Origin of the sequence: Rhodococcus sp. NPDC080181 (genome assembly GCF_040702225.1) — a bacterium.
Taxonomy (GTDB): domain Bacteria; phylum Actinomycetota; class Actinomycetes; order Mycobacteriales; family Mycobacteriaceae; genus Rhodococcoides; species Rhodococcoides fascians.
Window position 1 is genome coordinate 1 of record NZ_JBFBKN010000029.1, and the last position, 48,719, is coordinate 48,719.

Consider the following 48,719-nt stretch of genomic DNA (forward strand, 5'->3'; position numbering starts at 1 on the left):
CGAAGGCCGACACATCACATGAAAGACAGCCATCGGCGTCAGAGCGGAAACGAGTCATACCTTCCACCTCGACGAACGACTCCAGTATCACTGAGCGGAAACTCGTAGCCCACTACGAGTTTCCGTGCACGTGCGACGCAGTCGCTCTAGTTCAGCCCGTCCAGCACCGCACGGGTACCCGATAGCCCCAACCGCGTGGCACCGGCGTCGATCATGGCCAGGGCAGCGTCCGTGGTGCGGATGCCGCCGCTGGCTTTGACGCCCAATCGTCCGCCGACGGTCTCGGCCATCAGCCGCACCGCCTCGACGCTCGCGCCGCCAGCGGGATGGAATCCGGTCGATGTCTTGACGAAGTGAGCTCCGGCCTTCTCCGCGGCGCGGCACACTTCGACGATCGCCTCATCGGACAGCGCTGCCGATTCGATGATCACCTTGAGTACGGCGTCGCCGATGCCTTCGCGGACGGTCACGATGTCGGCCAGTACGGCGTTGTAGTCCCCGGCGATGGCCGCGCCGACGTCGATCACCATGTCGACCTCGTCGGCCCCCTGCTGCACGGCCAGCCGCGCCTCGGATCCCTTGATCAGCGAATGATGCTTGCCCGACGGGAATCCGGCCACCACAGCGGTGATCATTCCCTCGGCGCGAATCGGCAGCATCGACGGGGAGACGCACACGGCGAGCACTCCCAGCTCGCGGCCTTCCTCGATGAGGGCCTCCACGTCGGCGGCCGTGGCCTCCGGCTTGAGCAGGGTGTGATCGACCATTCCGGCGAGGGCGGCGCGGGTGAGTGTCATGAACCCAGCTTTTCACAGCACCGCATGTCGCGGCCCTGTCGGTCTACCATTCTCGGCTATGGACGCAGCCTCGCTCGCCGACACGTTCAACGCCACCAGCAGAGAGTTCGACGCGGTGACGCCGCTGGTCTGGGGCCCGGCCGGGCAGTCGCTGACGTTCGCTCTGGGGCTGCGATCCGGCGACGCCGTACTGGACGTGTGTTCCGGCACGGGGGCGTCGGCGCTTCCCGCCGCGGCAGCTGTCGGCCCGGACGGCCTGGTCCATGCCGTCGACCTCGCCGACGACCTGCTGGAGGTGGGCCGGGTGCACGCCACCGAACGCGCCCTGCGCAACATCGACTTCGTCGTCGCCGACGCCACGGCCTGGGAACCGCCGTCTACCGTTCCCGACGCCGGATACGACGCCCTGGCGTGTTCGTACGGCATCTTCTTCCTGCCGAATCCCGAGCGGGACTTCTCGCGTCTGGTGTCGCTGGTCCGGCCGGGTGGCGGCGTCGGGGTGACGGTGTGGCGTCAGGGCGCGATCGAGGCGTTCTCCCGTGCGTACTTCGAGGTGATCGCAGCACATTCACCGTCCACGGAGCAGATGGGCCGCCTCGCGCAGGAGGGGTACGACAAGCACCCGATCCGGCGCATGGAGACGGCCGATCTGCTCGGCACGTGGCTCGCGGCGGCCGGTACGACGGACGTCCGGGTGGTCGAGCTGAGCAATCATGTACCTGCCACGGAGTCGTTCGTGTGGAGCTTCGTGTTGGGCAGTGCTCTGCGCGGTGCCCTCACCCCGTTCGACGAGGCAGCGGTCGGGCGGATTCGAGCGGACTTGTTCGCGTCGCTGACCGAGCGCGGCATCGATTCGATCGATCTCGGGACACTGGTGGCAACCGGGTTGCGAGCGCCCTGAGAGAATTGCCCTCATGAGTTCTTCCGTGTCCGAGGATCGCCGCTACGTTCTGTCCCTCGGTTGCCCAGACAAGACGGGCATCGTCGCCCGTATCTCCACGTTCCTCGCCGAGGTCGGCGGCTGGATCGTCGAGGCCGCCTATCACGCCGATCCCGATACCGGTTGGTTCTTCACGCGTCAGGCCGTGCGGGCCTCGTCGGTGAGCATGAGTGTCGAGGATCTGCGGGCCCGCTTCGCCGAAGTGGCTGCCGAGCTCGGTCCGGAAACCGAATGGGCACTGCATGATTCGGGCGCACCCAAGCGAGTCGTACTGCTGGTGAGCAAGGAAGCACACTGCTTGCACGATCTCCTGGGCCGCGCGGCCGGCTGGGAACTACCCGCCCAGATATCGGCCGTGATCGGCAACCACAGGTCGCTCGAGCCCATCGCTGCGGCGCACGGAACACCCTTCCATCACGTCGAGTTCGCGAAGGACCCGTCCGAGCGCGGACCGGCCTTCGAGGAAGTCCGCTCGCTCGTCGACTCCTACGACCCGCACGCAGTGGTGTTGGCGCGCTTCATGCAGGTGCTGCCCGAGTCGCTGTGCGAGCACTGGGCCGGTCGCGCCATCAACATCCACCACAGCTTCCTGCCGTCGTTCGTCGGTGCTCGGCCGTACCACCAGGCATTCGCCCGTGGCGTCAAGCTCATCGGCGCGACGTGCCATTACGTGACGGCCGAGCTCGACGCAGGTCCCATCATCGAGCAGGACGTCATCCGCGTCGACCACTCCGACGAGGTGACCGACATGGTGCGTCAGGGGCGCGACATCGAGAAGCTGGTGCTCTCCCGCGGCCTGCGCTGGCACCTCGAGGATCGCGTCCTGGTGCACGGACGCAAGACCGTGGTGTTCAGCTAGACCGTTCGGGTCACAGGTTCCGCAGACGAACGACTTCGGCGTTGAAGTCGTCGATCGCTTCCACCGAGCTCATGTGGCCGATTCCGGGGATCACGATCAGTCGGCTCAGGTGGTCGTGGTCGTCGAGTGCTCGGGCGAGCTTGCGCGCGTGCACGGGCGGGGTCAGTCGATCCGCAGATCCGACGAGCACGCTGGTGGGCACGGACATGTTCTCGAGCGCCTCGCGGATGTCGAGGTCGCTCAACGCAGCGCCCCAGATACCCCGGGTACGCGGCGCGCACTCGAGCACGATCTTCTCGCAGAACGCCACCTCGGCGGGCGTGGCACCGGGGGCCATCGAGATGTACTTGATGGCTTGGCGGGTCACCGGGGACGGCCGTAGCGGTAGCGCCGAGCTCAGCACAGCGCGTCCCACCGGAGCGGGTACCCGTGGGAAGCGCTGCGGCAACGGGATGACGGTGGTCTCTCGGACGAGGGAATCCGTAGCCGTGCTGGCGAGCAGCACGGCGCTGACCAGGCGGTCGACCTGATCGGGGTAATTTCCGGCCCACGCCATGATCGACATGCCGCCCATACTGTGCCCCACCAGGACGGTCTTGTTGTCCTCGGTGACGGTGGCCGAGAGAACGGCCGACAGGTCGTCGGCCAGTACGTCGGGGCTCAGCGGACGCGTTCCGACGTCGCTGCGCCCGTGTCCGCGCTGGTCGTAAACGATGACGCGGTAGCGACCTGCGAGCGCATTGATCTGCGGAAACCAGTAATCGGCCGAGCAGGTCCAACCGTGACTGAACAGGACGGGTTCGGCATCGGGGTCACCGTAGCTGCGCACGTGCAGGTGTGCGCCGTCGTCGGTGACGACTTCGGTGACGGTCGGCTCGGCCGTGGGATGCTGCAGCAACTCGTCCGGCTGCACGTCCGTGGTCTTGGTGAACGAATGGAGTCGACGTCGCCGAACGACGAAGGCCCCGATGCTCGCGGCAGCGGCGATGCCTCCGACTCCGAGCAGCGAACGTTCGATTACCTTGCGTGAAACCACTGATATTCCCCTCTACCTGTGACCCCCGAGCGGGTGCGGTAGAGGTTACGCCCAGCGCCGAACGGGTGCTTGAAGCCCCTCTACCAGCGCGGTCCGCGCTGAATTCCGTCGATCTTGGGACGCACGTCCACCAGGTACACCGCGATCGCGACGACTCCGATGATCCAGAACATGATGACGATCGGGCCGATCAGCGTCAGCAGCAGCCCGACGGCCAGAATGCCCAGCCAGGCGTTCTTGGTCAGCTTGCCGGTGGCCGGAAAAGCGTCGGCACGTTGGCGTAGCGCGTGGAAGATTGCGTACGCAGCCCCTGCAATCGAGATGATTTGCAGGATCAGGAAGATCGTCTGGGAGAAGCTGCTCGCAATCACGTCGCCCAGTGTACGAGAAACGACCCCTGCACCGTGCGGTGCAGGGGTCGTTTTCTTTACGAGTGCTTTAGCTGGTGGTCTTCTTGGCCGGAGCCTTCTTGGCAGCCGGTGCCGGTGTGGTCTTCTTGGCGGCCGGTGCCGGGGCAGCCTTCTTGGCCGGTGCCGGAGCAGCCTTCTTGATCGGTGCGTCGGCGGTGCCGCGGGTCTTGGATTCGACCTTGCCTGCCACGCCGCTCACCTTGTCGGACGCCTCGACGGCCTTGTCTTTGGCTTCGTCGCCGGCTTCGTCGATGTTCTCGGCGAGCTCGTCGGCGGCCTCGGAGATCTCGTCGGCACCTTCGCGAACCTTGTCCGACGCGATGCCGGCCAAAGCTGCGGCGCGCTCGCCGACCGCGCGGGTCTGCGATGCGACAGTTCCGAGAGCGTGCTCGGTGAGGTCGACTACGTCGTTGGCGGCGGAGTTGGCGCGTTCGAGGCCTTCTTCGACTGCCGGGGTGCGGCGGATGCGCTCGACGGTCTCTTCGCCGCGCTCGGCGAGCGAGGTGTACAGGTCGGACGCGACCTTGAGGTACGCCTCGGCTACCTTGCGAAGCTCGTCCGGGGTGAAGCGCTCGCGGAGCTCGGCGATCTCGTCGGGCAGCTCTGCGGGCAGGTTCGTCAGGCGCTCGCGGAGCGACTCGACGCCCTCGGTGACCTCGTCGGAGAGGTCTGCGATGCGAGCGTTGACCTCGCTGGTACGGCTCTCGGCGCGCGAGCGCACCTGTGCCACGACATCTGCGACGGCCTGGACGACTGCGTCGCCGGCACCGACAGCTGCGTAGATCGGAGTCTTCACGTTCTCGAAGTTCTTGGAATCAGACATCTGGTGTCTCCTGTTCGTCGGTTTCGGGCTCTTGCGTCGACTCGTTCTCACGACAGAACGAGTCGTAGATCTCGATCAGCACTTGCTTCTGCCGTTCGGTGATGTGCTCATCGCCGAGCAGAGCTTCGCGCACCGGACCGTGGGGACGCGCTTCCAAGATCCCGGCCCGGACGTACAGCACCTCGGAGGAGACGCGCAGACCCTTGGCTATCTGCGCAAGCACTTCTGCGGACGGATTGCGTAGTCCGCGTTCGATCTGGCTCAGATACGGGTTGCTCACTCCGGCCCTGCTCGCGAGCTGCCGCATGGATACCTGTGCGGCTTCTCGCTGGGACCGGATGTAGCTTCCGATGTCCTGGGCTGCAGTCGTGACGACTGCGGCGACAAGGTCTCCGGCCTCGGCGACCACCTGCGTCGCCTCGGTCGCTTTGGCGACCAGATCCCCCTCGTTCTCGGCCATCTCGGCCTCCTGGTTTCGGTGTCCTACTGGACGGTACCGAAGGGTGCTAACTATTGCAAGCACTCTGCTAGCACTAGTGCCCGAAGATCAGGTCGGAGACGGTGTAGATCGCCAGGCCTGCGATGGAACCGACGACGGTGCCGTTGATCCGGATGAACTGCAGGTCTCGTCCGACCTGCAGTTCGATCTTCCTGCTCGCTTCCTCGGCGTCCCAGCGCGCGACGGTGTCGCCGATGATCGTCGTGATCTCGTCGGCGTAGTTGGCAGCGATGTAACGGGCCCCACCCAGCAGCCATCCGTCGGCCTTTCCGCGCAATTCGTCGTCGTCGCGCAGTCGAATGCCGAAGTTGGCCGTGTTCTCCTTGATCTTGTTGCGCAAAGTACTCGTCGGATCGTCGACCGACTCGGTGATCAGACGCTTGGCCACCTTCCACGTCGACGCGGCGAGCCCGGTGATCTCCTCGCGGCCCATGATCTGCGCCTTGAGCTTCTCGGCCTTCTCGATGGTGGCCGGATCGTTCTGCAGATCGTTGGCGTAGTCGACGAGGAACTTGTTCGCCGCCAGGCGCACCTCGTGTTCGGGATTGGAGCGGATCTTCCACGTGAACTCGACGAGTTCCTTGTAGACCTTCTCCCCCAGCAGCGTGTCGACGAACTTCGGCGACCAGTTGGGCGAGTCCCGGGCGACCACACGATCGATCATTTCCTGGCTGCCCAATGCCCACTGATGAGCCCGCTCGGCCAGCATGTCGATCAGCGGCAGCTGACGATTCTCGCGAAGCAGCTCGTCGAGGATGCGGCCGATCGGCGGCCCCCATTGCGGATCGGCCAGTCGGCGCACGATGGTGCTGTCGATGACGGCGGTGATGTCCTCGTCGTTGAGCACGTCGACCACGCCGTGCAGCACCGTTGCCGCCTCGGCCGCCACCCGTTCCGCATTGTCGGGTTGGGCGAGCCAGGTGCCGAGTCGCAACGGCACCTGGGCCGACGCGACCTTCTCCGAGACGACCTCGGGCGCGAGGAAGTTGCTACCGACGAACGAGCTCAGGCTGGCACCGAGCTGGTCCTTCTTCTTCTTGATCAGGGCCGTGTGCGGAATCGGAATGCCCAGCGGATGCTTGAACAGGGCCGTCACTGCGAACCAGTCCGCCAGCGCGCCCACCATGCCCGCCTCCGACGCCGCTCGGACGTACCCCACCCATGCCCCGGCCCCGGTGGATTCCTGCCAGCGGCAGAAGAGATAGACGATCGAGGCTAAGACGAGGAATCCCGTCGCGACGGTTTTCATCTTGCGGAGGTCGCGACGCTTGGTCTCGTCGTCGAAGTTCATGAGCTGCACACCCGACATTGTGCCCAGAATCGCAACCGATCAACCGGGCACGGCCCCCTCCTGTGTCGTACCCGACGCATAAGGTGGGTGACGTGGTGAAAAATAGTGCGGCGGCAGCCTCGGAGGACGCCCCCGAGGCGGACGCGGACAAGCCCAAGATCGAGAAGCCGGACGGCCGCAAGCGTCGATGGCGAGAGCACAAGATCGCCCGACGCGAGGAGCTCGTCGACGGTACGTTGGCCGCGATCCGGCTGCGTGGTCGCGAGATCGGGATGGACGAGATCGCGTCGGAGATCGGTATCTCGAAGACGGTGCTCTATCGGTATTTCACCGACAAGAACGATCTGACCAGCGCGACGATGTCTCGGTACGTCGAGACCACCCTCGCGCCGCGCATCTACTCCGCGATCTCCCACGAGCTCGACGAGTACGAGCTGACCCGGGTGGTGGTGACCGCCTACGTCGAGACGGTGGCCACCGATCCCGAGGTGTACCTCTACGTGATGGCCAACAACGCCGGCAACAACCGGGACGTGGTGGCCGAGTCCGAGCGCATGATCGCCGAACTCCTCTCCACCGTGTTGGGTGAGCGGCTGCGCCAACGCGAGATGGATTCGGGCGGCTCGGTGCCGTGGGCGTTCGCCATCGTCGGCGCAGTCCAGTTGGCCACGCACTGGTGGATCTCGAACAAGTCCATGTCCGCCGATGACCTGATCGACTACCTCTGCATGATGATGTGGGGCGGCATCCACGGCGTGGCCATGGCCGACGGCTCACCGGCCAAGTTCAAGTCTCAGCCGCATCCTCTGGTGGACGACGAGCCGGGTAAGTCCTAGCGCTCGTCGTATTCGTCGTCGAGCGGAACTTCGGTGCGTTGTTCGATGACGTCCGTGGCGTCGGCCTCGACGGGGAGATCGCCCGCATCCGGCTCGTCCGGTTCGTCCGCGATCGGCAGATTCTGCTCGACGCGATCCTCGGTCGGAGATTCGATCGGTGATTCGCTCATGTGTCCATTCGTACCACTGCCGCGCACACGGTTCTCGTTTGAAACTCGATCGCGCCGGTAATCCGAACGAGCATGAGCAACGAAACATTGTCCGGACGCCGCATTGCCGTTCTCGCCACCGACGGTGTCGAGCAGGTCGAATTGGTGCAGCCCCGTGAAGCCGTCGAAAATGCTGGTGCCACAGTCACATTGGTGTCGCTCGATCACGGCGACATCCAAGCCATGAACAGCGACGTGAACGCAGGCGACACGTTCAGTGTCGACAAGATCGCGGGCGAGGTATCGGTCGACGACTTCGACGCGTTGATCCTGCCCGGCGGCACCACGAATCCCGATCAACTGCGCGTGGATGCGGACGCAGTGGAGTTCGTGCGCGCATTCGTTCAGGCGCACAAACCGGTCGGAGTCATCTGCCACGGCGCGTGGACGTTGGCCGAAGCAGACGTACTGAAAGGCCGCACGCTGACGTCCTACCCGAGCATTCGGACCGACCTGCGCAACGCCGGTGCGACTGTCGTCGACGAGGAAGTGGTCGTGGACGGCAACCTGGTGTCAAGTCGTAACCCCGACGACCTGCCTGCCTTCTGCGCGAAGATCGTGGAGCACTTCCGCGCTTGATAGGTTAGCGTGCCCTATGCGCATTTCTCGATCTCTGGCCCTGCCTGCGGCAGCCGTGGCCCTCGCTCTGACCCTGACCGCGTGCGGATCCGGTAATTCCGACGGCGGCGACTCGGCCGACTCGGCTGCTGAAGGCACCGTCGTCACCGACATGTTCGGGGAGGTCGAGGTGCCGGCCGACCCCCAGCGAGTAGTTGCACTCGGCTGGTCCGACGCCGAAACCGCACTGGCTCTCGGCGTGCAACCCGTCGGAGCCAGTGACTGGCTCGGCGTCGGAGGCAACGGCCTCGGCCCCTGGGTCACCGAAAAGTACGACACCGACCCGACGATCCTGGCCACCTACGACATCGACGTCGAATCGGTCGCCGCCCTGGCACCGGACCTGATCCTGTGGACCCGGAGCACCAACGACAAGGCCGTGTACGACCAGCTGTCCGACATCGCCCCCACTGTCGCGGCCCCTCCGGGAACCGACGTCGCCTACGGCACCACATGGGACGGGCAGACCGAGATCGTCGCCGAGGCGCTCGGAAAAGTCGACGAAGGCAAGAAGCTGATCGACGACACCAAGGCTCAATTCGCCGAGACCGTCGCTGCCAACCCGGAATTCGCCGGCAAGTCCGTCGCCGTCGGCACGCTGTACAGCGGCCAGAGCGGGGCCTACGTACGCGGCGACACCCGAGTCGACTTCCTCGAAGCACTCGGACTGACGAACGCCCCGGCCATCCAGGACCTCGCCCAACCCGGGAAATTTAGCGTCGACCTGTCCGAGGAGAACATCGCGAACCTCGACGCCGACCTGACGGTCATGTTCCCCATCGGCAGCGGACCCGAGGTCATCACCGAGAACCCGCTCATCCAGGGACTCCCGTCGGCCCGCGACGGACGCCTCGTCGTGCTCGGTGACACCGACCTGTCCAACGCATTCTCGGCCGCCTCGGTCGCGGGAACCCGATACGCACTCGACAACGCAGTGCCACTGTTCGCAGCACCACTGAAGGCCTAGCTCACACCCGCCCGGGAGGGCTTGCGACACTCTTCCCGGGCGGGCTTGTCACACTCTTCCCGGGGGCTTGTCACACTCTCCCGGGCGGGAAGCCACCCGCGGCGATCGGGCCCCAGGTGTCGATCGTGATGCGGATCAACGACTTTCCCTGCTTCACCATCGCCGCGCGGTACTCGTCCCAGTCCGAGTGCTCGCCGGCGATGCTGCGGAAGTACTCCACCAGAGGCTCGACGGCGTCGGGGAGATCGATGATCTCGGCCGTCCCGTCGACCTGGACGTAGTCGCCGTTCCAGTCGTCGCTGTGTACCAACACGGTGACGGCCGGCGTGCGGCGGATGTTGTGCACCTTGGCGCGCTCGGGGTAGGTGGCGATGACGATGCGGCCTTCCGAGTCCACGCCTGGACACCGGGGAGACCTGCAGACTGTCGTCGCGCTTACGCGTGATCAGGGTGTGGTGGTGCCGCGGAGATACGAATTCGAGCAGTTGCTCACGCGACACAGTCTCGGCTTTTGCGATGGTAGGGGCCATGAATCCCATGGTAGAGAAGTAGTCTTTCGCCTATGGCCGACAAGTCGAAACTGTGGACGCTCTCTCCCGTCGATGTGCTGCGCGCCAGTGCCTCTCCTCGGGTGGAGGACATCGATTTCACCGCCACTCCGGGGTTCGACGGCGCGAAAGCACACGGCAACGACGTCCTCGAGCAGCGCGGTGCGGTCCTTGCGGCGCTCCAGGAAAAGCTCTATGCCCACGGGCGCGCAGGCGGCACCAAGTCGGTTCTGCTCGTGCTGCAGGGCATGGACACTGCGGGCAAGGGCGGCATGGTCAAGCACGTCATCGGGATGGTCGATCCGCAGGGCGTCGACCTCGCGTCGTTCGGGGTGCCGACCCAGGAGGAGAAGCAACACCACTACCTGTGGCGCATCCGCAAAGCTCTTCCGCGCGCAGGCCGAATCGGGGTGTTCGATCGGTCCCATTACGAGGACGTTCTCGTCGTCGCGGTCCACGACCTCGTGCCACGGCAGGTGTGGGAGAAGCGATTCGACGAGATCAACGCTTTCGAGAAGGAGTTGGTCGACGAGGACACGGTCGTCGTCAAGGTGGCCTTGTTCGTCTCGGCCGACGAACAGAAGAAGCGACTGCAGGAGCGGCTGGATCGACCCGAGAAGCACTGGAAGTACAACCCGGGCGACGTCACCGAGCGTGGTTTCCTGCCGCAGTACCGGACGGCGTATCAGCGGGTTCTCGATCGCACGGATACCGACCACGCACCGTGGTACGTCGTCCCGTCCGACCGCAAGTGGTACAGCAGACTGGCCGTCACGGAAATTCTCATCGACGCGCTCGAAAAGCTCGATCTCGATTGGCCCGCAGCCGATTTCGATGTCGAACACGAGAAGCAGCGACTCGCCGAGAGCTGAACCCCCTTCGAAGGCGTGAATGGTCCATCGACCCCCGTCTGGGCAGGTCGATGGACCATTCACGCGTCCAAGGAGACAGTTACAGCGTGGCTGCGTCGATCACGAAGCGGTAGCGCACGTCGGACTTGACGACGCGGTCGTATGCCTCGTTGATCTTCTCGGCCGGGATGACCTCGATCTCGGCACCGATGTGGTGCTCGGCGCAGAAGTCCAGCATTTCCTGGGTCTCGGCGATGCCGCCGACCATGGAACCGGCGAACGAGCGACGGTTGGCCAGCAGGTTGAATGCAGGCACCTCGAGGGGCTTCTCGGGAACACCGAGCTCGACGAGTGTTCCGTTGCGGGCCAGCAGTCCCAGGTACTTGCCCATGGGCAGGTTGGCCGAGACGGTGTTGAGGATCAGGTCGAACTTGCCCTGCAGATCCTTGAGCGCGGTGGTGTCCTTGGTGGCGTAGTACTCGTCGGCACCGTAGGCCTTGCCGTCTGCTTCTTTCGCATCCGTCTGGCTCAGCACGGTGACGTGCGCGCCCATGGCGTGAGCGATCTTGACGCCGATGTGTCCGAGGCCGCCCATACCGATGATGGCGACCTTCTTGTCGGGGCCGGCTCCCCAGTGCTTGAGGGGCGAGTACAGCGTGATGCCTGCGCACAGCAGCGGCGCTGCGACGTCGAGTTCGACGCCTTCCGGGATTCCGAGTACGAACTTCTCGGTGACGACGATCTGGGTGGAGTAGCCGCCGTTGGTGAACTCACCCTCGTAGGTGGTGGAGTTGTACGTCTGGACGACGCCCTTGGTGCAGTACTGCTCGTCGCCGTCGAGACATGCCTCGCACTTGCCGCAGGAGTCGACGAAGCAGCCGACGCCCACGCGGTCGCCGACCTTGCGGGTGGTCACCTCGGAGCCGACCTCGGCCACGATGCCGGCGATCTCGTGTCCGGGAACGACGGGGTACGTGGTGCCGCCCCACTCGTTTCGGGCGGTGTGGATGTCGGAGTGGCAGATGCCCGCGAACTTGACGTCGATGAGGATGTCGTGCGGTCCGACTGCGCGTCGCTCGATCGTCGCCTTCTCGAGCGGAGCGTCCGGAGCGGTGGCCTGGTAAGCGGTAGCTGAAGTCATATCTACATTGCTACCTACGCATCTGTGTAAGCGCAACACAGCTACCGCTACGACCAGGCTATTCCTGCTCCGAACGAGTCGTTCGCAACAGTAACGTCAGCTGTTCTTGGCGATATTGACGCCGAGCCATCCAACATACGCTGCCAGACCGACCAGTCCGATCTTGCGGGTCTTGGGGTACGCGATCGCCACGCCGACGGCCAGTTCTGTGGCCCCGTTACGACTGATCCAGGTTCGAGTGTCCTTGGGGAACGGAAGCTTGGTGATTCCCTCGAAGGCCTCCGGCACCACGAAATGGGCCGCGCCTGTAGCGGCCAACCCGATTCCGAATGCCTTGGGCACCAGACCGTTCGACTTCTTGGACTTGCTCACTGACATGCTCCCTGGGATCGATGGATTTGCACCGGCAGACCGACAATAGCGCTCTGCAAGCCGCTGCGCGGCGACCCGCCCGAGACGCCCACTACTTTGCTACGCGGCCGTTCTCGTAGCGGTAGAACCCGGCCCCGGTCTTCTTGCCCGTCTGTCCCGCCTCGACCATGCGCAGCAACAACGGCGGTGCCGCGAACAGCGGCTCGTCGAATTCCGAATACATGGAGTCGGCAATGGACTTGACGGTGTCGAGACCTACGAGATCCGCGAGCGCGAGCGGTCCCATCGGGTGCGCCAAACCCAGAACCGTCGCTTTGTCGACGTCTTCCTTGGTGGCGAATCCCGACTCGACCATGCGGATCGCCGAGAGCAGATACGGAACGAGAAGTGCGTTGACGACGAAGCCCGAGCGATCCGCGGATCGCACCACCTGCTTGCCGAGAACATCTCCGGCGAAGGCTTCGGCGCGGTCGGCCACCGCATCGGACGTTGTGCTCGTGGTGACCAGCTCGACGAGTGGCAACACCGGTACCGGATTGAAGAAATGAAGTCCGACGACGCGCTGCGGTGCCGTGGTGGCCGACGCGAGCGTCGTGATCGGAATGGACGAGGTGTTGGACGCGAGCACGGCATTCGCGTCGGACACCACCGCGTCGAGTTCTGCGAATATTGCCGACTTGATCTCTTCGTCCTCGAGGACTGCTTCGACGACCAGTTGGCGGTCTGCGAAGTCCCCGAGGTCGCAGGTGAACCGCAACCGGGAGGCGGCGTGTTCTCGTTCGCGCTCGGTGATCTTGCCGCTGCTCACTCCGCGGTCCAGTGATTGCAGGATGCGGCTGCGGCCGGCCGTCGCCAGTTCGCGAGTCTGTTCGTAGACCGCCACGTCGACGTGCGCGCGGGCGCAGACCTCTGCGATTCCCGCACCCATCTGTCCGGCTCCGACGATCCCCACCCTCTCGACCGTCACTGAGACACTCCTTCAAAAAACATTGCGCTACAACATCTTTGGTGAGATGGGGGTAACTCTTGCCGGGTACGCCCAAGACCCTCGCGATACAGAACAGGCGGCCCGCAACGAAAGTTGCGGACCGCCCGACTGGTGCGCTGAAGGCCAGGAGAGGCGGTACCTCTAGTGGAACTGGCCTTCTTCGGTGGAGCCCTTCAGTGCTGCCGTCGAGGTGTTGGGGTCGACGGTGGTGGCGATGCGGTCGAAGTAGCCGGCGCCAACCTCACGCTGGTGCTTGATGGCGGTGAAGCCACGCTCTTCGGCAGCCTTGAACTCACGCTCCTGCAGGTCGACGAACGCGGTCATGCCTTCGCGGGCGTAGCCGTGTGCCAGGTCGAACATGCCGTAGTTGAGCGAGTGGAAGCCCGCGAGGGTGATGAACTGGAACTTGAAGCCCATGGCGCCGAGTTCCTTCTGGAATTTCGCGATGGTGGCGTCGTCCAGGTGTGCCTTCCAGTTGAACGAAGGCGAGCAGTTGTAGGCGAGCAGCTGGTCCGGGAATTCGCTGCGAACCGACTCGGAGAACTTCTTGGCGACCTCGAGGTCCGGGACGCCGGTCTCCATCCAGATGAGGTCTGCGTACGGTGCGTAGGCCTTGGCGCGAGCGATGCAGGGCTCGATGCCGTTCTTGACGCCGAAGAAGCCTTCTGCGGTGCGGGTTCCGTCGAGGAACTCGCGGTCACGCTCGTCGACGTCGGAGGTGATCAGCGTGGCTGCCTCGGCGTCGGTGCGGGCGATGATGACCGAGGGGACGTCGGCGACGTCCGAGGCCAGACGGGCGGAGGTCAGGGTGCGGATGTGCTGCTGAGTGGGGATGAGCACCTTGCCACCGAGGTGGCCGCACTTCTTCTCCGATGCGAGCTGGTCTTCCCAGTGCACGCCGGCAGCACCGGCCACGATCATGGCCTTCTGCAGCTCGTATGCGTTCAGTGCGCCACCGAAGCCTGCTTCGGCGTCGGCCACGATGGGCGCAACCCAGTTCTTGACGGACGTGTCGCCCTCGATCTTGGCGATCTCGTCGGCGCGCAGGAGTGCGTTGTTGATGCGACGGACGACCGACGGAACCGAGTTGGCCGGGTAGAGGCTCTGGTCCGGGTAGGTGTGGCCCGAGAGGTTGGCGTCGCCGGCGACCTGCCAGCCGGAGAGGTAGATCGCCTGGAGGCCGGCGCGAATCTGCTGCACGGCCTGGTTGCCGGTGAGGGCACCGAGCGAGTTGATGTAGTCCTCGTTGTTGACGAGATCCCACAGGATCTCGCTGCCGCGGCGAGCGAGTGTGGCTTCTTCGACCACAGTGCCCTGGAGGTCGGAGACCTGCTGCGCGGTGAAGTTACGGGTGACGCCCTTCCAGCGCGGGTTGGTGTCCCAATCCTGCTGAATCTCGGCGGTGGTCTTCGGGGTGCCGGTGGTCGACATCGGAGCTCCAGTCTCTTCTCTGCTTCTCGGCCTGCCGCGAGACGAATCTTCACATCGTTGCCAGGCCCTTCTGGTGTACTCCAAAACAATGGCACACCCGAAAACAGGCGTCTACCAGTTGTTAGTGCCAATCTTGGCTAGCTTTCCAGAGCCCTTTGCTAAGTCTGCGAATTTTTGGGGCTCGCATACCTCGCCGATCGGGCGGCGTGGTTACTCGTCGGTAGCGACGAATCCCCAGTTGGTGAACGGAATGAACAAAATTTCTTACGGGACGCTTGTACGGTTTGAATCGAGCGTCTGAATCGAGTCAGAAAAGGGCCTGGTAGTGATGGACGTCACACACGTTTCGTCTCACGATGTGGACGCCGAACGGCGTGCTCCACTCGCGATCTCTCATCGGAGAATCCCCCGTGCGAGTGCGTCGAGTGGAGCAGGAATTGCACCATCCACAAGCCATCGGCCATGCACAGGCCATTCCATTTCCCCAGGTCGACCGATCAACGCCCCACAACGACGCACCGATGCTGCAGCCATGACACACCACAACCCCGCAGGCTCCACTCCCACCCCCGCAGGTCATTCCGCAGGCTCAACTCCCACCCCCGCAGGCTCCACTCCCACCACTTGGGGGGATCTCTTCGCCGCAGGGATTCACCCCAGCACCATCTCGCGTCGCTTCACGCGCGTCCTGCCGACGGTCCATATGCGCGGGGAGCCGTCGACGATGGACCGTTGTCTGGCGATCACGCTGTGGCGACCCGACGCCGTCCTCAGTCATCGCTCGGCCGCGTACCCGCGCGGCTGGACCACCGAACCGACAATGCTCGACGCCACCGTCCCCCGAACTGCACGGCTGAGACCTCCGTCGTGGCTTCGGCTGCACCGTCGCGACATGGACTCCAGGCTCATCGACGAGGTCGCGGCGCTGCCCTGCACCATCTCTGCGCAGACGATGCTCGATTGCCTGGCGCTCCTCCCCCGACCCGATGCCGAGTTGCTGATCGACGAGCGCCTGAAGTTCGGAATGGACCCGGCTTCGTTGCTCTGCCTACTCGACCGATTCCCGGGTCGGCACGGGAACGTCGAGCTGGCTCGTCAGGTGCGGCTCGCGGTATCGAGATTTGCGTCGGAGCCCGAGCGCGCCCTGGGCCGCGCAGTGCATCGACTCGGCCTGCGCCTGGAGATGAACGCTGCAGTCGGTGCGTTCGTGTGTGATTTCGTCGACCGCCGCAGCCGAACGATCATCGAAGTCGACGGTCGCGAATTCCACAGTGCAGCAGCCGTATTCAGCAAGGATCGCCGACGACAGAACGCGCTGATCCTCGATGGCTGGTTGGTGCTGCGCTACTCGGCATACGACGTGCTCACTGCACCCGATCGCGTTGCGGGCGAGATCGCAGCGGTGATTCGACGACGACGGGCATCGCGGCGATGACTGCACACAACGCTCCACTCGCTGGGCCACACACGGGATTCATCGCGCCTGCCCCGGGGAGTGGAGCACCAGTTGCATCAGGCCGGTCGCAGTGGCCGACCCGGCGCTGACTGCACAAGATGCTCCACTTTCCGGGGCGAGCACGGGATTCATCGCGCCCGCCCCAGTCAGTGGAGCATCAGTTGCAGAGAAGGGATCAGATGCGAACGCCGGTGCGCTCGTTGCTGGAGGCCATTACTCGCGAGGTGACCGGCGCCCGGCGCGATGCGATGACTCCCAGCGCACCCATGGCGGCGATCACGAGTCCGCCGACGATGGCGAACAGGTCCGCGGCCAGCAATCCGGAGGGGAAGACCATCAGCGCGGGTGAGACGGCGAGCAACACACCGAGGCCGACGTGAGTCCAGTGGCTCTGCCTGGACGCGGATCCGATGGCCCAGAGCGCCGACGATGCCGCGAGGATGCCGAGCACCAGGATGGCTCCGGTGACTTCTTGGTCGCCCTGGACGGGAAGCCAGACGGTGGAGGCGACCAGAACGGCTCCGGTGACGAAGACGACGACGTCCCTGACGATTTCCGATGTGCGCTGACGATTGGACATGACCGCTCCTCGAGGTGCGTGGTGAATAGCTCGTATATCGGTATACGCCTTTACTTCGGCTAATGTTCCCGACGGTCACCGAATCGTGACCCAGCAGCTAGTTGCGAACGGTGTTAAGGCAATTCTTCGCAGGCGTAGCCTGGCAACCGTGTCCAAGACTTTCGTCGGCGTTCGCCTTCGGCAGCTCCGCAGCGAACGCAGCATGAGCCAGGTATCTCTGGCGCAGAAGCTCGGTATCTCGGCCAGCTATCTCAACCAGATCGAGCACGACGTACGCCCGTTGACGGTTCCGGTACTGCTGCGGATCTCGGAGGTCTTCGGCGTCGACACCTCGTTCTTCTCCTCGGAGGACGACACCAGGTTGGTTGCCGAGTTGCGCGAAGTCGCACTCGATCAGGACATGGGCATCGATGCCGATCCGCACGAGATCGCGCAGATGGTCAGCTCGCACCCACAGCTGGCTCGGGCAATGGTCAATATGCATCGCCGATACCGCAATACGACGGCTCAGCTGTTGGCAGCGACCGAGGAACGATTCTCCGACGGCAGCGGCAGCGGCTCGATCAGCAAGCCGCACGAAGAGGTGCGCGACTACTTCTATCAACGACAGAACTATCTGCACGAATTGGATACCGCCGCAGAGGCATTGACATCGCGGATCCGGTTCCATCGCGCCGACGTGGGCGGTGAGATCGCGAAGCGGTTGCGCACGGTGCACGACGTGCAGATCGTCAATCGCATCGACCTCGGTGAGAACGTGCTGCATCGGTTCGACCCGCAGACGCGGGTGTTGGAGATTTCTCCTCACCTCTCCGGCGGGCAGAAGGTGTTCAAGTTCGCCGCCGAGCTCGCGTATCTCGAATGCGGTGATCTGTTGAACAAGATGGCCGACGAGGGAAACTTCACGAGCGAGGCGTCGAAGAAATTGGCGGTGCTCGGGTTCGCCAACTATTTCGCGGCCGCGACGGTGTTGCCGTATCACCAGTTCCACGATGTCGCCGAGGATTTCCGATACGACATCGAGCGGCTGTCGGCCTTCTTCTCGGTGAGTTACGAGACCATCTGCCACCGACTCTCCACGCTGCAGCGCCCCGAGATGCGCGGTGTTCCGTTCTCGTTCGTCCGGGTCGATCGCGCCGGCAACATGTCGAAACGACAGTCCGCCACCGGCTTTCACTTCTCCTCCAGCGGCGGCACGTGCCCGCTGTGGAACGTGTACGAGACGTTCGCGTATCCCGGCAAGATCATGACGCAGATCGCCGAGATGCCCGACGGCCGCAATTATTTGTGGATCGCACGAACGGTGGAACGCCGCGCCGCTCGATACGGGCAGCCCGGCAAGACTTTTGCCATCGGCCTCGGTTGCGAACTGCGCCATGCCGGACGGCTCGTCTATGCCGATGGATTGGACGTGCAGGGCTCGGCGGTCGCAACTCCGATCGGAGCGGGTTGCCGGGTCTGCGAACGCTCGAACTGCCCGCAGCGTGCGTTTCCGCCGCTCGGCAAGGATCTCGACATAGACGAGCACCGAAGCTCGGTGTCCCCGTACCTCGTTCGCTGAGTAGAAAGAGAATTTCCATGACCCGAATCGGCGTTGTACTCCGGCCCGAGATCGCACCGGAGGCGCTGGTCGACGCGGCTCGCGCAGCCGATGCCGCGGGCGTCGACGAGGTCTGGCTGTGGGAAGACTGCTTCTTCTCCGGCGGGCTGTCCACTGCTGCACTGATTCTCGCGAGCACCGATCGCGTGAACGTCGGCATCGGGGTGTTGCCCACTCCGATGCGGAACGTCGCGTCGACGGCCATGGAGATCGCGACCGTCGCTCGGGTCCATCCGGGCCGGCTCCGCGTGGGACTCGGCCACGGCGTCCAGTCGTGGATGGGCCAGATCGGCGCACGAGTGCAGTCTCCGCTGACGTTGCTCGACGAGCAGATGACAGCCCTCACCGCTCTCCTCACGGGCGAGAGCGTCACCACGCAGGGTCGGTACGTCTCGCTCGACAATGTGCAGCTCGATTGGCCTCCGCTGCAGGCACCTCCGCTGCTCGTCGGGGCGACAGGCCCGAAAACTCTTGCTCTCAGCGGCCGTAGGAGTGTGGGCACCATTCTCACGAGCGAGACGGACCCGGATCAGCTGCGGGCTGCCGTCGGGCATATCGCCGCGGGGCCGGGTCACGACATCGTCGTCTATGTCGCCGTCGGATCCGATTCCGATGCCGCCATGAGCAATCTGCAGCGCTGGATCGATGCGGGCGCGACCACTGTAGTACTCGAACCGTCTGCAGAACAACCGGATCCGACCCCACTGTTCGCGCACGCCGCGTCCTTGACGAAGGAGTTCGGAGCCCGGTAACCAGCAGTCTCACCAAAAGGCTGACACTAGCGCTCCCGCAGATAGCGTCCCGCGTCGGCGAACGCGCGTGCTCGACGCGTCAGCGTGGGTGGCGCAGCGGGTTCGCCTCGCCACAGGCGGTAGAGCGTGCTCATGCTGAGGATGAGTCGCTCCGGCGAATCCCAGTGCGCGTAATGGCCGAATTCGGGTGATTTGAGCAGGTTCAGGGCGGCCTCGGTGGAGCCGAGGCCCGCGTCGAAGCACGCTCGTCCGGCCTCGCCGACCCAGGTCCAGTAGCTGCGCACGGCGCGTATTTCGTCGGTGCCGCACAGGGGGCCGTGGCCGGGGACGTACACGTCGGCGTCGAGTTCGAGGAGGTGGTCGAGGGCGTCGATCCAGTTTTGCAGCGGGCCGTGCCAGAGCACCGGGGTGGCGTCGATGAAGAGCAGGTCGCCCGCGAACACGACCCCCACGTCCGGGAGGTGAGCGATGAGATCGCCTTCGGTGTGCGCCGGACCGAGGTAGCGCAGGTGAACCAGTCGTCCTGCGACATCGATGGTTTCGGTGGTTTCGAAGGTGCGATCAGGCAGCCGGGGCAGCGCCGACGGAAACAGCGCATCGCCGCGAACACGGTCCATGTAGGAGCCCATCGCACCGATCGGTCCCGGCACCCAGCCGACTGCCTTGCCGAAGGCCGCGAATGCGGATACACCCTTCGGCGGAGTCTCCTCCTTCATCGCGTGCAGCGACGCCGCACTGGTGGTGATGCGTGCGGAGGCGGGCACGCTGTCGTTACCCCACCAGTGATCACCGTCCGAATGCGTGTTGAGGACCTCGGTGATCGGTGCGGCGGCAACCAACTCGGCGGTGTCGGCGGCAACCCTGTCGGCCCAGTTCACGTCCCAGACGGTGTCGATCAGCATCGACGCCGAGCCGGGTGCCACGACGAGCCCGGTGTTGGTCTGACCCCAACTGCCCGGTGGACGCATGAAGGCCCAGGTGTCGTCGGCGATCTGCTGGTATCCCACCTCGGTGTTTCGCACTGCCACAGGCTATCCGCTGAGCATCTCTTGCAGTCGACCATTCCACTGGCGCTCCGGAAAACATCGACCCAATACTTCCAGCATGATGGGAACAGCGGTGGAGGCGCCGGGCGATGCGCCGAGCACGGCGGCGATGGAGCCGTCCTGCGACGCGATCACCTCCGTGCCGAAACGCAATTGCCCGTTCACGACGATCTGGGCGCGCTGTCCGGCGGGGACCACGGACCAGTCCGACGGATCGGCATTCGGTACGAATTGGCGCAACGCAGCGATCTTCTTGGCTCGGGTGGCCGTCAATTCCGACAGCAGCAGACCTATCAACGGCGTGTTGTTGCCTGCCATCGACAGGAGTGACCCGATGTTGTGCCGGTCGATCGACGTCGGGAAGTCGAGCCACGATCCATGTTTCAGAAACCGAGGATTCGCGCCGGCGTACGGCCCGAAGAGTATGGACCGCCGCCCGTCGACGATGCGGGTGTCGAGATGGGGCACCGACATCGGAGGCGCTCCGATGGGCGGAGTTCCGTAGACCTTCGCGTCGTGTCTGTCGACCACCTCGGGCCGATCACAACGCAAGAACTGCCCGCTGATTGGTAGTAGTCCGTAACCGCGGGCCTCTGGAATCCCTGCTGTGCGCAACAGCTTCAGAGCCCACCCACCGGCACCGACAAACACGAAGCGCGCGCGCTCGATCGATCGGCCACCGCGCACTCGCAGGGACCAGGATCCGTCCCGTTCCTGACTCATCCCGGTCACCTCCCGCCCGGTCTCCACGCGCGCACCACGTCCACTCATGTCCCCCAGCAACTGCCGCGTCAGTGCACCGAAGTCGACGTCGGTTCCGGTCGCATCTCGGGTGGCGGCCCAGTCGCCTGTTCGTCCAGCCGACACGAGCGGTGCCCACTCGTCCAGTACCGCAGCATCTTCGGTGTACTCCATGGCTCGAAACAGCGGATGCGCGGTCAACGCTCGATGCCTGGCCTGCAGCGATCGAACGTTCTCCGCCCCCTGCACCAGGGTCATGTGCGGCACCGAACGTACGAAGCTGGTGTCGGCCAGCGTCGACCAGAAGCGTCGCGTCACGGCGAACTGCTCGGCGATCGCGACGGCCCGGTCGATATCGACGGAGCCGTCGACTCTCTCCGTCGTGTAGTTGGTTTCGCACAGGCCGGCGTGGCCGGTCCCGGCATTGTTCCACCCGTCGGAGGCTTCCATCGCTACCTCGGGCAATCGTTCGAGGACCCGAATCGACCAGGTCGGCTCCACACGTTGCAGCAGCGTGCCGAGCGTCGCGCTCATCACCCCACCGCCGACGAGGATGACGTCATCCATCGTGCACCCCTCTCTCGTACTAAGTACAAGTCACGCTAACACCGACTCGTACGCCTGTATAGTTCTGCCGGTGCCTCGCTTGACCAGGACTGCCGTCGTCGACGCCGCGCTCGAAGTCGCGTACCGACGCGGACTCGACTCGCTCACCATCCGCAAGATCGCCACCGAACTCGGTGTCTCTCCCATGGCGATCTACTGGCATGTGAAGAACAAGGACGAACTGCTCGACGCCATGGGCGACCGCGTCTGCCAGGATCTCGAAATCACCGTCGATCCCACGGCAACGTGGTGGGAACAACTGCGCACCGTGCTCGAGGACTTCATGCGAGCCTTGCGCGCACATCCCGGAGCAGCGACCATCGTCGTTCCACGAATGCTGTTCTCCCCCAACAGCAGAGCGGCAATGGAGCTCAGCCTGAAAGTTCTCGGTGAGGCCGGCTTCTCCCTGTCCGACGCCACCCAGCTGGCCCGTCACGGCGTTCGAGTCGCCATTTCGTTGATCACGGAGCCGCTGTTCACGGGTGTCGAAGTCGAGCCGGAGCGGCGGGCACACGTCGAACACGAGGTGGCGGAAACGATGGACTCCCTCCATCCCGACGAGTTTCCCAATATCCTCGCCGCAGCCTCGTACCTGAGCGACGTCAGCGCGCGGACGGCGTTCGAGAAGCTCGGGCTGGACACCTACATCGCCGGTGTCAGGGCGCTGGCCGAGGAGACTGACGTTTCGTCCTGATTACTCGCATCGTCGTGTACATCTTGTCGGGTGGCAAAGTCTCGTCCGCGGGTGCAGGCTTTGCAGAACCGAAATAGTCGACGCTAGGGGTTGTGATGACGGTGCCTGTCCTGCAGAACTACATCGACGGGGCATTCGTGACGCCCTCGGGTACCGAGATGCTCGATGTCGTCAGTCCGGTGGACGAGTCGGTGGTCGCTCGAGCCCCGATTTCCGATGCTGCCGATGTCGATGCCGCAATGTCGGCTGCCGCCAAAGCTTTCGAGACCTGGGGCAAGACGACTCCGAGTGAGCGGCAGAAGGTACTGCTGAAGCTCGCCGATGCCATCGAGGCCCACAGCGACGAGATCGTCGAGGCGCAGAGTCGTAACACCGGTCAGCCGAAGGCCACCATCGCCGCCGAGGAAGTCACCGTCGGAGCAGATCAGATTCGGTTCTTCGCCGGGGCTGCACGGATGCTCGAAGGCAAGTCGGCCGGCGAGTACATGGACGGGTTCACCTCGTACGTACGCCGCGAGCCGATCGGCGTCGTGGGGCAGGTGACGCCGTGGAACTACCCGTTCATGATGGCGATCTGGAAGATCGGGCCTGCCCTCGCGGCCGGCAACACCGTCGTTCTCAAGCCGAGCGACACCACCCCCGAGAGCACCCTGGTGCTGGCGAAATTGTCGAAGGGCATCGTCCCCGACGGTGTGCTGAACATCGTGCTCGGCAACGGCGGCACCGGCGCAGCCATCGTCGAACACAAGAGGCCCGGCCTGGTCTCGATCACCGGTTCCGTGCGGGCAGGCATCGCCGTCGCCGTCGCCGCCGCCAAGCAGCTCAAGCGCGCGCACCTCGAACTGGGCGGCAAGGCACCGGCCATCGTGTTCGACGACGTCGACATCACCAAGGCCGCCGACGGCATCGCCGAGGCCGCGTTCTTCAACGCCGGCCAGGACTGCACGGCGGTCACTCGCGTGTTGGTTCACGAGTCGGTACACGACTCGCTCGTCGACGCACTCGTCGCCAAGGCGAAGACACTGAAGGTCGGATTGCCCGACGACCCCGACACCTTCCTCGGCCCGTTGAACAACGTCAACCACTTCGGCCAGGTCAGCTCCAAGGTCGACGGTATCGGCGCGCACGCCACCATCGTCACCGGCGGAAAGCGTATCGGCGACAAGGGATTCTTCTACGAGCCCACGATCATCACGGGCGTGCAGCAAGCCGATCCCATCGTGCAGGAGGAGACGTTCGGCCCGGTGCTGACGGTGCAGAAGTTCTCCGACGAGGCAGAGGCGATCGAGCTGGCCAACGACGTCGACTTCGGTCTCGCTTCGAGCGTCTGGACGTCCGATCACGCCCGCACGCTTCGCATTTCGGCGGCTCTGGACTTCGGTGCCGTCTGGGTCAACTGCCACATCCCGTTGGTGGCCGAGATGCCGCACGGCGGCTTCAAGTACTCCGGTTACGGCAAGGACCTCTCGGCCTACGGCGTGGACGATTACACCCGCATCAAGCACGTGATGAGCTCGACGGAGACTCTTCGATGACATTCCATCCCCTGGACCCACTCTCGAGCGACGAGTTCTCTACCGTCGCCGAGGTTCTGGGCCGGGAACACGGTGTCGGCGACGGGTGGCGATTCGCCTCGATCGAGATGATCGAACCGTCCAAGTCCGAGGTCGCCGCATTCGATGCGGACGGTACAGTCCCCGCCCGTCGCGCAGTCTCGGTGGTGTTGAACCGCGCCGAGAACAGCACGTTCAAAGCCGTGGTGTCACTGGACAACAGGAGCACCGAATCCTGGACCCACATCCCGGACGTGCAGCCCAACTTCACCGTCGACGAGTGGGAAGAGGCCGACGCGGCGCTGCGTGCACACCCCGATGTGATTGCCGCGCTTGCCGATCGAGGCATCACCGATCTTGATCTGGTGTTCATGGACACCTGGACGTACGGCGAGGCGGTGACGCCCGAGAAATACAAGGGTCGACGCCTGGGCTGGTCCGACACGTGGGTCAAAGCCGCAGAGGGTGCCAATCCGTACGCGGGGCCGGTGGGCGGCTTCCACTGCGTCATCGACGCCAACACGATGGAACTGCTCGAAATCGAGGACACCTACCGTGTCGAGCGGCCGGAGATCATGGGCGAGTACGTGCCCCGCCATATTCCGGAGCGCATCCGGAACGCCAGCAGCCGTCCGCCGCTGAAGCCGCTCGAGATCACCCAGCCGGACGGCCCGTCGTTCGAGCTGGACGGAAACAAGCTGACGTGGCAGAACTGGTCGCTGCGCGTGGGGTTCAACTACCGCGAGGGCATGACGCTGCACGCCGTCACCTACGGCGACAACGGGAACGTGCGATCCGTCGCGAACCGAATGTCGTTCGCGGAGATGATCGTTCCGTATCGTGACCACACCGAGGATCACTATCGGCGCACCGCATTCGACATCGGCGAGTGGGGCCTGGGCTTCATGACCACCTCGCTCGAGCTCGGCTGCGACTGCCTCGGTGAGATCCGGTACCTCGATGCCGTGCTGCACAACAGCAAAGGCGAGCCGTACACGATCACCAACGCGATCTGCATCCACGAGGAAGACAACGCGGTGCTGTGGAAGCACGTCGATCACGACGCCGGGGCAGAGGTGCGTCGGATGCGCCGTCTCACCGTCAGCTTCCACGCCACCGTCGCCAACTACGAGTATCTCGTCTACTGGCGCTTCTACCAGGACGGCAACATCGAGTGCGAGGTGCGCGCCACCGGCATCATGGTCGTCACCCACTTCGACGAGGGCGGCACCCATCCGTCGGGCACGCTGATCGACAATCGCACGTATGCGCCGTACCACCAGCACTTCCTGGTCGCCCGGCTCGATCTGGACATCGACGGCACCGAGAACACCGTCTATTCCAGCCAGACCCAGATGGTTCCGATGGGTCCCGACAATCCGTACGGCCTGGCCCTGACGCAAGTGAACACCCCGCTCACCACCGAGTCCGAGGGCAAGCAGGATTACGACTGGAACACGCAGAAGGCGTGGAAGGTGGTCAACGACAACGTCACCAACGGTCTCGGCACCCGGCCCGCGTACAAGTTGGTGCCCGGCTCGGCGATTCCGGCGATGTTCGATCCGGCGTCGCCGATCTTCCAGCGTTCCCAGGTGATCGGTCACACCGTATGGGTCACGCCCAATTCACCCGACGAGCGTTGGCCCAGTGGCGAGTTCGTCAATCAGAGTGGCGTCGACCATGGCCTCCCCGAGTGGACCGAGAAGAACCGTTCGATCGAGAACACCGATGTGGTGGTCTGGTACACCTTCGGCATCCATCACATCACCAGGCCCGAGGACTGGCCGGTGATGCCGTCCGACACCGTCTCGTTCTGGCTCAAGCCTTTCGGCTTCTTCGACCGCAACCCCTCGCTCGACGTCGCACCATCGGAGCCGAAGCACTGCCACACCGATCCCGGCAGCACCTGTCACTGACTGGCGCGACCCGACGGCAGCGAGGACCGACAACGAAGCGAAGCGGCGCGTAGCTCACCTGAGCTACGCGCCGCTTCGCTGTCCTATGAGCCGAGGTTTAGGAGCTGCGCCGAACCTCGAACTGCTCGCCGACGACAGCAGTCTGCGATTCGGTGACGCAATCCAGGCGTCCGTCCAGACGCAGCGAGACGTTGTACTCACCCGGCTTGAGCGCGAACGTGGTGATCGTGATGCTTGTCGCGTTGTCTTCCACGACGACGCGTGGGCTCAGCGACAGCATGCCGTTGTGCAGGACCTCGCATACCTGACCCGGAAAAACGTTGTCCACATCGACGGTGATGGTTCTGGGGCCGCCCAGAACCTCGATCGTGGGAGTGCTCGACCCTACGAGTCTGAGGTAGCTCTTTTCTCTGCGCACGGTCTCGACTTCCCTGTTTGCATGCTCCACCGGAAGGTGGACGCCCGACACGGTCTCGTTGGTACTTCGTGGCGCGACGGAGGACGGATTGGTATTACACGTCGTCATCGCCGTCCACCCGAGCCTCCCTTTACATCGAACGTGCATCCGTCCGCGTTACCGAAACCGCCGCCGAACAGCACCCCTACAGCCGCAACACCGGGAAATCGCGATGTCATCGGTCAGAACATACCCTCCGGCCTGCAAATCTGCGAAACGGAGACGGTCCAACCGAAGCCTTTACGCATCCTTGCACCCTGTAACAGATCGTGCGACACATTCGAGACCCAATTCATTCGTCCGTATCGAAAGCCCGCTGCTCGGCCAGCTCGGCGGCACGCTCGGCCTGTCGGGCCTGCCGCCGCCTACCCCTGATGCCCACCACGACACCGGCAAGACCTCCGACAAGGCCGATGCCGGCACCGACCAGGATCGGTGCGAGCCTCCCGTGTCCGTAATGAAGCAGCAGGCGCAGGCCGGCACCACCAGCACCCACGAGATAGAGAACCACCAACACCCCGATCCGCGACCGGCGAAGCTTCTGCGAGGTGTACATGTCGATCCCCCGCGCTCGGGCGTACCCCACAACTACGTTGGCGACCGTGAGGAGAGCCACGAAGATTCCCAATGCCACCCAGGCCCCGGTGACACCCGCCGCGAAGGGCAGTACAGCGCCGGCGATCATTCCGATCCACAGCAGGGATTGGAATCCGACGGCCGAAGCCTCGTTCCAGATGTCGCGTTGTAGTTCGTCGGCATAGAAGTCGTCGTCCAGGTCTCCCACGAAGCGGGCAGCTTTGGTGAATGCGCTCATGTTCGTTTCCCTTCGTCGTCGCCGAACAGTGTTTCGACTGTCGTGTCGAGTGCTCGGGCCAGTCGCAGTGCCAGGTACACGCTCGGTGCGTAGTCGCCGCCCTCGACGGAGACGATGCTCTGTCGGCTGACTCCGCAGATGGTGCCGAGTTCGGCCTGCGTGATGCGTGCCTGTTTGCGATGCGCGCGAACGTTGTTGGATCCGGGCATGACAAAAAGTCAACTCTGCTTGTCACAGAATGTCAAGCAGTCTTGTCATTCGCTCGCCTTTACCTACTCGTAACGCGAGAAACAGACTCGTCACCGCAGAAAATACCAACGCAATAAGTTGCCTTTACTGTTCGCAATCGCGAATACATCTCCGTATACACACTTTCCGAAAGGGCCGTAGATGCCTGCTGTCTCGAAGCGCATGTCCGTCAAGCGCGTCATGGTCGTTCCCGCAGCACTGGCTGCATTGAGCCTGGTTGCCACTGCCTGCGGTAGCAAGGCGAGCGACACCACCACCGCCGAGGGCAGTGGAGGCTCGTCCACCTCGTGTGTGGACACCTCCGGTGACACCATCAAGGTCGGCTCGCTCAACTCCCTGTCCGGCACGATGGCGATCAGCGAAGTGACAGTGCGTGATTCGATCGCACTCGCCGTCGAGCAGATCAACGCGGCCGGTGGCGTCAACGGAAAGCAGATCGAGGTCGTCGCAGAGGACGGCGCATCCGAGCCGACCGTGTTCGCCGAGAAGGCCGAGAAGCTGATCAGCAGCGATTGTGTCGCAGCCGTTTTCGGTGGCTGGACGTCATCGTCGCGCAAGGCGATGCTGCCGGTCTTCGAGGACAACGACGCTCTCCTCTACTACCCCGTGCAGTACGAGGGCCTCGAGGCGTCGAAGAACATCTTCTACACCGGAGCCACCACCAACCAGCAGATCATCCCGGCCCTGGACTATCTGAAGGAGAAGGGCGTCAAGTCCCTCTACCTGGTGGGCAGCGACTACGTGTTCCCGCAGACCGCCAACCGCGAGATCAAGGCGTATGCGGCCGCCAACGGTATCGAGATCAAGGGCGAGGATTACACCCCGCTCGGTTCGACGGACTTCTCCACCATCGTCAACAAGGTGCGCTCCGCCGACGCCGATGCCGTGTTCAACACGCTCAACGGTGATTCCAACGTCGCATTCTTCCGTGAGTACACCAACGCCGGCCTCAAAGCTGCTGACATGCCGGTCATCTCGGTGTCCATCGCCGAGGAAGAGGTGGCGGGCATCGGAGCCGCGAACATCGCGGGCCAGCTGACTGCCTGGAACTACTACCAGACCGTCGACAGCCCGGAGAACACCAAGTTCGTCGCCGACTACAAGGCGAAGTACGGTGCCGACAAGCCCACCTCGGACCCCATGGAAGCCGCGTACACCTCGGTATACCTGTGGAAGAACACCGTCGAGAAGGCAAATTCGTTCGCGGTGGCCGACATTCAGGCCGCAGCCGACGGTGTCAGCTTCGCCGCTCCCGAGGGCGAGGTCGTCATCGACGGCGACAACCACCACATCTCCAAGACTGCCCGCATCGGCGAGATCCGGCCCGACGGCTTGATCTACACGGTGTGGGAGTCCCCCGAGGCCATCGCTCCCGACCCGTTCCTCGAGACCTACGACTGGGCCTCCGACCTCAACTGACCACCACCCATGTGAGTGGAACTTCGTAGCCTGCTACGAAGTTCCACTCACATGCTCCGAAGGAGCTCCCCCATGGACGTCGTGATCGGACAGTTGTTCACCGGCCTGTCGATCGGATCCATTCTCTTGCTCGCCGCCCTCGGGCTCTCACTGACGTTCGGTCAGATGGGCGTCATCAACATGGCACACGGCGAGTTCATCATGGCCGGCTCGTACACGGCCTACGTTGTGCAGCAGATCGTCTCGACCGGCGGTGCATCACTGTTCATCTCGCTGATCGTCGGCTTCCTCGTCGGCGGCGCAATGGGTGTGCTGCTCGAGGTGACGCTGATCCAGCGCATGTACCACCGTCCACTGGACACCCTGCTCGTCACGTTCGGCGTCGGGCTCATCCTGCAACAGCTCGCTCGCGACATCTTCGGTGCCCCGGCGGTCAACGTCGTCTCGCCGGAATGGCTGAGCGGCGGCGTCGACATCCTCGGTGCCGTGGTGCCCAAGACCCGAATCTTCATTCTCGTGCTGGCGGTCGTCGCCGTTGTCGCACTGTCGATCGCGCTGAAGAAGACCGCCATGGGTCGACGCATCCGCGCGGTGGTGCAGAACCGCGATCTCGCGGAAACCTCGGGCATTTCGAGCCGCCGGACCGACATCTCGACGTTCTTCCTCGGCTCCGGTTTGGCGGGCGTCGCGGGCGTGGCACTGACTCTGATCGGATCCACGAGTTCCACTGTGGGACAGAGCTATCTGATCGACGCCTTCCTGGTGGTCGTCGTCGGTGGACTCGGCCAGATCAAGGGCGCGGTGATCGCCGCCTTCGCCCTGGGAATCCTCAACTCGTTCATCGAATACAGCACCACGGCCTCGATCGCCAAGGTCATCGTGTTCGTCCTCATCGTGATCTTCCTGCAGGCCCGCCCGCAGGGCTTGTTCGCCGTCAAGACAAGGAGCCTGGTATGAGCGAGTTCATCGCCAAGCGCGGCGCTCTGCTGGGTTTCGCGCTCGCCGCAATCCTGTTGTTCGCTGTGGCGCCCGCCGTCCTCAGCGACTTCCGGTTGAATCTGCTGGGCAAGTTCATCTGCTACGCAATCGTGGCTGTCGGTATCGGATTGGCCTGGGGCCGAGGCGGAATGCTCACCCTCGGCCAGGGTGTCTTCTTCGGCATCGGTGCCTACATCTTGGCCATGCATCTGAAGATCTCCGACGCCGATCTGCGCGGCGACGCGGTACCGGACTTCATGTCCATCGCCGGTATCCGTGAATTGCCCTCGTACTGGCTGCCGTTCACCTCGCCCATCACGACGATCCTGGGCATCCTGTTCGTGCCGGCGCTGGTGGCGCTGGTGCTCGGCCTCGGCGTGTTCAAGCGTCGTGTCAAGGGCGCGTACTTCGCGATCCTCAGTCAGGCACTGGCCGCCGCCTTCGCGATCCTGCTCATCGGACAGCAGACCACCGGTGGATCCAACGGGCTCAACAGGTTCCGCACGTTCTTCGGGTTCAACCTCAACGACCCGGCCAACAAGCAGATGCTGTTCTTCATCGCTGCGGGCGTACTGCTCGTCGTCGTCGCCATCACCCGCCAGCTGATGTATTCGCGCTACGGCGAACTACTGGTCGCCGTCCGCGATCAGGAAGAGCGAGTGCGCTTCCTCGGCTACGACCCGGCGAACGTCAAGATCGTCGCGTACGTCGCCGCAGCGTTCTTCGCCGGTCTCGCCGGGGCGCTGTTCGTCCCGATCGTCGGCATCATCTCCCCCAACGACGTCGGCATCGTTCCGTCCATCGCGTTTCTCATCGGCGTCGCCATCGGCGGCCGCACCACTCTGCTCGGCCCGGTTCTCGGCGCGCTCGGAGTCGCGTGGGCGCAGACCACGCTGTCCGAGCAGTTCCCGTCCGGTTGGACGTATGCGCAAGGTCTGCTGTTCGTCGTGGTCGTCGGATTCTTCCCCGCCGGCATCGCCGGACTCTTCGCACTGCGCAAGCGAAAGAAAGAGCCCGAATCGGTCCCCGAGGCCAGCGCGGAACCAGAGAAAGAGCTCGCACGATGATCCATGTCGAAGGCCCGCAGCCCACGTTCGGCGGCAACGCCGGCATGTCCAGTCAGTACCTCGAAGTCCGCGATCTGACAGTCAGTTTCGACGGCTTCAAGGCCAACACCAACGTCGATCTGACGCTGATGCAGGGCGATCTTCGCTTCCTCATCGGACCGAACGGAGCCGGCAAGACCACGCTGATCGACGCCATCACCGGTCTCGTTCCGGCCACCGGCTCTGTCACCAAGTCCGGAGTGGAACTGCTGGGCAAGAAGGTGCATCAGATCGCCCGGCTCGGTATCGGTCGAACCTTCCAGACGGCCAGCATCTTCGAAAATTTGACGGTGCTGCAGAACCTGGACATCGCCGCTGGGTCCGGACGATCCGTGCTGACGATGCTGCGCCGTCGGGCATCGGTTCTGCCGCAGATCGAGGAGGCCCTCGAGACGACCGGTCTGACGGCCCAGAGAGACAAGGCCGCAGGAATTCTGGCGCACGGCCAGAAGCAGTGGCTCGAGATCGGAATGTTGTTGGTGCAGAACGCCGATGTGCTTCTGCTAGACGAGCCGGTCGCCGGCATGAGCCACGAGGAACGTGAGGAGACGGGCCAGCTGCTGCAACGCATCGGCGGTGAACGGACCGTGGTGGTGGTGGAGCACGACATGGACTTCATGCGGATGTTCGCGACCTCGGTGACAGTGCTGGCGGCCGGACGCGTTCTGGCCGAGGGCACCGTGGCCGAGGTGCAGGCCGATCCGAAGGTTCAGCAGGTCTACCTCGGCACCGCCGCGGCGGGCGAGGAACTCGAGCACATCGCAGAAGAGGGAGCCGATCATGCTTGAACTGGTCGACGTCAGAACAGGTTACGGCCGCAGCGAGGTCGTTCACGGTGCGTCGCTGACGGTTCCCGCCGACGGTGTCGCGGCGGTGATGGGCCACAACGGTGCGGGCAAGACGACGCTGCTGCGCGCGGCGGTCGGGCTGTTGAAAGTGAACTCGGGCAAGGTCATGTTCGACGGTGAGGACGTCAGTGCGTTGCGGCCCAGCGCCCGCGTCGCCCGCGGACTGGCCTACGTGCCACAGGGCCAGCAGTCGTTCGGCCAGTTGACGACAGCGGAGAACCTGCAGGTGGTGGCCGACGGGCGCAAGCGCGGCAAGGCACTGATCGACGAGGTACTCGACCTCTTTCCGGCGCTGAAGGAATTGCTGAATCGCAGAGCCGGCCTGCTGTCCGGCGGCCAGCGCCAACAGCTCGCCATCGCAAGAGCCTTGATCACCGAACCGCGGATGCTGATTCTCGACGAGCCGACCGAGGGCATTCAGCCGTCTGTCGTCGCCGAGATCGAGCGCACCGTCATCGAGCTCACCCGCCGCGGCGGTCTCGGAGTGCTGTTGGTGGAGCAGCACATCGGCTTCGCATTGGAATCTGCCCAGAAGTACTACATTCTCGAGGCCGGCCGGATCACGTCCACCGGTGTGGGCGGATCCGATTCCGAAGCCGACGTGCGCGCAGCCATGGCGATCTGACCGGGCGTATCGTGCCGCGCAAGGACCTTCGCGAGAAGGTCTATTCGTCACTGCGCCGGGATCTGATCTCCGGTGCGATCGGCTCCACGGAACGGCTCGGCGAGGAGCGTCTCGCCGAGCTGTACGGCGTCTCGCGCACTCCTGTGCGGGAGGCGCTGGCACGTCTGCAAGCCGACGGTCTGGTCGTGCGCGACGAGGCCGGTCTGCATCCCTATCGTCCCCGGCTCGGCGACCTACCGGATCTGTACGAACTGCGGTCGACTCTCGAGTCCCGCGGAATCACTCGCTCGACGCCGCAGTCCTTCGATCGGGCTGCCTTGTCGGCGTTGGCGGCGACGTGGGCCGGGTTGCGTGCGCACCCACCGGAGACCACCGACGACATGGTCGCCATGGACGAGCAGTTCCATGTCGCGTTGTCGGCCGCATCGGGCAATGCGGCTCTGACCGAGGCCCTGTGCGCCGTCAACGCCAAGGTGCGGCCCGTGCGTATTCTCGGTGGTCTCGACGCGTCGGCCGTGGTCTCGGCGATCGATGAACATCTCGCGATCGTCGAGCACCTACTGGCCGGGCAGCTGGACACGGCGCTGGATACGCTTCTTGCACATATCGATTCGTCCCGCGACCGAGTGGTCGAGCGCGCCCGTCAGGCCGCGGCACTGGCGGGTGCCGTCCGACTCTGACGCGTCAGTTGGAATCCGACAGAATACGATCGATGTCGTCGAGCACGGTTTGCCCGCCCATGGGCCCGACGCCGGTGATCCAGTAGGACAGGTCCACCGCATGCGGATTGGGCAGTGTCGCAGCATTGTCGGTGATCGACGACGGGATTGCGCCGGGGTCCGACGGGTTGTCGGCGGTGACGACGATCAAGTCCGCGGCCGCCTGAGCCGCGAGCTCGGGCGAGAGGTCGACCGAGATCTCGTCGGCCCATTCCGGCCGCGGCGGCGTGGTGAATCCCGCGCATTCGAGCGTGCTTCCGGCGAACGACGACGGCCCGTACAGGGTCAGCTCACCACTGCGCGGCCTGATCAACTGCGCTGTTTTCCCGGCGGTGTCGTGCTTTTCGGCGATCTCGGCGCACCGGTCGTCGTAGGCGGTGAGCAGTTCCTCGGCCTTCGCTTCCTTGCCGAGAACGCGCCCGACGAATCGGACACTGTCGCGCCACGGATCGGACTGGGAGGCGATGAACACCGTCGGCGCGATGGCGGAGAGTTGGTCGTAGTACTGCGCGTGCCGAGTCTCCGTCCCGAGAATCAGGTCGGGTTGCGCGGCCGCGATGTCCTCGATGGTCGGTTCGGCCACCGTGCCCACGGTCGCGATGTCGGCCGCTTCCGTACCGAGATAGGGCGGCACACCGGCGGTTTCGCTGAGCACCGCCGTGCCGACGGGCACGATGCCGAGCGCGACCGTGGTGTCGAGTTCCACCGGTTCCAGGGTGACGACCCGTAGAGGATTGTCGGGAACGTCGATCGAGCCTCGAACGGTCTCGACCGTTCGAGTCGCTTCGCCGGCGGACCCGTCGGCGGTATCGGCCGACGAGCATGCCGTCGCTCCTGCCGCCACCGCGAGCGCGGTGATGGCCAACGCTGTCAGACCGAGCTTGAACTGCACCACTTCGAGGGACCTCCGGGTAGAAAAATGCGAGACACAAAAGAGGTTAGCCTACCCTGCAAGGCGTTACGAACCGCGTCCCCGGACGGCGGAGCTACCAGTCGGTAAGATGTGATCGTGACCACTCCACGCATTCCGTCCGGTACCGCCCGCACCCTCGGCCCCGTCAACTGGGTCATCTGCAAGGTCATCGCCAAGGGCGCAGGAGTACCCAACCCCCACCTGTTCACCACTCTCGGTCGAACCGGTGGCCTGTACCGGGCGTGGCTGTTCTACAGCGGCCATCTGATGCCGGGCGGAAAGATATCCCGCAAGGAATCGGAAATGGTGATTCTCCGAGTGGCGCACCTGCGCGAATCGGCATACGAGATGGACCACCACATCCGCCTGGGCCGTCGAGCCGGCATCGACCGAGACCTGCTCGAGCTGATCATGACCGGCCCGCACGCCCCTGGGCTGTCGACTCGCTACCGCACCATCCTCACTGCCGTCGACGAGCTGATCGAGACCAAGACGCTCACCGACGCCACGTGGTCCGAACTGGCGACCCAGTTCGACGAACGTCGCCTCATCGAATTCGTCTTGCTGGTCACCCAATACGACGGGCTGGCAACCACATTGGGCACCCTCCGCGTCGAACGCGACTACGGCGACCGGCCACCACGACGATGAACGAGACACCCGAGACTGCACTGCGCCGCGCTCTGGCGATGATCGAACCGGCGTCCGTGCGTGCGAGCGCCCGGATCGACGGCGGCTACGTCGAACTCATGGGCGACGCCAAAGCCCCCAATCCGACGATGGCCAGCCGAGCGATGAACAACCGCGGTGTCGCGGCGATCTACGAGAACATCTGGCGCCCGTTCGGAGTATCGATGATGGGCATCGGCGGGCTGCCCATGTCCGCCGAACGCGCCAAGGCCGTCACCGATCTGCGGTTACGCGGGCCGCAGCGAGTCCTGGACGTCGCCTGCGGCCCCGGCAACTTCACCAGGTTCCTGTCGGAGCAGCTGACCGAGGACGGTATCGCCGTCGGCTTCGATATCTCCGAGGCCATGATCGCTCGCGCAGTGCGCGACAATCGGGGGCCGCGTGCGGCATACGTTCGCGGCGATGCGGCCGAACTCCCGTACGCCGACGCGACATTCGACGCCGTATGCTGTTATGCCGCACTGTATCTCGTGCCACATCCACTGCAGGTGGTCGACGAGCTCATCCGCGTCCTGCGACCGGGTGGACGCATCGCCATCATGACCAGCTGTCAACTGGGCCTGGCACCGCTGCGTACCGTCGTCGGCCTGGGATCTGCCGCCGTCGGGGTACGCATGTTCCCGAAGGGGCAGTTCACCGAGATGTTCGCCGCTGCGGGCATGACCGACATCGAGCAGGACATCCGCGGTCTCGCCCAATTCGTCAGTGCCACCAAGAATTAGCGCTACCGACCCTGCTGTACCCCCGGCAATGCGAGACCTGACCGTGGTCAAGAACGAACCGGAAGGGCTTTTTACTGATACTTTGGCAAACAGACCGATCAGACTGGGAGCCACACAGTGACACACGCACCGGACCGTACTCGTATCGAGTTTCCCGATATCTCTTCTCGCACTTGGGAACACCCTTCGGACCGAGCAGCCTTGGTCACTCTTCGCACCCTCAAGGGCTTCGACACGGTGCTGCGAACGCTGTCCGGACTGCTGCGCGAGAGACAGCACCGCCTGATGTACTTGGCCACCGCGGTGCGCGTCGACGAACGCCAGTTCAAGGATCTGAACGATCTTCGAGCCGATTGTGTGCAGATTCTCGGCGCGGAGGAAACTCCGGAGCTGTTCGTGGTTCAGTCGCCGATGGTCAACGCGTTCACCATCGGGATGGATCGACCGTTCATCGTCCTGACCACCGGCATGCTCGACATCATGACCTACGAGGAACAGCGATTCGTGGTCGGCCACGAACTGGGCCACGCCCTGTCCGGCCACGCGGTGTACCGCACCGTTCTCATGCACCTGATGCGCCTCGCCGGCACGGTCGGCTGGGTTCCGGTGGGCGGCTGGGCCTTGCGCGCGGTCATCGCGGGGCTGATGGAATGGCAGCGCAAATCCGAATTATCCGGCGACAGAGCAGGTTTGCTGTGCGGACAGGACGTGCACACCGCGATCAGCGTGCAGCTCAAGTTGGCGGGCGGCGCACGTATCAGCGAAATCGACGTCGACGCCTTCCTCGCTCAGGCCGCCGAGTACGAGGCCAGTGGAGATCTGCGCGACGGCGTGCTCAAGCTGCTCAATCTCGAACTCCTCTCGCACCCGTTCTCGGTGCTGCGAGCTGCGGAACTGAAGAAGTGGGTCGACACCGGCGAGTACGCGGCGGTCCTTCGTGGCGACTACCCACGCCGGTCCACCGACCACGAGGCCAAGGTGTCGGAGGAGTTCCGTAACGCGGCCCGCACGTACAAGAACAACTTCGACACGTCGGAGGACCCGCTGATCAAGACGGTCCGCGACATCGGCAGCGGCTTCACCGGTGCCGTCGACGCCGTCGGCAACGGAATCGGCGACGTGGCGTCGGACATCAAGGGCAGGTTCGACCACTGGCGAAAGTCCTAGTACCCGACAGCAGTCCTAGTACCCCAGAACGAAGCGAACGGCGGCGACCACCGAGGTGGTCGCCGCCGTTCGTCGTTCTACAGCAGAGATCAGAAGTTGATCATGTGGCCTGCGAGGCCGTGGATCGCTTCCTGCAGTGCCTCCGACAGCGTCGGGTGCGTGTGGACGTTGCGGGCCAGCTCGTTGACCGTCAGGTCCCACTTCTGGGCCAGGGTCAGCTCCGGCAGCAGCTCCGAGACGTCCGGTCCGATGAGGTGGCCACCGAGCAGCTCACCGTGCTCGGTGTCGGCGATGAGCTTGACGAAGCCCGTCGCGTCGCCCAGGCCGTGTGCCTTGCCGTTGGCGGCGAACGGGAAGTTCGCGACCTTGATGTCGGATCCACGAGCCTGCGCTTCTTCGCGGGCCTGGTCCTCGGTCAGACCGAAGCTGGCGACCTGCGGCTGGCAGAACGTGGCGCGTGGCATCATCCGGTAGTCGTCGATCGGCAATGTCTCTGCGCCGCCGATGGTTTCGGCAGCCACCACGGCCTGCGCCTCCGCCACGTGGGCGAGCTGGAGCTTGGCGGTGACGTCGCCGATGGCGTAGATGTGCGGGACGTTGGTCTGCATCGTGTTCGTGATGCCGATGGCACCGCGATCGGTGAGCTCGACACCGGTCTTCTCGAGACCGAAGCCCTCGACGCGAGGGGCGAATCCGACGGACTGCATCACCTTGTCGACGGTGAAGGTCTCGCTCTCACCGGACTTGTTGTGCTTGATCTCGACGGTGACCTTGGAGCCGTCGTCGTCGATGCTCTGCACACCCGCGCCGGTGATGACCTTGACGCCGAGCTTCTTGTACTGCTTCTCGATCTCCTTCGAGACGTCCTTGTCCTCGTTGGGGAGCGCGCGATCGAGAAACTCGACGATGGTGACGTCGACTCCGTAGTTCTTCAGGACGTACCCGAATTCCATACCGATGGCACCTGCGCCGACGATGAGGATCGAGCCCGGCAGATCCTTGGTCATGATCTGCTCTTCGTACGTGACGACGTTCTTGCTGAGCTCGGTTCCCGGGAGCAGCTTGGTAGTGCTGCCGGTCGCGATGATCGCGTTGTCGAACGTGATCGTCTCGGTGCCGCCCTTGGACAGTTCGACCTCGATGGTGTTGGCATCGGTGAACGTGCCCTGGCCGTCGTACTCGGGGATCTTGTTCTTCTTCATCAAGAAGTGGATGCCCTTGACGCGTCCGTCCGCGACCTTGCGGCTGCGGTCGAATGCTGCGCCGAAGTCGAAGGATGCTTCACCCGAGATACCGAACAGCTTGGCCTCTTTGGTGAAGAGGTGCGCCAGCTCGGCGTTACGGAGAAGCGCCTTCGAGGGGATGCAGCCCACGTTCAGGCACACACCGCCCCAATACTTCTTCTCGATGATGGCAGTGCTGAGTCCGAGTTGTGCCGCGCGGATAGCAGCGACGTACCCACCGGGACCGGCTCCGAGGACAACGACGTCATAGTGTGAGGTCACGAGTCCCCAGCGTAGTCGTGCCCTCCGACACTGTATCGACCTGGTCTTCGTTACCAGCCGGTAGCCTCGCACGCGTCCTGCACCCGACCGCACGTGTGCTGCTAGAACTGTGCCATGGCTTTCTCGGACGACCCGTACCTCTGGCTCGAAGACGTCACCGGCGACGACGCACTCGCGTGGGTACGCGAGAAGAACGAGGTGACGATCCAGGCGCTGGCAGGCGAGCGTTTCGACGCCACCGTGGCGGGTGTACGCGAGATTCTCGACACCGATGCGCGGATCCCGTACGCACGCAGGCGCGGGCAGTTCCTCTACAACTTCTGGCGCGACGCCGAGCACATCCGCGGAGTGTGGCGACGCACCACGATGGACGAGTACCGCACGGACGAACCCGCATGGGACGTCCTGCTCGATCTCGATGCCCTGGCCGCCGACGAGGGCGAGAACTGGGTATGGGGCGGCGCTCAGGTACTGCGCCCCGACCAGCTGCGCGCTTTGGTGACGCTGTCCCGAGGCGGTGCCGACGCGACGGTGGTACGCGAGTTCGATCTCGACTCCCGCACGTTCCGCGCTGCGAAGGACGGCGGTTTCACGCTGCCCGAAGCGAAGACCGACATCGGCTGGATCGACGCCGACACGGTCTTCGTCGGCACCGATTTCGGACCGGGGTCCCTGACCGAATCCGGCTATCCGCGGATCACCAAGAGATGGCACCGAGGCACCCCGCTCGCCGACGCGGAGACCGTCTACGAGGGCGAATCCCAGGACATCTCGATCTCCGCGTGGCACGACCGCACGCCCGGATTCGAGCGCGACTTCGTGCAGCGGTCCACCGACTTCTACAACTCCGAGACCTACGTGCTCGACGGTACGGCGGTGACCCGCATTCCGACGCCGACGGACGCATCGACGTCGGTCCACGATAACTGGCTGCTCGTTCGGACGATGACCGAGTGGACCTACGACGGTGTCACCCATCCGGCGGGCGCTCTGCTCGCGGCCGACTTCGACGAATTCATGAGCGGCACAGCATCTCTGACGGTTCTGTTCACTCCGGACGAGCACACATCCCTGCATCAGTACGCCCGGACCGAGAATCATCTGCTGCTGGTGACGCTGCAGGATGTCCGCACTCGTCTGCATGTACTCACACCCGGTGCGCACGGTTGGGATACGACCACCGTCGACGGGCTGTCGGAGTTGGCGTCGACCGAGATCATCGGTACGGATGCCGAGGAGAACGGGGACGAGTTCTTCCTCGGCTCCTCGGGTTACCTCACCCCGGCCACGCTGTTGGTCGGCACGGTCGGCGGCGCGCTCGAGGTACTGAAGCAGGCTCCCGCCTTCTTCGACGCGGACGGCATGACGGTGCAGCAGTTCTTCGCGGAGTCGGACGACGGCACCGCGATCCCCTACTTCGTCGTCCGACGCGGCGACGCAGGCCCCGGCCCGACACTGCTGTACGGCTACGGCGGCTTCGAGATCTCGATGACGCCCGGCTACAGCGGAGCGATGGGTCGAACGTGGCTCGAGCGCGGCGGCACCTACGTCGTTGCCAACATCCGCGGCGGCGGCGAGTACGGACCGTCCTGGCACACCCAGGTGTTGCGAGCGGGCCGGCATCTGGTCCACGAGGACTTCGCCGCGGTCGCGCGCGATTTGGTGGCCCGAGGGATCACCACCGCCGACCGCTTGGCCGCCCAGGGCGGCAGCAACGGCGGCCTGCTGATGGGCATCATGGAAACGAAGTACCCGGAACTGTTCGGGGCGTTGGTATGTCAGGTCCCGCTACTGGACATGAAGCGGTACCACCTGTTGCTCGCGGGAGCGTCCTGGGTGGCCGAGTACGGCAACCCCGACGACCCCGCCGAATGGGAGTTCATCTCGCAGTACTCCCCGTACCAGAACGTCGTGGCCGCGTCCGAGCGGAAGTACCCACCGATACTCATCGCCACGTCCACCCGAGACGATCGAGTCCATCCCGGACACGCGCGCAAGATGGCTGCGCGGCTGGCCGAGCTCGGTCAGGACGTGAGCTACTACGAGAACATCGAGGGCGGCCACGGTGGGGCGTCGGACAATGCGCAGCTGGCGTTCAAGACCGCACTGACGTACGAGTTCCTGTGGCGGCACCTCGAGAGCCGGTGATGTCAGTCGGCCAGAGCCTGCTCGAACATCGGCCAGGAATTGTGGAGATCGTCCTGCCAGTATCCCCAGGAGTGCGTGCCGCGTTCCCGTAGCTCGAAATGGGCTGGGATGTCCAGCTTTTCGAGCGCGCTCTTCAGTCGACGGGTGCAGTCGCCGGTGGCGACCTCGATGGCACCGCCCACCACCATCTGGTTCAGCAGCACGAAACCGGGGCCGTTGGGGTTGGTTCCGTCGAAGGTGTCCGATGCCCCCGCCAGGCCACTGCCGTTGGAGATGTACAGCGCGGTGCCGCGCAGCTTGTCGGCGTTGACGACGGCGTCGTTACGCACCCAGTCGGGGTCGTCGTCCGCGCCCCACATGTTCTTCACGTCGGCTCCGAGCGCCATCGATACAACGGTCTTGACGTACGCGCGGCCCAGCGGATCGGTGGTCGAGGCGCAGCCGCTGTAGGAGCCGACCGCCCGGAAGAGACCGGGGTTGTGCGCCGCCAGATTGAGCACCGACGTAGCAGCCATCGAGATTCCGGCAATGACGTTGCGGCCGTTGGTCTTCAGCAGCTGGTCGACGAGTGGAGGCAGTTCGCGGGTCAGGAAGGTCTCCCACTTGTTGCGGCCGAGCACGCGATCGTCGTGCTGCCAGTCCGTGTAGTAGGAATAGGCCCCACCGACGGGAGTGACCACATTGACGTTCTTGTCCGCGAAGAACGACACGACATCGGTCTGGGTGTACCAGTCCATACCGTCCACCCCACCGCCCGCGCCGTTGAGCAGGTACACGGTAGGGCTCGGTTCCGCACGGTCCGGCGATCGAAGAATCTTCAGGGGGATGATCCGCTCCATCGCGGCCGAGTACACGAACGCCGTCATGGCGACGGCATCGGTCTCCTCCGTACGCACCACGTACGACGTCGACGCGTCGGGCGCGGCGAGGGCCGTGCCCTGCGCGGCCGACGCAGCGATACACGCGGCCACGAGCACAGCCCTACCGATCCGACGAGCTGTAGCCCCCAGGCCGTTCATACACGTGCTCGCTATCTTCGGCAGAACAGAAGTTGAGTCACTAGCGTTATACACCAGAACGGGCGCGGAGTTGGAACTTATCGCATGAATTAGTCCAAACGACCGTATCGTTCGGCACGGGGTTGTGTCAGCGGTGCATCCACCGCTCGACCAGGTCGGCCACCGCGGTGGGATTGCGGATCCACCCGTTGTGGCCCAGCGGCTCGTCGATGTGTTCGGTGGTGATGTCGGCGTTGGCAAGCTTGGCCGTCAGATTCTCCATCGAACCCTTGGGGGCCAGATCGTCGCCCTCGATGGTCACTGCCAGCACCGGTAGGGTCAGCCGGCCCATCCGTTCCTCGTAGTCGATATCGGCACCGGCCGGCTCGATCGAGCCCGTTCGGGCGAACCTCGACCAGTCGTCGATCAACACTCGTGATTGACGACCGAATCCGCCGACCCCGATGCGGTCCCCCGGCCAGAACCCGGCGATGTTGCTGGTGATCGCCATCGCCGCCGCGCCGAAGTACAGCGGGACCCCGCGAGTGGTGCCGAAACCGCGGTGGTACGGCGACCCGGACGCCACCAGGATCAAGCCACCGAGCCTGCCTCGAATTCGGGCGGCGTACATCGCGCCCAGTTGTCCGCCCATACTGTGGCCCAGCAGATACGGGGTCGCGGCGGGGAACTGCTCGCGCACCACCTCGAAGATCGCCGGAAAGTCGACCGAGACCAATTCCTGATATCCGTACCTGCTCGACGAACTCGGCTTCGGCTTACTGTCCCCCTGGCCCCGAAGATCGCCGATCGCAGCATGGAATCCGCGGGCGACGAGCGCTTCGGCGAACAGCCGGTAGTAGCCGCCGGGGATGCCGAGACCCGGGAGAACGACGATGACGGGCGCATCGTCTCGGCCCTCACTCGGAAACAGCGTCACCGGCACCGTCGAACCGTCGGGCATCTGAATCGGAACCGTCTGCATCGGCCAACCCTATGACGGTGCGACCGCACCTTCCCCAGGGCACTACCTCACAGGATGATCGGGTGGTAGCTACCGGTCGACCAGCTGAACCAGAACAATTGACTGTTGATGAATCCGACTACGGCTTCGAGCATGGCACCACCTCTATTACCGTCGATACCGAGCGCATCGAGGATGAGGTTCAGGTCTACCCGGTCGGCGGCGAATCATCGACCGCTGGAGGATATTTCGGTCGACCGAATGACACTTCGAAACCACGAAAACCGGGCCCGACGGTAGTCGGGCCCGGCTTCGGGGTCGGGCTTCAGCTGGGGAGCGTGCCGGGGATGTTGACGACCGAACCTGTTCCTTCGGAGCTGCCGACAGCGAGCAACTGCAGCAACAGCGAGAGAAATTCCATCAAAACTCCTTCGAGAGAGGGGGATTCGCCGCCGACGCGGCGTCGCGAGCCTTACTGTTCATCGATTCGGCTCCGGTCTGCCGTCCTGGCCGAGGCCTACGGCGCGGAGCCGGGATGTCAGTCGGAGGAAGAACTGATACCCGAGAAGAGCTGGATGAAGATTGCCAAGAGGTCACCGAGTTCAGCGGACATGCGACAGGCTCCTTGTTGTTCGAGGGATGTGCAGATCGAACGTGACGGTCGTCACTCGATTACCTCTGCATGAAGATTTCTACCCGAACGGATAACGTTTCGTACACGCATTGGCATCGAAAAGTCAGAAATCTTGGTGAGCTGTCACAAAACGGTCACGGAGACGAAAAGTCGCGGCCGCCCCCGACAGCGACCGCGACTCGTGGACCGACGAATTACGCGGCGCTACCCGACGTCAGCACGCCGACGATCTGCTCGACGATCGCGTCGACGATGCCGTCGTAGACTCCGGTTGCAATGTCGGTGATGAACTGCGCAGCTGAACCCATGAGAACTCCTGATGCTCGTCTCTTCGTACAGCCGTAGGTAATACGGCCTACCACTTTCCTACCGCAACCATCGGCGCGGTGCACAACGCGGCACGAACTCGCCGCTCGGATACCGAAGCGACGCAGGACGTTCACCGAGCAGACCCCGGTAAGTAGCCCAGAATTATTCTCCGAGCACGTCTTTCGCGCGACCGACGAGCAACGGGTCTGTTTCGCCCACGATCTCGGAGTCCTTGTTGGCGTAGTCGAACTTGTTGAGCACGAACCGCATCGCGTTGATCCGCGCGCGCTTCTTGTCGTTGCTCTTCACCACGGTCCACGGTGCTACGTCGGTATCGGTGGCGCGGAAGTTCTCTTCCTTCGCAGCGGTGTACGCATCCCACTTGTCCAGTGACGCAAGATCCATCGGCGACAGTTTCCACTGCCGTACCGGATCCACCTGCCGGATCGCGAAGCGAGTGCGCTGCTCGTGCTGCGACACCGAAAACCAGAACTTGGTCAAGCTGATGCCCTCGTCCACCAACATCTGCTCGAACAGCGGTGCCTGCCGAACGAACTGTGCATGCTGCTCCTCGGTGCAGAACCCCATGACCCGTTCGACACCGGCACGGTTGTACCAAGACCTGTCGAACATCACAATTTCGCCGGCCGCAGGCAGATGCCCGATGTACCGCTGGAAATACCACTCCGTCGACTCCCGCACCGACGGCTTCTCCAACGCGACGACGCGTGCGCCGCGGGGGTTGAGGTGCTCCATGAACCGCTTGATCGTGCCGCCCTTACCGGCGGCGTCGCGACCCTCGAAGATGATGACGTGGCGTCGTCCGGTGTCCTTGGACCACATCTGCAGCTTGAGGAGTTCGATTTGCAGCAGCCGCTTTTCGAGTTCGTACTCGGCGCGGGTCATACGCTCGTCGTAGGGGTAGTTCTCCCGCCACGTGTCGACGACGTGACCGCCCGGGACCGTCAGCAACACCGGGTCGTCGTCATCGGAGTCGTCGACGACGAACCCCGAAGTATCGGCAAGATCCACGGCGGTCGTGATGTCCCGCACGTCGCTGAGATTCTTGCGTGCAGCCACGCCGTTGCGGAGATCGAAGTCGGTCATGCGCCGAAAGTTAGTGCTCATCGGTGACCGGTCCATGGCGATTCGGTGAACACCGAGCGCAACCGGACGCATCGGACACGCTTCCGGTCTGCAAGGGGGACGGACCGGAAGCGACCGACACATCCGACCGTAATCCTCGCGCCGACAACAGGTCGAGTGTCCGCGTCGTAAAAGTCACCGAACTTGTTCGGCGACCCGTTTCTCGATCGTTCGATTCTCCGGGTCGATATGGGTGAAAGCCCCGATGTGCCCACAGGCGTCGGCGACGCAGACTTCTCACCATGACATTCGAGAGCAATTCCCCCAGAGAATTCACCCTGTCCAACTCGCAGAAGATGATCGGAGGCGTCTGCGGCGGTATAGCCGACTACTTCGGCTGGGACGTCAACCTCGTTCGCGTCGCCACCGTCGCCGGTGCAGTGCTCAGCGGTGGCACGGTCGTACTGATCTACCTGGCTGCCCTGATGCTGATGCCGCGCCGCCCGTGAGCTCCCGGGACCGAGGAAAGGCCCGGCATCCTCGGCGGTGGAGGAGCGGGGCCTTGCCGTCGGACTTCGCGGAATGGGGCCTAGCTGGAGCCGAAGCTACCGGTGCTTCCGCCGAGCAGTCCGTCGAGGAGTTCACCGAGACCATCGGTGAGGCCACCGGTGATGCCACCGTCTTCGCCGCCGCCGAGGATGGGCAGGAGGCCGGTGAGGAGATCGAGGAGCATGGGTAAGCCTTTCGAAAGACACGTCGTGGCCCGAGTCGGAGGGTGACCAGGCCACAGGAACATAACGTTCCAGACGCGATCCATTCCATCGTTTCGGACAAAAAGGACCCACCGGCTGTTTCGGGGCTCGAAAGCCGACCCGGGTCTTCGCCGTTCCGGTGATCAGTCCTCGGTTTTCCCGGTGATCAACCAACCGCAGGGCGCTGCCAGATCGTCGGCTTCCGTCGGTCCCATCGAGCCCGGCGCATAGTTCTTCACCGCGGGCGGATCGTTCAACAGCGGTGCCGCCACCTCCCACACGTGGGCCAGGCCGTCGGGTCTGGTGAACAGCGATCGGTCCCCGTTCAGTACGTCGAGGATCAGACGGGAGTACGGGCTCAACGGCTCCGCGTCGGGCACCGATTTCAGCGGCAACGACAGATGCCCGACGGACAGGTCGAAATCCGGTCCGGGTTCCTTGACCGTCATGGCGATATCGATGCTGCCGTCACCGGACAGGTCGAACGAGAGCACCGCGCCGTCTTCGGGCAGCGTCGACAGTGGACTGTCGGCGGGCTTGCGGAACACCAGCGACACCCGCTGCGCTCCGGCACCGAGCATCTTGCCGGTACGAAGCAGGAACGGCACCCCACGCCAGCGATCGGTATCCACCCACAGCTTCGCGGCCACGAACGTGTCGACCGTCGAATCCTCGGCAACGCCGTCGACGTCGCGGTAGCCGTCGTACTGCCCCAGAACCACCTCGTCGGTGTCGAGTGGACGGAACTGCCCGATCACCGTTTCGCGAGCCGACTGAAGATCCTCGGCCTTCAACGACGCAGGGGGTTCCATGGCCACCTCGGCGGCCACCTGGAACAGATGGGTCACCAGCATGTCCAGTACGGCACCGGTCTCGTCGTAGAACTCGGCGCGGTCGTCGATGTCGAGTGTCTCGGGCACGTCGATCTGCACATGCTCCACGTGCTCGGAGTTCCAGATGCCGCTGATCATGCCGTTGGCGAACCGCAGCACGTGCAGGTTCTGCGTTGCTTCCTTACCGAGGAAATGGTCGATGCGATAGACCTGTTCCTCCTTCACGACCTCGTGCACGGCCTTGTCGAGTTCCTCGAAGTTGTGCTGCGAGGTGCCGAAGGGCTTCTCGTACACCACTCGGGAACCCTCGGCGAGATCGTGTGCACCCAGGGCCTTCGTGTAGTCGACGAACGTGCTCGGCGGCAGCGCGATGTAGTGCACCAGCTGTGCGTCGTCACCGATCTCTTTCCTGGCGTCGGCGACGACGTCGGGGAGCTTGCCGGGATCGTCGACGGTGAAGCCGTTGCCCGCGAATCGGATTCGCTTCGAGAACGCCGACCAATCGTCGTCGGCCACGTTCTCGGCGAACTCGTCGAGCACATCTTTCACGTGGTCGCGGAACTCGTCGTCGGACGAGTCCTTGCGACCGTTGCCGATCAGGATCCATTTCTCCGGCAGCAGGCCTTCGACGTGGAGTTGGTAGAACGACGGCAGAACCATTCGCTTCGCGAGGTCTCCGGTCGCGCCGAACAGGACGAATACAGTGGGTTGCGAGGACGCCATGACCTCCACTATGCACCGCATAGTGCTACCTAGGTGAGAGTGCACGAAGATGACCAGATCACGGTTTCACGGAGAGATCTACGGGGTAGGTACGACGTCGGGAGTGCGCATCGTCGTCGGACACTGGACGCGCTCGCCCCTCGGCGAATTCACCGATGTGATGGTCCAATTCGCGGACGGTCGACGCCTACTCGTGGCCCCGAACGAGGCGGTACGTGAATTCGTCACGGCGACATACTCGTTCGATTCCACCGAGCTGGTACCGGTCACCTTCTCCGACCAGCCCGACGGGTGGCGGTCCGTCGTCGCCGGGGATCTGTCGGTACGCATCCGAGTGGCCGGGCCGACGGTTCTCGGCCGCGCCCTGAGCCTCGTCCCCGACGCCGTGTCCACCGCACCGTGGTTCTGCACGATCAGCGACCCCATCGCCCGAGTGATACTGCGCGGAGTGCGAACTCGCGGCAGCGCCGGCGGAGGCAGGCGCGAATACTACGGAGCCAGGCACCAGCACCGCGTCGTCGACGTCGTCGCATCCTGGCAAGGAGAGGACCTCGGCTCGCTGACGCCCGTCACTCCCCCGGTGACGTTCGGTTTCGGCAGCACCCCCGCGGCACCGTCGGTCACGTCCATCACCACCACGATCGACTCGTAGACCACTGCTGTTTCACACCACTGCTGTCTCACACCACTGCTGCTCCGACTTCGCGGAGTTCGTCGAGAGCTGCTGCGGAGGTCTCGGGAGCGACCCCGGCCACCAGATCGGTGAGAACCCGAACGTCCAGGTGCTGTGCCACTGCATCTTTCGCCGACGCCAGCACGCAGTAATCGGTGGCGAGACCGACGATGTCGACGGCCGTCACCTCGTTGGCGGTCAGGATCTCGGACAGGGATGTTCCGTCCTCGGTGACGCCTTCGAACGCCGAGTACGACGGTCTGCCCTGCCCCTTGTAGACATGCACGTCGACGCTGCCGGTTCGGTAATCCGGGTGATATTCCGCGCCGACCGTTCCCGCGACGCAGTGCACGGGCCACGTGGTGACGAAATCCGGGGCAGCGTCGGTGGCGAAATGTCCACCGTTGTCGCTGTCGCCGTCGTGCCAATCACGTGAGGACACCACGAGATCGTAGTCGTCGCCGCTCCGGGCGAGGTACGCGCTGATCCTGCGCGCCACCTCCCCACCGCCGACCACGGCCAACGCACCACCCTCGGTGAAATCGTTCTGAACATCGACTACCAACAGAGCACGAGTCATGTGTCCCAGTATCCTCGACGGGTGCGCGTGTCGTCTTTGGTGACCTATCCCGTCAAAGGATGTGCCGGTACGGCACTGGACTCGGCCCGGGTGAGCACATCCGGTCTCGAACACGACCGAGCGTTCATGATCGTCGACGCGGACGGCTCGTTCCGCAGCCAACGCACCGATCCCGTACTGGCCGTCGTTCGCTGCTCGGTGGAAAACGGCTCACTGACACTGCGCCACGAGAGCGCAGGGAGCGTCACCGCCGTCGTCGATCGTGATTCCGCGGGCCGCGAGGTCACGATGTTCGGCACGCCGCTGCGGGGCATCGACCAGGGCGACGACATCGCCGCCTGGCTCACCGACGTCATCGGCGAGCCCTCCCGCCTCGTCGCCGCGCCCCGCGATCACGGCCGCGTCACCGACGGAATCCGTCCCGGTTCGGCCCATTTCGCCGACAGCGCCGCCGTCCACATCCTCTCGACCGCCACGCTGGCCGGTCTGAACTGCCGCCTCGACGCCCCGCTGCCGATCGACCGATTTCGGCCCAACATCGTCGTCGACGGCTCGCAGGACGCTCATGTCGAGGACGAAGTGCGCGACATCTCGATCGGCGACGCACGATTGGCGTACACGAAGCTGGCGATCCGCTGCGCCGTCACCACGGTGGAGCAGAGCACCGGTGTTCGCACCGGACCCGAACCCCTGCGCACTCTCGGCACCTACCGCCGGGCTCGGCAGAAGGGCGTCGCCTTCGGTTCGAAGTTCTCGGTGATCGAGGAAGGAACCATCTCGGTCGGGGACGAACTACGCGTCGAGACCTGGGGCGAGTCGGAGCTGTAACTCGAACGGCATGTGGTTCGCCCACCCGTTTCGAGCTCGCAGCCGAAGGTGCTGTTCTGCACCGAGTTCGACGCGTCGCCGCCCGATGCCGAGTGCGGATGTCGTGCCGCGATAGCGGATGAATGCGGTGAGCTCGTGGCCGCCCGGTGCCAGCTCGTAGGTCGACGGTTCCGACCACGACTGGCGATGCTCCACGCCGTCGATCGTCACGAACGGCCGCGCCAGCGTGCGCACCAAGGACGCGTTCACCCAATGTGGAGCGAACTCGATCTCGATCGTGCTCACGTCACGCCTCCCTGGTGCGCTGAGTGTCCACTGTTCGGCTCCGCAGGCGGGATCCGGGCTGTTGCGATTTCGATTCGGCTTCCGTTGTGTGGTGTCGGACGGCGGAATCAGTGGGACCGCGGCCGGGCCACCGACCT

General features: G+C 64.2%; 51 protein-coding genes and 1 pseudogene. 25 read left to right on the top strand and 27 right to left on the bottom strand.

Annotated elements, in window-relative coordinates; genetic code table 11:
* Positions 1-146 precede the first annotated feature (146 nt).
* The gene (gene deoC / locus AB0O58_RS23255; protein ID WP_032399559.1) at positions 147-797 is read right to left on the bottom strand and encodes a deoxyribose-phosphate aldolase; all 651 of its coding nucleotides are present in this window, start codon (positions 795-797) and stop codon (positions 147-149) included.
* Between the two features lie 58 nt (positions 798-855).
* Here deoC and AB0O58_RS23260 point away from each other — a divergent pair, with 58 nt between their 5' ends.
* A complete protein-coding gene (locus AB0O58_RS23260; protein ID WP_032399560.1) occupies positions 856-1,698 on the top strand; it encodes a class I SAM-dependent methyltransferase in 843 nt (280 codons plus the stop codon).
* Positions 1,699-1,711: 13 nt separating this feature from the next.
* Positions 1,712-2,596: a formyltetrahydrofolate deformylase gene (gene purU / locus AB0O58_RS23265; protein ID WP_366238849.1), complete on the top strand. Its 885-nt coding sequence runs from the start codon at positions 1,712-1,714 to the stop codon at positions 2,594-2,596.
* A 10-nt stretch (positions 2,597-2,606) separates the two neighbouring features.
* Here the strand turns inward: purU and AB0O58_RS23270 are convergent, their stop codons facing one another.
* The 5 genes from AB0O58_RS23270 to AB0O58_RS23290 all read right to left on the bottom strand — a co-directional run bounded on the left by AB0O58_RS23270 (position 2,607) and on the right by AB0O58_RS23290 (position 6,673).
* Positions 2,607-3,638 (bottom strand): alpha/beta hydrolase, encoded by a 1,032-nt coding sequence (locus AB0O58_RS23270; RefSeq protein ID WP_032365182.1) that lies wholly within the window; start codon positions 3,636-3,638, stop codon positions 2,607-2,609.
* 74 nt (positions 3,639-3,712) lie between these two features.
* On the bottom strand, positions 3,713-4,003 hold the full coding sequence (locus tag AB0O58_RS23275; protein WP_027498392.1) for a DUF2516 family protein: 291 nt from the start codon (positions 4,001-4,003) through the stop codon (positions 3,713-3,715).
* A gap of 67 nt (positions 4,004-4,070) precedes the next feature.
* Complete coding sequence (locus tag AB0O58_RS23280; RefSeq protein ID WP_366238850.1) at positions 4,071-4,865, bottom strand: heparin-binding hemagglutinin; 795 nt, start codon at positions 4,863-4,865, stop codon at positions 4,071-4,073.
* A complete protein-coding gene (locus AB0O58_RS23285) occupies positions 4,858-5,325 on the bottom strand; it encodes a helix-turn-helix transcriptional regulator (protein WP_027498394.1) in 468 nt (155 codons plus the stop codon). Before AB0O58_RS23285 ends, AB0O58_RS23280 begins: the two co-directional genes overlap by 8 nt.
* 73 nt (positions 5,326-5,398) lie before the next feature.
* A complete protein-coding gene (locus AB0O58_RS23290; RefSeq protein WP_363799753.1) occupies positions 5,399-6,673 on the bottom strand; it encodes a DUF445 family protein in 1,275 nt (424 codons plus the stop codon).
* 140 nt (positions 6,674-6,813) lie between these two features.
* Between AB0O58_RS23290 and AB0O58_RS23295 the strand changes: the two genes are divergently transcribed.
* Positions 6,814-7,491 carry a TetR/AcrR family transcriptional regulator gene (locus AB0O58_RS23295; protein WP_228139367.1) on the top strand — a complete coding sequence of 226 codons (678 nt, stop codon included), beginning with the start codon at positions 6,814-6,816 and terminating at the stop codon, positions 7,489-7,491.
* On the opposite strand, the gene AB0O58_RS23300 is transcribed toward AB0O58_RS23295, so the two are convergent.
* Complete coding sequence (locus AB0O58_RS23300; protein WP_167326064.1) at positions 7,488-7,661, bottom strand: hypothetical protein; 174 nt, start codon at positions 7,659-7,661, stop codon at positions 7,488-7,490. The two genes, AB0O58_RS23295 and AB0O58_RS23300, sit on opposite strands and share 4 nt — an antisense overlap.
* Positions 7,662-7,733: 72 nt before the next feature.
* Between AB0O58_RS23300 and AB0O58_RS23305 the strand changes: the two genes are divergently transcribed.
* Positions 7,734-8,279 (top strand): type 1 glutamine amidotransferase domain-containing protein, encoded by a 546-nt coding sequence (locus AB0O58_RS23305; RefSeq protein WP_366238851.1) that lies wholly within the window; start codon positions 7,734-7,736, stop codon positions 8,277-8,279.
* Between the two features lie 16 nt (positions 8,280-8,295).
* Positions 8,296-9,285 carry an iron-siderophore ABC transporter substrate-binding protein gene (locus AB0O58_RS23310; RefSeq protein ID WP_363799749.1) on the top strand — a complete coding sequence of 330 codons (990 nt, stop codon included), beginning with the start codon at positions 8,296-8,298 and terminating at the stop codon, positions 9,283-9,285.
* 70 nt (positions 9,286-9,355) lie between these two features.
* On the opposite strand, the pseudogene AB0O58_RS23315 reads toward AB0O58_RS23310, so the two are convergent.
* Positions 9,356-9,815 (bottom strand): annotated as a pseudogene (locus AB0O58_RS23315) (PPOX class F420-dependent oxidoreductase).
* A 32-nt stretch (positions 9,816-9,847) separates the two neighbouring features.
* On the opposite strand from AB0O58_RS23315, the gene AB0O58_RS23320 reads away from it, so the two are divergent.
* Positions 9,848-10,705, top strand: a complete 858-nt coding sequence (locus AB0O58_RS23320) for a PPK2 family polyphosphate kinase (protein ID WP_032381231.1) — start codon at positions 9,848-9,850, stop codon at positions 10,703-10,705.
* A 79-nt stretch (positions 10,706-10,784) separates the two neighbouring features.
* Here the strand turns inward: AB0O58_RS23320 and AB0O58_RS23325 are convergent, their stop codons facing one another.
* From AB0O58_RS23325 to aceA, 4 genes are all read right to left on the bottom strand, one after another.
* A complete protein-coding gene (locus AB0O58_RS23325) occupies positions 10,785-11,825 on the bottom strand; it encodes an NAD(P)-dependent alcohol dehydrogenase (protein ID WP_027498401.1) in 1,041 nt (346 codons plus the stop codon).
* A gap of 96 nt (positions 11,826-11,921) precedes the next feature.
* Positions 11,922-12,197: a hypothetical protein gene (locus AB0O58_RS23330; protein ID WP_027498402.1), complete on the bottom strand. Its 276-nt coding sequence runs from the start codon at positions 12,195-12,197 to the stop codon at positions 11,922-11,924.
* A gap of 91 nt (positions 12,198-12,288) precedes the next feature.
* Complete coding sequence (locus AB0O58_RS23335; protein WP_032369795.1) at positions 12,289-13,164, bottom strand: 3-hydroxybutyryl-CoA dehydrogenase; 876 nt, start codon at positions 13,162-13,164, stop codon at positions 12,289-12,291.
* A 162-nt stretch (positions 13,165-13,326) separates the two neighbouring features.
* Entirely contained in the window at positions 13,327-14,616 is a 1,290-nt protein-coding gene (gene aceA / locus AB0O58_RS23340) for an isocitrate lyase (RefSeq protein WP_027498404.1), read from the bottom strand.
* Positions 14,617-15,148: 532 nt separating this feature from the next.
* On the opposite strand from aceA, the gene AB0O58_RS23345 reads away from it, so the two are divergent.
* Positions 15,149-16,051: a DUF559 domain-containing protein gene (locus AB0O58_RS23345; RefSeq protein WP_366238852.1), complete on the top strand. Its 903-nt coding sequence runs from the start codon at positions 15,149-15,151 to the stop codon at positions 16,049-16,051.
* 196 nt (positions 16,052-16,247) lie between these two features.
* On the opposite strand, the gene AB0O58_RS23350 is transcribed toward AB0O58_RS23345, so the two are convergent.
* A complete protein-coding gene (locus tag AB0O58_RS23350; protein ID WP_366238853.1) occupies positions 16,248-16,652 on the bottom strand; it encodes a hypothetical protein in 405 nt (134 codons plus the stop codon).
* 148 nt (positions 16,653-16,800) lie between these two features.
* Here AB0O58_RS23350 and ramB point away from each other — a divergent pair, with 148 nt between their 5' ends.
* Both ramB and AB0O58_RS23360 read left to right on the top strand, forming a co-directional pair.
* A complete protein-coding gene (ramB, locus tag AB0O58_RS23355; RefSeq protein ID WP_027498407.1) occupies positions 16,801-18,213 on the top strand; it encodes an acetate metabolism transcriptional regulator RamB in 1,413 nt (470 codons plus the stop codon).
* A 17-nt stretch (positions 18,214-18,230) separates the two neighbouring features.
* Positions 18,231-19,004: an LLM class flavin-dependent oxidoreductase gene (locus tag AB0O58_RS23360; protein ID WP_366238854.1), complete on the top strand. Its 774-nt coding sequence runs from the start codon at positions 18,231-18,233 to the stop codon at positions 19,002-19,004.
* Positions 19,005-19,030: 26 nt separating this feature from the next.
* Here AB0O58_RS23360 and AB0O58_RS23365 read toward each other — a convergent pair whose 3' ends face one another.
* Positions 19,031-20,026, bottom strand: coding sequence for an MBL fold metallo-hydrolase (locus AB0O58_RS23365; RefSeq protein ID WP_366238855.1), 996 nt, complete (start codon positions 20,024-20,026; stop codon positions 19,031-19,033).
* Between the two features lie 9 nt (positions 20,027-20,035).
* The gene (gene mqo / locus AB0O58_RS23370) at positions 20,036-21,358 is read right to left on the bottom strand and encodes a malate dehydrogenase (quinone) (protein WP_052053131.1); all 1,323 of its coding nucleotides are present in this window, start codon (positions 21,356-21,358) and stop codon (positions 20,036-20,038) included.
* A gap of 70 nt (positions 21,359-21,428) precedes the next feature.
* On the opposite strand from mqo, the gene AB0O58_RS23375 reads away from it, so the two are divergent.
* The 3 genes from AB0O58_RS23375 to AB0O58_RS23385 all read left to right on the top strand — a co-directional run bounded on the left by AB0O58_RS23375 (position 21,429) and on the right by AB0O58_RS23385 (position 25,560).
* Positions 21,429-22,091 carry a TetR family transcriptional regulator gene (locus AB0O58_RS23375; protein ID WP_179274073.1) on the top strand — a complete coding sequence of 221 codons (663 nt, stop codon included), beginning with the start codon at positions 21,429-21,431 and terminating at the stop codon, positions 22,089-22,091.
* A gap of 95 nt (positions 22,092-22,186) precedes the next feature.
* Positions 22,187-23,626 carry a gamma-aminobutyraldehyde dehydrogenase gene (locus AB0O58_RS23380; protein WP_032373727.1) on the top strand — a complete coding sequence of 480 codons (1,440 nt, stop codon included), beginning with the start codon at positions 22,187-22,189 and terminating at the stop codon, positions 23,624-23,626.
* Entirely contained in the window at positions 23,623-25,560 is a 1,938-nt protein-coding gene (locus AB0O58_RS23385) for a primary-amine oxidase (RefSeq protein ID WP_032373726.1), read from the top strand. The genes AB0O58_RS23380 and AB0O58_RS23385 overlap by 4 nt, the downstream gene beginning before the upstream one ends.
* A 97-nt stretch (positions 25,561-25,657) precedes the next feature.
* On the opposite strand, the gene AB0O58_RS23390 is transcribed toward AB0O58_RS23385, so the two are convergent.
* From AB0O58_RS23390 to AB0O58_RS23400, 3 genes are all read right to left on the bottom strand, one after another.
* Positions 25,658-26,086, bottom strand: a complete 429-nt coding sequence (locus AB0O58_RS23390; protein WP_052053133.1) for a hypothetical protein — start codon at positions 26,084-26,086, stop codon at positions 25,658-25,660.
* Between the two features lie 223 nt (positions 26,087-26,309).
* On the bottom strand, positions 26,310-26,831 hold the full coding sequence (locus AB0O58_RS23395) for a hypothetical protein (protein WP_222066584.1): 522 nt from the start codon (positions 26,829-26,831) through the stop codon (positions 26,310-26,312).
* Positions 26,828-27,040 carry a helix-turn-helix transcriptional regulator gene (locus AB0O58_RS23400; RefSeq protein ID WP_027498412.1) on the bottom strand — a complete coding sequence of 71 codons (213 nt, stop codon included), beginning with the start codon at positions 27,038-27,040 and terminating at the stop codon, positions 26,828-26,830. Before AB0O58_RS23400 ends, AB0O58_RS23395 begins: the two co-directional genes overlap by 4 nt.
* 181 nt (positions 27,041-27,221) lie before the next feature.
* On the opposite strand from AB0O58_RS23400, the gene urtA reads away from it, so the two are divergent.
* The 6 genes from urtA to AB0O58_RS23430 all read left to right on the top strand — a co-directional run bounded on the left by urtA (position 27,222) and on the right by AB0O58_RS23430 (position 32,736).
* Positions 27,222-28,499, top strand: coding sequence for an urea ABC transporter substrate-binding protein (gene urtA / locus AB0O58_RS23405; protein ID WP_283550833.1), 1,278 nt, complete (start codon positions 27,222-27,224; stop codon positions 28,497-28,499).
* Between the two features lie 72 nt (positions 28,500-28,571).
* On the top strand, positions 28,572-29,456 hold the full coding sequence (gene urtB / locus AB0O58_RS23410; protein ID WP_027498414.1) for an urea ABC transporter permease subunit UrtB: 885 nt from the start codon (positions 28,572-28,574) through the stop codon (positions 29,454-29,456).
* Positions 29,453-30,544, top strand: coding sequence for an urea ABC transporter permease subunit UrtC (gene urtC, locus AB0O58_RS23415; RefSeq protein ID WP_366238856.1), 1,092 nt, complete (start codon positions 29,453-29,455; stop codon positions 30,542-30,544). Before urtB ends, urtC begins: the two co-directional genes overlap by 4 nt.
* The gene (gene urtD, locus AB0O58_RS23420) at positions 30,541-31,371 is read left to right on the top strand and encodes an urea ABC transporter ATP-binding protein UrtD (RefSeq protein ID WP_283551160.1); all 831 of its coding nucleotides are present in this window, start codon (positions 30,541-30,543) and stop codon (positions 31,369-31,371) included. The genes urtC and urtD overlap by 4 nt, the downstream gene beginning before the upstream one ends.
* A complete protein-coding gene (urtE, locus tag AB0O58_RS23425; RefSeq protein WP_283551159.1) occupies positions 31,364-32,056 on the top strand; it encodes an urea ABC transporter ATP-binding subunit UrtE in 693 nt (230 codons plus the stop codon). Before urtD ends, urtE begins: the two co-directional genes overlap by 8 nt.
* Positions 32,057-32,067: 11 nt before the next feature.
* On the top strand, positions 32,068-32,736 hold the full coding sequence (locus AB0O58_RS23430) for a GntR family transcriptional regulator (protein ID WP_032386164.1): 669 nt from the start codon (positions 32,068-32,070) through the stop codon (positions 32,734-32,736).
* Positions 32,737-32,740: 4 nt separating this feature from the next.
* Here AB0O58_RS23430 and AB0O58_RS23435 read toward each other — a convergent pair whose 3' ends face one another.
* A complete protein-coding gene (locus AB0O58_RS23435) occupies positions 32,741-33,634 on the bottom strand; it encodes an iron-siderophore ABC transporter substrate-binding protein (RefSeq protein WP_366238861.1) in 894 nt (297 codons plus the stop codon).
* Positions 33,635-33,778: 144 nt separating this feature from the next.
* Between AB0O58_RS23435 and AB0O58_RS23440 the strand changes: the two genes are divergently transcribed.
* The 3 genes from AB0O58_RS23440 to AB0O58_RS23450 all read left to right on the top strand — a co-directional run bounded on the left by AB0O58_RS23440 (position 33,779) and on the right by AB0O58_RS23450 (position 36,267).
* Complete coding sequence (locus AB0O58_RS23440; RefSeq protein WP_027498420.1) at positions 33,779-34,339, top strand: carboxymuconolactone decarboxylase family protein; 561 nt, start codon at positions 33,779-33,781, stop codon at positions 34,337-34,339.
* Complete coding sequence (locus tag AB0O58_RS23445) at positions 34,336-35,100, top strand: methyltransferase domain-containing protein (protein WP_366238857.1); 765 nt, start codon at positions 34,336-34,338, stop codon at positions 35,098-35,100. The genes AB0O58_RS23440 and AB0O58_RS23445 overlap by 4 nt, the downstream gene beginning before the upstream one ends.
* Positions 35,101-35,217: 117 nt before the next feature.
* Positions 35,218-36,267, top strand: a complete 1,050-nt coding sequence (locus AB0O58_RS23450; protein ID WP_032365161.1) for a M48 family metallopeptidase — start codon at positions 35,218-35,220, stop codon at positions 36,265-36,267.
* Positions 36,268-36,356: 89 nt separating this feature from the next.
* Here AB0O58_RS23450 and lpdA read toward each other — a convergent pair whose 3' ends face one another.
* A complete protein-coding gene (gene lpdA / locus AB0O58_RS23455; protein ID WP_032365160.1) occupies positions 36,357-37,772 on the bottom strand; it encodes a dihydrolipoyl dehydrogenase in 1,416 nt (471 codons plus the stop codon).
* 114 nt (positions 37,773-37,886) lie between these two features.
* Here lpdA and AB0O58_RS23460 point away from each other — a divergent pair, with 114 nt between their 5' ends.
* Positions 37,887-39,920 carry a prolyl oligopeptidase family serine peptidase gene (locus AB0O58_RS23460; protein WP_366238858.1) on the top strand — a complete coding sequence of 678 codons (2,034 nt, stop codon included), beginning with the start codon at positions 37,887-37,889 and terminating at the stop codon, positions 39,918-39,920.
* Between the two features lie 2 nt (positions 39,921-39,922).
* Here the strand turns inward: AB0O58_RS23460 and AB0O58_RS23465 are convergent, their stop codons facing one another.
* From AB0O58_RS23465 to ppk2, 3 genes are all read right to left on the bottom strand, one after another.
* Positions 39,923-40,939, bottom strand: a complete 1,017-nt coding sequence (locus tag AB0O58_RS23465; RefSeq protein WP_032373716.1) for an alpha/beta hydrolase family protein — start codon at positions 40,937-40,939, stop codon at positions 39,923-39,925.
* A gap of 127 nt (positions 40,940-41,066) precedes the next feature.
* Positions 41,067-41,900 (bottom strand): alpha/beta fold hydrolase, encoded by an 834-nt coding sequence (locus AB0O58_RS23470; RefSeq protein ID WP_027498426.1) that lies wholly within the window; start codon positions 41,898-41,900, stop codon positions 41,067-41,069.
* A gap of 1,084 nt (positions 41,901-42,984) precedes the next feature.
* The gene (ppk2, locus tag AB0O58_RS23475) at positions 42,985-43,929 is read right to left on the bottom strand and encodes a polyphosphate kinase 2 (protein ID WP_045840630.1); all 945 of its coding nucleotides are present in this window, start codon (positions 43,927-43,929) and stop codon (positions 42,985-42,987) included.
* 281 nt (positions 43,930-44,210) lie between these two features.
* Here ppk2 and AB0O58_RS23480 point away from each other — a divergent pair, with 281 nt between their 5' ends.
* Entirely contained in the window at positions 44,211-44,417 is a 207-nt protein-coding gene (locus AB0O58_RS23480) for a PspC domain-containing protein (RefSeq protein WP_027498428.1), read from the top strand.
* Between the two features lie 80 nt (positions 44,418-44,497).
* Here the strand turns inward: AB0O58_RS23480 and AB0O58_RS23485 are convergent, their stop codons facing one another.
* Both AB0O58_RS23485 and AB0O58_RS23490 read right to left on the bottom strand, forming a co-directional pair.
* On the bottom strand, positions 44,498-44,641 hold the full coding sequence (locus AB0O58_RS23485) for a hypothetical protein (protein ID WP_366238859.1): 144 nt from the start codon (positions 44,639-44,641) through the stop codon (positions 44,498-44,500).
* 162 nt (positions 44,642-44,803) lie between these two features.
* On the bottom strand, positions 44,804-46,216 hold the full coding sequence (locus AB0O58_RS23490) for a glucose-6-phosphate dehydrogenase (NADP(+)) (protein WP_027498429.1): 1,413 nt from the start codon (positions 46,214-46,216) through the stop codon (positions 44,804-44,806).
* A 49-nt stretch (positions 46,217-46,265) separates the two neighbouring features.
* Here AB0O58_RS23490 and AB0O58_RS23495 point away from each other — a divergent pair, with 49 nt between their 5' ends.
* Complete coding sequence (locus AB0O58_RS23495) at positions 46,266-46,868, top strand: hypothetical protein (protein WP_032381215.1); 603 nt, start codon at positions 46,266-46,268, stop codon at positions 46,866-46,868.
* 28 nt (positions 46,869-46,896) lie between these two features.
* Here the strand turns inward: AB0O58_RS23495 and AB0O58_RS23500 are convergent, their stop codons facing one another.
* The gene (locus tag AB0O58_RS23500) at positions 46,897-47,469 is read right to left on the bottom strand and encodes an isochorismatase family protein (protein ID WP_032365156.1); all 573 of its coding nucleotides are present in this window, start codon (positions 47,467-47,469) and stop codon (positions 46,897-46,899) included.
* 21 nt (positions 47,470-47,490) lie between these two features.
* On the opposite strand from AB0O58_RS23500, the gene AB0O58_RS23505 reads away from it, so the two are divergent.
* Positions 47,491-48,297 (top strand): MOSC N-terminal beta barrel domain-containing protein, encoded by an 807-nt coding sequence (locus tag AB0O58_RS23505; RefSeq protein ID WP_366238860.1) that lies wholly within the window; start codon positions 47,491-47,493, stop codon positions 48,295-48,297.
* On the opposite strand, the gene AB0O58_RS23510 is transcribed toward AB0O58_RS23505, so the two are convergent.
* The gene (locus AB0O58_RS23510) at positions 48,262-48,582 is read right to left on the bottom strand and encodes a hypothetical protein (protein ID WP_027498433.1); all 321 of its coding nucleotides are present in this window, start codon (positions 48,580-48,582) and stop codon (positions 48,262-48,264) included. The two genes, AB0O58_RS23505 and AB0O58_RS23510, sit on opposite strands and share 36 nt — an antisense overlap.
* Positions 48,583-48,719: the final 137 nt, after the last annotated feature.

What these genes read in the sequence shown, in the direction of transcription:
- deoC (WP_032399559.1), bottom strand. Translation starts at nt 797, where the DNA reads ATGACACTCACCCGCGCCGCCCTCGCCGGAATGGTCGATCACACCCTG.
- AB0O58_RS23260 (WP_032399560.1), top strand. Translation starts at nt 856, where the DNA reads ATGGACGCAGCCTCGCTCGCCGACACGTTCAACGCCACCAGCAGAGAG.
- purU (WP_366238849.1), top strand. Translation starts at nt 1,712, where the DNA reads ATGAGTTCTTCCGTGTCCGAGGATCGCCGCTACGTTCTGTCCCTCGGT.
- AB0O58_RS23280 (WP_366238850.1), bottom strand. Translation starts at nt 4,865, where the DNA reads ATGTCTGATTCCAAGAACTTCGAGAACGTGAAGACTCCGATCTACGCA.
- AB0O58_RS23285 (WP_027498394.1), bottom strand. Translation starts at nt 5,325, where the DNA reads ATGGCCGAGAACGAGGGGGATCTGGTCGCCAAAGCGACCGAGGCGACG.
- AB0O58_RS23290 (WP_363799753.1), bottom strand. Translation starts at nt 6,673, where the DNA reads ATGTCGGGTGTGCAGCTCATGAACTTCGACGACGAGACCAAGCGTCGC.
- AB0O58_RS23300 (WP_167326064.1), bottom strand. Translation starts at nt 7,661, where the DNA reads ATGAGCGAATCACCGATCGAATCTCCGACCGAGGATCGCGTCGAGCAG.
- AB0O58_RS23305 (WP_366238851.1), top strand. Translation starts at nt 7,734, where the DNA reads ATGAGCAACGAAACATTGTCCGGACGCCGCATTGCCGTTCTCGCCACC.
- AB0O58_RS23310 (WP_363799749.1), top strand. Translation starts at nt 8,296, where the DNA reads ATGCGCATTTCTCGATCTCTGGCCCTGCCTGCGGCAGCCGTGGCCCTC.
- AB0O58_RS23320 (WP_032381231.1), top strand. Translation starts at nt 9,848, where the DNA reads ATGGCCGACAAGTCGAAACTGTGGACGCTCTCTCCCGTCGATGTGCTG.
- AB0O58_RS23325 (WP_027498401.1), bottom strand. Translation starts at nt 11,825, where the DNA reads ATGACTTCAGCTACCGCTTACCAGGCCACCGCTCCGGACGCTCCGCTC.
- aceA (WP_027498404.1), bottom strand. Translation starts at nt 14,616, where the DNA reads ATGTCGACCACCGGCACCCCGAAGACCACCGCCGAGATTCAGCAGGAT.
- AB0O58_RS23345 (WP_366238852.1), top strand. Translation starts at nt 15,149, where the DNA reads ATGACACACCACAACCCCGCAGGCTCCACTCCCACCCCCGCAGGTCAT.
- AB0O58_RS23350 (WP_366238853.1), bottom strand. Translation starts at nt 16,652, where the DNA reads ATGTCCAATCGTCAGCGCACATCGGAAATCGTCAGGGACGTCGTCGTC.
- AB0O58_RS23360 (WP_366238854.1), top strand. Translation starts at nt 18,231, where the DNA reads ATGACCCGAATCGGCGTTGTACTCCGGCCCGAGATCGCACCGGAGGCG.
- mqo (WP_052053131.1), bottom strand. Translation starts at nt 21,358, where the DNA reads ATGGATGACGTCATCCTCGTCGGCGGTGGGGTGATGAGCGCGACGCTC.
- AB0O58_RS23380 (WP_032373727.1), top strand. Translation starts at nt 22,187, where the DNA reads ATGACGGTGCCTGTCCTGCAGAACTACATCGACGGGGCATTCGTGACG.
- AB0O58_RS23385 (WP_032373726.1), top strand. Translation starts at nt 23,623, where the DNA reads ATGACATTCCATCCCCTGGACCCACTCTCGAGCGACGAGTTCTCTACC.
- AB0O58_RS23390 (WP_052053133.1), bottom strand. Translation starts at nt 26,086, where the DNA reads ATGACGACGTGTAATACCAATCCGTCCTCCGTCGCGCCACGAAGTACC.
- AB0O58_RS23395 (WP_222066584.1), bottom strand. Translation starts at nt 26,831, where the DNA reads ATGAGCGCATTCACCAAAGCTGCCCGCTTCGTGGGAGACCTGGACGAC.
- AB0O58_RS23400 (WP_027498412.1), bottom strand. Translation starts at nt 27,040, where the DNA reads ATGCCCGGATCCAACAACGTTCGCGCGCATCGCAAACAGGCACGCATC.
- urtA (WP_283550833.1), top strand. Translation starts at nt 27,222, where the DNA reads ATGCCTGCTGTCTCGAAGCGCATGTCCGTCAAGCGCGTCATGGTCGTT.
- urtB (WP_027498414.1), top strand. Translation starts at nt 28,572, where the DNA reads ATGGACGTCGTGATCGGACAGTTGTTCACCGGCCTGTCGATCGGATCC.
- urtC (WP_366238856.1), top strand. Translation starts at nt 29,453, where the DNA reads ATGAGCGAGTTCATCGCCAAGCGCGGCGCTCTGCTGGGTTTCGCGCTC.
- urtD (WP_283551160.1), top strand. Translation starts at nt 30,541, where the DNA reads ATGATCCATGTCGAAGGCCCGCAGCCCACGTTCGGCGGCAACGCCGGC.
- urtE (WP_283551159.1), top strand. Translation starts at nt 31,364, where the DNA reads ATGCTTGAACTGGTCGACGTCAGAACAGGTTACGGCCGCAGCGAGGTC.
- AB0O58_RS23445 (WP_366238857.1), top strand. Translation starts at nt 34,336, where the DNA reads ATGAACGAGACACCCGAGACTGCACTGCGCCGCGCTCTGGCGATGATC.
- AB0O58_RS23460 (WP_366238858.1), top strand. Translation starts at nt 37,887, where the DNA reads ATGGCTTTCTCGGACGACCCGTACCTCTGGCTCGAAGACGTCACCGGC.
- AB0O58_RS23465 (WP_032373716.1), bottom strand. Translation starts at nt 40,939, where the DNA reads ATGAACGGCCTGGGGGCTACAGCTCGTCGGATCGGTAGGGCTGTGCTC.
- AB0O58_RS23470 (WP_027498426.1), bottom strand. Translation starts at nt 41,900, where the DNA reads ATGCAGACGGTTCCGATTCAGATGCCCGACGGTTCGACGGTGCCGGTG.
- ppk2 (WP_045840630.1), bottom strand. Translation starts at nt 43,929, where the DNA reads ATGACCGACTTCGATCTCCGCAACGGCGTGGCTGCACGCAAGAATCTC.
- AB0O58_RS23480 (WP_027498428.1), top strand. Translation starts at nt 44,211, where the DNA reads ATGACATTCGAGAGCAATTCCCCCAGAGAATTCACCCTGTCCAACTCG.
- AB0O58_RS23485 (WP_366238859.1), bottom strand. Translation starts at nt 44,641, where the DNA reads ATGCTCCTCGATCTCCTCACCGGCCTCCTGCCCATCCTCGGCGGCGGC.
- AB0O58_RS23490 (WP_027498429.1), bottom strand. Translation starts at nt 46,216, where the DNA reads ATGGCGTCCTCGCAACCCACTGTATTCGTCCTGTTCGGCGCGACCGGA.
- AB0O58_RS23495 (WP_032381215.1), top strand. Translation starts at nt 46,266, where the DNA reads ATGACCAGATCACGGTTTCACGGAGAGATCTACGGGGTAGGTACGACG.
- AB0O58_RS23500 (WP_032365156.1), bottom strand. Translation starts at nt 47,469, where the DNA reads ATGACTCGTGCTCTGTTGGTAGTCGATGTTCAGAACGATTTCACCGAG.